56 protein-coding genes, 1 rRNA gene and 1 riboswitch (2 of these 58 running past the window's edge) are annotated in these 57,671 nt (G+C 48.2%); of the genes, 24 read left to right on the top strand and 33 right to left on the bottom strand.

The annotated features are described in order from the left end of the window. The 4 genes in view from PJDR2_RS09760 to PJDR2_RS09745 are tightly spaced (at most 51 nt apart) and all read right to left on the bottom strand, a layout consistent with a single transcriptional unit that may run on beyond the window. Window positions 1–663, bottom strand: partial view of a hypothetical protein gene (locus PJDR2_RS09760; protein ID WP_015843500.1) — the 5' portion only. 570 nt of this gene lie to the left of the window's left edge; the window shows 663 of its 1,233 coding nt (coding positions 1–663); its start codon is at window positions 661–663; the stop codon falls past the left edge of the window. Between the two features lie 13 nt (window positions 664–676). Continuing rightward, a complete protein-coding gene (locus PJDR2_RS09755) occupies window positions 677–1,960 on the bottom strand; it encodes a hypothetical protein (protein WP_015843499.1) in 1,284 nt (427 codons plus the stop codon). After that, complete coding sequence (locus tag PJDR2_RS09750; RefSeq protein ID WP_015843498.1) at window positions 1,960–2,733, bottom strand: hypothetical protein; 774 nt, start codon at window positions 2,731–2,733, stop codon at window positions 1,960–1,962. The genes PJDR2_RS09755 and PJDR2_RS09750 overlap by 1 nt, the downstream gene beginning before the upstream one ends. Window positions 2,734–2,784: 51 nt before the next feature. Next, the gene (locus PJDR2_RS09745; RefSeq protein WP_015843497.1) at window positions 2,785–3,165 is read right to left on the bottom strand and encodes a GntR family transcriptional regulator; all 381 of its coding nucleotides are present in this window, start codon (window positions 3,163–3,165) and stop codon (window positions 2,785–2,787) included. Window positions 3,166–3,302: 137 nt separating this feature from the next. On the opposite strand from PJDR2_RS09745, the gene PJDR2_RS09740 reads away from it, so the two are divergent. From PJDR2_RS09740 to udk, 8 genes are all read left to right on the top strand, one after another. Then, on the top strand, window positions 3,303–3,953 hold the full coding sequence (locus PJDR2_RS09740; RefSeq protein ID WP_015843496.1) for a GntR family transcriptional regulator: 651 nt from the start codon (window positions 3,303–3,305) through the stop codon (window positions 3,951–3,953). A gap of 141 nt (window positions 3,954–4,094) precedes the next feature. Next, complete coding sequence (locus tag PJDR2_RS09735) at window positions 4,095–4,925, top strand: metallophosphoesterase family protein (protein ID WP_015843495.1); 831 nt, start codon at window positions 4,095–4,097, stop codon at window positions 4,923–4,925. 23 nt (window positions 4,926–4,948) lie between these two features. Further along, on the top strand, window positions 4,949–5,704 hold the full coding sequence (locus tag PJDR2_RS09730; protein ID WP_015843494.1) for a tyrosine-protein phosphatase: 756 nt from the start codon (window positions 4,949–4,951) through the stop codon (window positions 5,702–5,704). A gap of 182 nt (window positions 5,705–5,886) precedes the next feature. Continuing rightward, window positions 5,887–7,365, top strand: coding sequence for an aspartate aminotransferase family protein (locus tag PJDR2_RS09725; protein WP_015843493.1), 1,479 nt, complete (start codon window positions 5,887–5,889; stop codon window positions 7,363–7,365). An 11-nt stretch (window positions 7,366–7,376) separates the two neighbouring features. After that, window positions 7,377–8,555 carry a class II aldolase/adducin family protein gene (locus PJDR2_RS31850; protein ID WP_015843492.1) on the top strand — a complete coding sequence of 393 codons (1,179 nt, stop codon included), beginning with the start codon at window positions 7,377–7,379 and terminating at the stop codon, window positions 8,553–8,555. Window positions 8,556–8,591: 36 nt separating this feature from the next. Continuing rightward, the gene (locus tag PJDR2_RS09715) at window positions 8,592–9,800 is read left to right on the top strand and encodes an MFS transporter (protein ID WP_015843491.1); all 1,209 of its coding nucleotides are present in this window, start codon (window positions 8,592–8,594) and stop codon (window positions 9,798–9,800) included. A 22-nt stretch (window positions 9,801–9,822) separates the two neighbouring features. Further along, window positions 9,823–11,448 (top strand): xylulokinase, encoded by a 1,626-nt coding sequence (locus PJDR2_RS09710; RefSeq protein ID WP_015843490.1) that lies wholly within the window; start codon window positions 9,823–9,825, stop codon window positions 11,446–11,448. 53 nt (window positions 11,449–11,501) lie between these two features. Beyond that, a complete protein-coding gene (udk, locus tag PJDR2_RS09705; protein ID WP_015843489.1) occupies window positions 11,502–12,110 on the top strand; it encodes a uridine kinase in 609 nt (202 codons plus the stop codon). A gap of 42 nt (window positions 12,111–12,152) precedes the next feature. Here udk and PJDR2_RS09700 read toward each other — a convergent pair whose 3' ends face one another. Together PJDR2_RS09700 and PJDR2_RS09695 are read right to left on the bottom strand one after the other, a co-directional pair. Continuing rightward, window positions 12,153–12,551, bottom strand: a complete 399-nt coding sequence (locus tag PJDR2_RS09700; RefSeq protein ID WP_015843488.1) for a hypothetical protein — start codon at window positions 12,549–12,551, stop codon at window positions 12,153–12,155. A gap of 71 nt (window positions 12,552–12,622) precedes the next feature. Next, window positions 12,623–13,972, bottom strand: a complete 1,350-nt coding sequence (locus tag PJDR2_RS09695; RefSeq protein WP_416202258.1) for an MFS transporter — start codon at window positions 13,970–13,972, stop codon at window positions 12,623–12,625. 201 nt (window positions 13,973–14,173) lie between these two features. Here PJDR2_RS09695 and PJDR2_RS31845 point away from each other — a divergent pair, with 201 nt between their 5' ends. After that, window positions 14,174–14,821, top strand: coding sequence for a helix-turn-helix domain-containing protein (locus PJDR2_RS31845; RefSeq protein WP_015843486.1), 648 nt, complete (start codon window positions 14,174–14,176; stop codon window positions 14,819–14,821). 284 nt (window positions 14,822–15,105) lie between these two features. Here PJDR2_RS31845 and PJDR2_RS09685 read toward each other — a convergent pair whose 3' ends face one another. After that, window positions 15,106–16,116 (bottom strand): AraC family transcriptional regulator, encoded by a 1,011-nt coding sequence (locus PJDR2_RS09685; RefSeq protein ID WP_265525122.1) that lies wholly within the window; start codon window positions 16,114–16,116, stop codon window positions 15,106–15,108. After that, on the bottom strand, window positions 16,100–17,092 hold the full coding sequence (locus tag PJDR2_RS09680; RefSeq protein ID WP_015843484.1) for a Gfo/Idh/MocA family protein: 993 nt from the start codon (window positions 17,090–17,092) through the stop codon (window positions 16,100–16,102). Before PJDR2_RS09680 ends, PJDR2_RS09685 begins: the two co-directional genes overlap by 17 nt. A gap of 232 nt (window positions 17,093–17,324) precedes the next feature. On the opposite strand from PJDR2_RS09680, the gene PJDR2_RS09675 reads away from it, so the two are divergent. After that, window positions 17,325–18,425: a Gfo/Idh/MocA family protein gene (locus tag PJDR2_RS09675; RefSeq protein WP_015843483.1), complete on the top strand. Its 1,101-nt coding sequence runs from the start codon at window positions 17,325–17,327 to the stop codon at window positions 18,423–18,425. 45 nt (window positions 18,426–18,470) lie between these two features. Here the strand turns inward: PJDR2_RS09675 and PJDR2_RS09670 are convergent, their stop codons facing one another. After that, on the bottom strand, window positions 18,471–19,325 hold the full coding sequence (locus PJDR2_RS09670; RefSeq protein ID WP_015843482.1) for an RNA polymerase sigma-70 factor: 855 nt from the start codon (window positions 19,323–19,325) through the stop codon (window positions 18,471–18,473). Between the two features lie 11 nt (window positions 19,326–19,336). After that, window positions 19,337–20,524 (bottom strand): NAD(P)/FAD-dependent oxidoreductase, encoded by a 1,188-nt coding sequence (locus tag PJDR2_RS09665; protein WP_015843481.1) that lies wholly within the window; start codon window positions 20,522–20,524, stop codon window positions 19,337–19,339. A 227-nt stretch (window positions 20,525–20,751) separates the two neighbouring features. Between PJDR2_RS09665 and PJDR2_RS09660 the strand changes: the two genes are divergently transcribed. From PJDR2_RS09660 to PJDR2_RS09645, 4 genes are all read left to right on the top strand, one after another. Continuing rightward, window positions 20,752–21,996, top strand: a complete 1,245-nt coding sequence (locus PJDR2_RS09660; RefSeq protein ID WP_015843480.1) for an MFS transporter — start codon at window positions 20,752–20,754, stop codon at window positions 21,994–21,996. 110 nt (window positions 21,997–22,106) lie between these two features. Continuing rightward, window positions 22,107–22,853 (top strand): 2,3-diphosphoglycerate-dependent phosphoglycerate mutase, encoded by a 747-nt coding sequence (gene gpmA / locus PJDR2_RS09655; RefSeq protein ID WP_015843479.1) that lies wholly within the window; start codon window positions 22,107–22,109, stop codon window positions 22,851–22,853. Between the two features lie 28 nt (window positions 22,854–22,881). Then, a riboswitch (purine riboswitch) is annotated at window positions 22,882–22,979 on the top strand. 110 nt (window positions 22,980–23,089) lie between these two features. Further along, complete coding sequence (gene ade / locus PJDR2_RS09650) at window positions 23,090–24,847, top strand: adenine deaminase (protein ID WP_015843478.1); 1,758 nt, start codon at window positions 23,090–23,092, stop codon at window positions 24,845–24,847. A 126-nt stretch (window positions 24,848–24,973) separates the two neighbouring features. Next, entirely contained in the window at window positions 24,974–26,131 is a 1,158-nt protein-coding gene (locus tag PJDR2_RS09645) for an acyl-CoA dehydrogenase family protein (RefSeq protein WP_015843477.1), read from the top strand. A 16-nt stretch (window positions 26,132–26,147) separates the two neighbouring features. Here PJDR2_RS09645 and PJDR2_RS09640 read toward each other — a convergent pair whose 3' ends face one another. The 8 genes from PJDR2_RS09640 to PJDR2_RS09605 form a co-directional block, all read right to left on the bottom strand. After that, window positions 26,148–26,846: a PIG-L family deacetylase gene (locus PJDR2_RS09640; RefSeq protein ID WP_015843476.1), complete on the bottom strand. Its 699-nt coding sequence runs from the start codon at window positions 26,844–26,846 to the stop codon at window positions 26,148–26,150. After that, the gene (locus tag PJDR2_RS09635) at window positions 26,843–27,154 is read right to left on the bottom strand and encodes a DUF1806 family protein (protein ID WP_015843475.1); all 312 of its coding nucleotides are present in this window, start codon (window positions 27,152–27,154) and stop codon (window positions 26,843–26,845) included. Before PJDR2_RS09635 ends, PJDR2_RS09640 begins: the two co-directional genes overlap by 4 nt. Next, the gene (locus tag PJDR2_RS09630; protein WP_015843474.1) at window positions 27,151–27,369 is read right to left on the bottom strand and encodes a cysteine-rich CWC family protein; all 219 of its coding nucleotides are present in this window, start codon (window positions 27,367–27,369) and stop codon (window positions 27,151–27,153) included. Before PJDR2_RS09630 ends, PJDR2_RS09635 begins: the two co-directional genes overlap by 4 nt. A 99-nt stretch (window positions 27,370–27,468) precedes the next feature. Continuing rightward, complete coding sequence (locus PJDR2_RS09625; protein ID WP_015843473.1) at window positions 27,469–27,876, bottom strand: VOC family protein; 408 nt, start codon at window positions 27,874–27,876, stop codon at window positions 27,469–27,471. Between the two features lie 148 nt (window positions 27,877–28,024). Further along, window positions 28,025–28,879, bottom strand: coding sequence for an alpha/beta fold hydrolase (locus tag PJDR2_RS09620; RefSeq protein ID WP_015843472.1), 855 nt, complete (start codon window positions 28,877–28,879; stop codon window positions 28,025–28,027). Between the two features lie 157 nt (window positions 28,880–29,036). Further along, window positions 29,037–30,446, bottom strand: a complete 1,410-nt coding sequence (locus tag PJDR2_RS09615) for an ABC transporter substrate-binding protein (RefSeq protein ID WP_015843471.1) — start codon at window positions 30,444–30,446, stop codon at window positions 29,037–29,039. A 72-nt stretch (window positions 30,447–30,518) separates the two neighbouring features. Next, on the bottom strand, window positions 30,519–31,358 hold the full coding sequence (locus PJDR2_RS09610) for a carbohydrate ABC transporter permease (RefSeq protein ID WP_015843470.1): 840 nt from the start codon (window positions 31,356–31,358) through the stop codon (window positions 30,519–30,521). Beyond that, the gene (locus PJDR2_RS09605; RefSeq protein ID WP_015843469.1) at window positions 31,355–32,320 is read right to left on the bottom strand and encodes a carbohydrate ABC transporter permease; all 966 of its coding nucleotides are present in this window, start codon (window positions 32,318–32,320) and stop codon (window positions 31,355–31,357) included. Before PJDR2_RS09605 ends, PJDR2_RS09610 begins: the two co-directional genes overlap by 4 nt. A 279-nt stretch (window positions 32,321–32,599) precedes the next feature. Between PJDR2_RS09605 and PJDR2_RS09600 the strand changes: the two genes are divergently transcribed. The 10 genes from PJDR2_RS09600 (at window position 32,600) to PJDR2_RS09560 (ending at window position 38,104) form a co-directional block, all read left to right on the top strand. Beyond that, window positions 32,600–33,358 (top strand): glycerophosphodiester phosphodiesterase, encoded by a 759-nt coding sequence (locus tag PJDR2_RS09600; RefSeq protein WP_015843468.1) that lies wholly within the window; start codon window positions 32,600–32,602, stop codon window positions 33,356–33,358. A 215-nt stretch (window positions 33,359–33,573) separates the two neighbouring features. Further along, window positions 33,574–33,735, top strand: coding sequence for a DUF1328 domain-containing protein (locus PJDR2_RS33840; RefSeq protein ID WP_015843467.1), 162 nt, complete (start codon window positions 33,574–33,576; stop codon window positions 33,733–33,735). 51 nt (window positions 33,736–33,786) lie between these two features. After that, on the top strand, window positions 33,787–34,188 hold the full coding sequence (locus PJDR2_RS09590) for a general stress protein (RefSeq protein WP_015843466.1): 402 nt from the start codon (window positions 33,787–33,789) through the stop codon (window positions 34,186–34,188). 97 nt (window positions 34,189–34,285) lie between these two features. After that, window positions 34,286–35,431: a fused response regulator/phosphatase gene (locus PJDR2_RS09585; RefSeq protein ID WP_015843465.1), complete on the top strand. Its 1,146-nt coding sequence runs from the start codon at window positions 34,286–34,288 to the stop codon at window positions 35,429–35,431. Between the two features lie 81 nt (window positions 35,432–35,512). After that, the gene (locus tag PJDR2_RS09580; protein WP_015843464.1) at window positions 35,513–36,070 is read left to right on the top strand and encodes a hypothetical protein; all 558 of its coding nucleotides are present in this window, start codon (window positions 35,513–35,515) and stop codon (window positions 36,068–36,070) included. 38 nt (window positions 36,071–36,108) lie between these two features. Further along, window positions 36,109–36,435, top strand: coding sequence for an STAS domain-containing protein (locus tag PJDR2_RS09575; protein ID WP_015843463.1), 327 nt, complete (start codon window positions 36,109–36,111; stop codon window positions 36,433–36,435). A gap of 2 nt (window positions 36,436–36,437) precedes the next feature. Next, window positions 36,438–36,860 (top strand): ATP-binding protein, encoded by a 423-nt coding sequence (locus PJDR2_RS09570; protein ID WP_015843462.1) that lies wholly within the window; start codon window positions 36,438–36,440, stop codon window positions 36,858–36,860. A 96-nt stretch (window positions 36,861–36,956) separates the two neighbouring features. Beyond that, complete coding sequence (locus tag PJDR2_RS32890; RefSeq protein WP_150106459.1) at window positions 36,957–37,367, top strand: helix-turn-helix domain-containing protein; 411 nt, start codon at window positions 36,957–36,959, stop codon at window positions 37,365–37,367. Between the two features lie 23 nt (window positions 37,368–37,390). Then, on the top strand, window positions 37,391–37,579 hold the full coding sequence (locus PJDR2_RS33835) for an IS3 family transposase (protein ID WP_416202270.1): 189 nt from the start codon (window positions 37,391–37,393) through the stop codon (window positions 37,577–37,579). A gap of 3 nt (window positions 37,580–37,582) precedes the next feature. Further along, the gene (locus tag PJDR2_RS09560) at window positions 37,583–38,104 is read left to right on the top strand and encodes an IS3 family transposase (RefSeq protein ID WP_150106457.1); all 522 of its coding nucleotides are present in this window, start codon (window positions 37,583–37,585) and stop codon (window positions 38,102–38,104) included. A gap of 71 nt (window positions 38,105–38,175) precedes the next feature. Here PJDR2_RS09560 and mglC read toward each other — a convergent pair whose 3' ends face one another. From mglC to PJDR2_RS09485, 15 genes are all read right to left on the bottom strand, one after another. Beyond that, the gene (mglC, locus tag PJDR2_RS09555) at window positions 38,176–39,189 is read right to left on the bottom strand and encodes a galactose/methyl galactoside ABC transporter permease MglC (RefSeq protein ID WP_015843461.1); all 1,014 of its coding nucleotides are present in this window, start codon (window positions 39,187–39,189) and stop codon (window positions 38,176–38,178) included. Window positions 39,190–39,205: 16 nt separating this feature from the next. Continuing rightward, window positions 39,206–40,720, bottom strand: coding sequence for a sugar ABC transporter ATP-binding protein (locus PJDR2_RS09550; protein ID WP_015843460.1), 1,515 nt, complete (start codon window positions 40,718–40,720; stop codon window positions 39,206–39,208). An 81-nt stretch (window positions 40,721–40,801) separates the two neighbouring features. Then, window positions 40,802–41,902: a galactose ABC transporter substrate-binding protein gene (locus PJDR2_RS09545; RefSeq protein WP_015843459.1), complete on the bottom strand. Its 1,101-nt coding sequence runs from the start codon at window positions 41,900–41,902 to the stop codon at window positions 40,802–40,804. Between the two features lie 154 nt (window positions 41,903–42,056). Next, entirely contained in the window at window positions 42,057–43,310 is a 1,254-nt protein-coding gene (locus tag PJDR2_RS09540; RefSeq protein WP_015843458.1) for an ABC transporter substrate-binding protein, read from the bottom strand. A gap of 13 nt (window positions 43,311–43,323) precedes the next feature. Next, complete coding sequence (locus PJDR2_RS09535; protein WP_015843457.1) at window positions 43,324–44,913, bottom strand: response regulator; 1,590 nt, start codon at window positions 44,911–44,913, stop codon at window positions 43,324–43,326. Continuing rightward, a complete protein-coding gene (locus tag PJDR2_RS09530) occupies window positions 44,888–46,372 on the bottom strand; it encodes a sensor histidine kinase (RefSeq protein ID WP_015843456.1) in 1,485 nt (494 codons plus the stop codon). Before PJDR2_RS09530 ends, PJDR2_RS09535 begins: the two co-directional genes overlap by 26 nt. A gap of 2 nt (window positions 46,373–46,374) precedes the next feature. Beyond that, complete coding sequence (locus PJDR2_RS09525) at window positions 46,375–47,367, bottom strand: sugar-binding protein (protein WP_015843455.1); 993 nt, start codon at window positions 47,365–47,367, stop codon at window positions 46,375–46,377. A 201-nt stretch (window positions 47,368–47,568) separates the two neighbouring features. After that, the gene (locus PJDR2_RS09520) at window positions 47,569–48,579 is read right to left on the bottom strand and encodes an S-layer homology domain-containing protein (RefSeq protein ID WP_015843454.1); all 1,011 of its coding nucleotides are present in this window, start codon (window positions 48,577–48,579) and stop codon (window positions 47,569–47,571) included. Between the two features lie 65 nt (window positions 48,580–48,644). Beyond that, window positions 48,645–52,319, bottom strand: a complete 3,675-nt coding sequence (locus PJDR2_RS09515) for a glycoside hydrolase family 3 N-terminal domain-containing protein (RefSeq protein ID WP_015843453.1) — start codon at window positions 52,317–52,319, stop codon at window positions 48,645–48,647. A 427-nt stretch (window positions 52,320–52,746) separates the two neighbouring features. Beyond that, on the bottom strand, window positions 52,747–53,115 hold the full coding sequence (locus PJDR2_RS09510) for a hypothetical protein (RefSeq protein ID WP_015843452.1): 369 nt from the start codon (window positions 53,113–53,115) through the stop codon (window positions 52,747–52,749). Between the two features lie 209 nt (window positions 53,116–53,324). Continuing rightward, window positions 53,325–53,780, bottom strand: a complete 456-nt coding sequence (locus PJDR2_RS09505; protein ID WP_041613393.1) for a M24 family metallopeptidase — start codon at window positions 53,778–53,780, stop codon at window positions 53,325–53,327. Beyond that, window positions 53,768–53,992 (bottom strand): hypothetical protein, encoded by a 225-nt coding sequence (locus PJDR2_RS09500; RefSeq protein WP_150106455.1) that lies wholly within the window; start codon window positions 53,990–53,992, stop codon window positions 53,768–53,770. The genes PJDR2_RS09505 and PJDR2_RS09500 overlap by 13 nt, the downstream gene beginning before the upstream one ends. A gap of 379 nt (window positions 53,993–54,371) precedes the next feature. Next, window positions 54,372–54,749: a VOC family protein gene (locus tag PJDR2_RS09495; protein WP_015843450.1), complete on the bottom strand. Its 378-nt coding sequence runs from the start codon at window positions 54,747–54,749 to the stop codon at window positions 54,372–54,374. Window positions 54,750–54,835: 86 nt separating this feature from the next. Further along, the gene (locus PJDR2_RS09490; RefSeq protein ID WP_190276188.1) at window positions 54,836–55,618 is read right to left on the bottom strand and encodes a helix-turn-helix transcriptional regulator; all 783 of its coding nucleotides are present in this window, start codon (window positions 55,616–55,618) and stop codon (window positions 54,836–54,838) included. A gap of 974 nt (window positions 55,619–56,592) precedes the next feature. Beyond that, window positions 56,593–57,671, bottom strand: a 23S ribosomal RNA gene (locus PJDR2_RS09485); it runs 1,853 nt beyond the window's last position.

Here is a 57,671-nt window from a genome sequence, read left to right as displayed (position 1 = left end):
AAGCTTGCCGCCCGCTGCCGCAAGTCCAAGCACGGCAAGAGAGGCACCTTCTTTATTCTGGTCCAGACTAAATTCCGCCACCGTCCGGGTCGTTCCTTCCTCTGCAAAAGAGAGCTCGTAAATGCCGTTGGTGCCCGTACTTTCTGCCGTGGTAGGCACGGTAAAGTACAGATGATCTCCAAGCTTTGCGAGTCCGTATTCCAGCGAATTGGAGTAGTTGCCGTCCGCGTTCGCGTTCGCAATATTCGTATAGACAAGCGAGGTCTTGCCGTTATGCTTAGCATTTAACAAGTTCTTGTCGGTATACAAAACGTAAAAAGCGCCGTCTCCGTGTACTTCATACTCCAGATTGTCTATCCTTTTTTTGCTCCCGTTAACGTACTTGTAATGATCCGGCAGAAGTAGCGGAGGATCGTACACCTCGGTATGCTTGGATAATTTCCCCTTGTTTATCTCAAACGCCGTGCTGGCGTACTGATCGCTAATATCTCCGGAGATTCTAATCGGGTCAATTGCAGACCGGTCACCGAAATGATCCTTTATATATAAAGTCCCCGCATTCTGATGAGCATGATTCAGCCAGGCAAAGATTCCAATTAGCAGGATGGCTATTATGCCTACGGGAATGGCAAGATGACGGGATAGCTTCCGGACAAGCATCATGGTACATCCCTCCTTATTCCGCTGACCGGATTGAAATATGGTCAAATTCCCTGTTATACATTGGATTATAGTCGTAACTGGTTGCCAGGTGTTCGACCCTGTTGCTGTCCTGGTTCCTGTCCGTGACAAGCTCGCCTTCATACTGAAGCCTCGCTGCCTTGTAGACTCGTATCATCAGATGTTTAGGCCGGGCGATATCAAACACAATATCGCTTTCATCCTTTGTTTCCGTTGACTGATAGATGACATACAACTTGCCATTTATATAGTGAATGCTCTTCATGTCGCGCAAATTGGACTCCATATCGTCCGGGTAGCTGACGGCTGTTTCGTCCAGCAGCTTTACTCCGTCCGCAAGATCAAAGCTCCAAACCGTTTTACGCACTTGTCCTTGGTCCGGACTGCTCATAAACGCAAGGCTTAACCTGCTGCTGTCAGAATCCGAATACGCTTCATAAGACTCATAGAACGAACGGCCTTGCACCTTATCTTTAGATCCCGGGATGGAAAATCCGCTTACGGCCGCTTCCCCTAACGACTCTCCGCTCTTGCTGTCATAGCTCCGGATCACCAGCTTCTGATCTTCCTCCAGCACTAAAGCAAGCTTATCGCCAACTGCTTCAAGTCCAAGCACTTGAATTTCAGAAGAGCCGTCTCCCTTGTTTTTATCCAGACTGAACGTGGCCAAGGCCTCCGATGCCGGCAATTGATTATTGTAATCCCTGCCATCAATAAAATGTAATCGATAGATTCCGCTCGTACCGACATAGCTGTTTGTCGAAGGTACGACGAAATAGTACTGGTCTCCAATGTTGGCCAGCCCGTATTCGAGCCGGTTCGTATAAGTAGCAGTATTGTCGTTTCTCGGCTGTTTGTTCTCGTCATACTCCGTGATATTGGGGTATACGGATGCTTGCCGGTAGGTTCCTGGATCGTCCGGATCTCTCGCCACGATCGAGTCCGGCGAAAAGACGTTGTCAAACTTCCATTTCCCTTTTACCTTATCAGGCTGAACGCTGTTGTACCAAACCGCCCTTGGCGGATCAAACACCTTCGTATCCGTCGCTACCTTGCCATTGGCCAGATTAAACAAGGTACCATGAAAGCCGTCTCCGAGTTCGCCGCTAATCGTCACGTCAGATAACGCCGCTTGGTTTCCTTCATGATCCTTTAAGTAAAAGACTCCTTTATCCCTGTCCGCATGAACCTTCATAAATTGCAACCCAATCAAAAGCAGCGCCAGGATGAATATCGGAAGAGCCGCATGTCGCGATACTATTTTCCGTAAAAGCACCATCAGGCGATAACCCCTTTCCGGACCAGCCTCATGCTATGCCAGATAAAGAAACCGCTCAAGAGAAATAGAGCTATACTATACGCATACAGCTTTGCCATCGTCCAATCCAAATTCGGCGCATCAATCTGAGCATTCAGAATATGCCGCATGATCCATCCTGCGGCAATAACGAGAATGATGTACCAATGCCGTCTGCCGCGTTCGCACAGAAACGCATAATAAAGTCCGGTTGCCAGGCTTACTAGCATGCTTACCGAAGCCACCCAGCCGCTGATGCTTATGGGCAATAAAACCTTTAGAAAGTTAGAACGGATAAAAGCGAGGAACAACCCGTTATGCATCACGAACTTGCCGTCCGCATAGCTGCCGATATGACTAACATAAGCCGCGTACCCCCAGCGGATCGCCAGCAAATGAGCGGCAAACAGAAGCAGCAGTCCGATCATAAAAGATAGCAAATTGCTCCAATAATACGCCTCGCGCTTTACCGGGAGGGTTAAGTACGTATAGATGCTTTTGCTTCCCCAATACGCGTTGTACTGCTTCACGAGAAAATAAACGCAGAATACGGCAATAAACACAAACAGCGCCGTCTTGCAGCCGGATGTATTATACAAGCTCTCGAATCTCGGATGAACGGCATTTTCGTTTAATTTCTCTGCCGCGGATTGCAGCAGTAGATATGGCGTAACGATCATCCCCGCCGTCAGAATCAACAAAACGGGCAGCATGGATGCAAATTGAATATTAAGCAGCCGGTACAAACCTTTCACTTGCCAGCACCTCCTGTATTAATCGACTAATACAATCACTGTATAAAAAACTTATTCCCACAACTCCGTTAGAAGCTCTACGGTTTTCTTGAACGATAGATTCGCTTCCTTGGCTTCCGCGATAAACGCCGCCACCATTTCCTTGGTCAATTCCGACTCGATTCGGCTGTAAATTTCGTCATTCAAATAAATCACGCTTCCCGTGGTGCTGCTCGTTCGGACATACCCTTCATCCTCCATCAGCTTAAACGCCTTCTGAACGGTGTTTGGATTAATGTTCAGCTGCATCGCAATATCCCTTCTGGAAGGAAGCTTGTCACCGGAAACTGCCCATTTTAGCAAAATACGCCGTTTCACATACAGAGCAATCTGCATGTAGACCGGCATTTTATTATTCAGCTGCAAATCCTGAAACGTCAGCAATACCCTCACCTGCCCCCTGCTATGACTGTATTATGGCAGTAATACAATGAGTTGGCAAGGGGCATTTGGAGGTTATCTTCCTCATTGCAGTATTTTCAAGACATTTGTTACTATTAAACTAAAAACAAACAAAGGAATAGATCATTATGTCTTCTACTTCTCTGGAAACGGTCGCTTATCGTGAAATTCGGGAGCGGATTATGCGCGCGGAATATATGCCCGGCTCCATGTTATCGGAAAATGAGCTTGCCGGACTGCTAGGCATGAGCCGGACGCCTATCCGAGCAGCTATCTCCTTGCTGGAACGGGAAGGGCTTGTGGGAACCTTTCGCGGACGGGGAGTCATGGTTAAGGAAGTTTCCGCCCATGATTTTAGCGAAATGTATGAAGTTCTTGTCTCTATGCAGCTGTTCGCGCTGGACACGGCCTTGAAGCGCCAGCTTGCTTTCGATGTGGATACGATGAGCCAATTGCTTGAGCAGCAGCAGCTGGCTATGGAGCAAAGCGATTACTACGGTTATTACAACCATACCCTGCTGTTCACCGAAACGATCCTCCGGACGATTCATAACGAGAGCATGCTGCAAATTATGGAGCTGTACCGCGGGCGGTATGTCTTCCATACCGTTGCCTACCGCAAAAAATATCCGCAATACCAGCCAAGCCGCTCCGTTCAAACGAACCGCCGGATTTACGAAGCGATTAAGAGCGGTGATATCGCAGCGGCCAAAGCCGCTGTCACGGAGCAATACGCCGATGTCCATGAGCAGTTCATCCTCGGCGGACTGATGAGATAGACGCGTAAACCGGAAGCCTTATTGGCCTCCGGTTTTATTTTTTAATTTACAAATATTCAACTTTTTGATTACACACAACTTACATACAAGTTGCATACTAAATTCGAACAAGTTCAATCCACTCCCGAAAGGACGATTCGAATGAACCCGATTTTGTTTGCTCACCTAACTGACACACATGTTAACGTTCCCGGAAAAACTCCCCTGTTCTCGATCGACGGCGGCGCCAAGCTTCGTGCCGTATTTGCGGAGATTGGCAGGCTCAGCGAGAAACCTGCTTTTATCGTAATCAGCGGTGACCTTACGCAAGACGGAGATGTCGAGGATTATAAATTTCTCCGCCAGCTGATCGACGAGGAACAAGCAGCGCTTGGAATTCCGGTATATGTGGCGCTTGGCAACCACGACTCCCGCCCGTTTTTCCGTGAGGGCTATTTGAACGAAGAACCTTCCGAAGAATCTTACCACTACAGCTTCATGCATGAGGAACTTCGGATTATTATGCTGAATACGCAAGTTCCCGGCAAGCATGACGGCCGGCTGGATGAAGCGCAGCTGGATTGGCTGAGCAACGAACTCGCCTCTACCGCGCCTGCAGGCACCATTGTTGTTCTGCATCATCCGGTTGTAGCTACTCCTTCGGAGCTGATGGACTCTCATCTGCTGGAAAATCCCGAAGCTCTTGCCGATGTTATTGCCGGTACGGATGTAATCGGACTGCTGTCGGGTCATATCCACTTCAACAGCATCGGCTTGTTCCGTAACATCCCGAGCGCAGCCGGCACCGGCGTAGCCTTTGGCCTGGACCCTACTTCTAAGGGCAGCATGAAGTTCATCGATAACAGCGGATATAACCTGGTTCTTGTGAAGAACGGCCAAATGATTGTTACCCCTGCTGCAATGCCCGGCGAGAACAAGGTTGTCTACGAATTTACGATGGAGCAAATGAAAGAGGCAATTGAGAACCACTAAATATATATAGAGAGGTGACATTCATGGCAACTAATACTCAGCAGCCCCAGATGAACCGGGTTGTAAAACTCGAGGGCGCTTATAATATGCGTGATTTAGGCGGGTACGAGACGAACGACGGTCAAATTACCATATGGGGCCGGCTGTACCGGGCGGATGGTCTTCATCGTTTGACTGACGCTGACCAACAACTCATTATGGATCGGAACGTGCGGCTTATCGTCGATTTGAGACATGATCAAGAGCTGGAGAAGGATCCGAACGTTTTTGCTGCTTCGCGGGATATGGCTTATCGCCATGTCAGTCTGATTAATCCGGCTACGCCGGATGTAATGCAGGTTCAAAGCCTCGGCGAGCTTTATGTCGATATGCTGGAGCATTCGCAGTCTCAGCTTCGCGAGGTATTTGGGCATCTGGCACAGAACTCGGAGGAAGCCTCCATGTATCATTGCACGGCGGGCAAGGACCGGACCGGCGTCATCTCCGCGCTGCTTTTGGACACTGTTCAAGTTCCTCACGACACAATCATTAACGATTACAGCCTAACGGCGGAATGCCTGGCTCCGATGATTAACGAAATGCGCCGGAAGCATCTTGGCAGCGCGGATCCGGAAGCGGTCGAAATGTTCGAACGCTTTATGGGCTCCGCCCCCGATAACATGGTGATGATGCTCGAACATCTGTATGGCAAATACGGTTCCGGAGAACGATACCTGCTCACCATCGGCGTATCTGCTGACGAGATAGCAGTGCTTAAGAGCAAATTGCTCGGAGAATAAGTCGATAAGAAAAAGACTGCTCATGCAGTCTTTTTTATTTGAATTAGTAGAAAAGCATTAATTCTGTTAAATATTTTTGTGAGATATTACCTAAACTGGTTCCTTCTTTCGAACCGTTTATATATACTTGAATTATATTTTTCCCTGCCCCTTGCGTGACCAATATCTGTAGGAGGGTACATATGGAGAGGACTTTTTCGATTTCCCGCTATCCCGATGTAAAGGCCGTGACAAGCCAGCTTGACCGGCTCATCGAGCAGCCGATTTATTCGATTAGACCTGAGGCTCTGAAGAAGTATGAAGAGGATTATTTTGAAGCGAAATGCGCGAAATCGAAAGAGATGATAGACGTAGCCAAGGAGATTATTCCCGGCGGCGTCCAGCATAACCTGGCCTTTAACCATCCGTTTCCCCTTGTATTTACGAAAGCCGAAGGCGCCTACCTCTATGATGCCGACGGCAACCGCTATTATGATTTTCTGCAGGCCGGCGGCCCAACGGTGCTCGGAAGCAACCCGCCCGAGGTACGCCAGGAGGTCATCGAGCTGCTGAACGATTGCGGCCCCTCAACCGGACTTTTCCATGAATACGAATATAAGCTAGGCAAAAAAATCGCCGACAGCATCGACTCCGTGGAGATGTTCCGCATGCTGGGCTCCGGCACGGAAGCCTGCATGGCGGCTATCCGCGTGGCGCGTCTGGCAACCAAGAAGAAAAAGATTATCAAGATGGGCGGCGCTTATCATGGCTGGAGCGACCAGCTGGCCTACGGAATCCGCATCCCCGGCTCCAAATGGACGCAAGCGCATGGCGTTCCGCGTTATATCTTCAAGCATACCCAGGAATTTTTCCCGAACGATTTGGAGGATCTCGAACGAAAGCTTCGCTTCAATCAGCTGCGCGGCGGCACGGCAGCCGTCCTGATCGAGCCGGTTGGACCGGAAAGCGGCACCAGGCCGGTTGACCCGGATTTCAATAAAGGAGTGGAGCAGCTCTGCCGCAAATACGGCGCCCTCCTTATTTTCGACGAGGTGGTTACGGCCTTCCGGATCGGGATGTCCGGAGCGCAGGGCTATTACGGGGTATCCCCGGATCTGACGGTCTTCGGCAAAGTCGTTGCCGGCGGTTATCCGGGCGCTGGCGGCCTTGGCGGCAAGAAGGAATATATGAAATACTTGTCCGCGGGCATTGAAGCCGGCAGCAAGCATAAGAAGGCGCTAATCGGCGGTACGATGGCAGCGAATCCCCTCAGCTGCGTAGCCGGCTATTATACGTTATGCGAGATTGAACGGACGAACGCGATCCCGAAATCCGGCCGGATGGCCGACCGGCTGACCGAAGGACTGCAGACTTTAATCGGCAAATACAAGCTGCCGTTTGTGGCTTTTAATCAAGGATCGATCTGCCACCTCGAGACGGTGGGCACGATGCATTTTTCCATCAACTGGTCGAAGCCTTGGCAAATTCCGAAGGTATTGTCGGAGACGTCCAAACGGAAAAGAGAAATGGAGCATATGGGCGCTGCCTACATGGCCGAAGGTATCGTAACTCTGGCAGGCAGCCGTCTTTACACAAGCGGGGCTTATACGGAAGAAATGATTGACGACGTCCTCGTCCGCTTTGATCGTATTTTCGGCAATGTAGCCTTATTGCAGGGATAAGGAGGATGCCCGTGACAGCTATCGAAGAAGCCAAGCAGCGTGTTATTGAAGCCGGAATCAAGCTGATGGAAACCGGTCTTATTGCCCGCACCTGGGGAAATGTAAGCCACCGCATCGAGGGCGGCCGGTTCGTCATTACGCCAAGCGGCCGGGATTACCGCTCGCTTACGCCGGATGATATCGTTACCGTTCAAATCTCCGATTGCAGCTATAGCGGCAATATCAAGCCTTCCTCCGAGAAAGGCGTCCATGCCGAGGTCTATAAACGATTCCCGGACGCCCATTTCGTCATCCATACGCATCAGGAGCACGCTTCCGTTATTAGCGCCTGTAATATGGACGCAGTTCCGATAAACAGCGGCATGCTGGCAGGACAGGTATTATGCGGGGCTTATGCGCTCCCGAGTACCAAGAAACTGCAGCGCAACGTTGCTAAAGCGCTTACTCTCACCTCCAACAAAGCGATTATCATGAAAAACCACGGTGCCGTCTGTTACGGCGGCAACGATACGGAAGCCTTCGAAGCCGCTCTGGAACTGGATCGGGCATGCCGTCAATATATCGATGGTACTTACAAAAGCTTGACTGGCGAGCAAGAAGCCGATGCGGCCGCGTTAAGCCGGTTTGCGCTTGGGCTGGGCTACTCCTCTCCGGGACCTGCATCCCGGATGCTGTATCACAGCAGAAGGACCGAGGATGGTTTCCTGCTGTTTGACGATTCCGGCTCCGAGCTCCTTGTCCGGTATGACGAACTGGATGCCGCCATGCCGGAAGAAGCCTGGGTCTACCAGCAAATCTACCGTACGCATAAGCAGATTAACCATATTCGCTGGAGCGGCATTCCGGAGATTACGGTATTCTCTCAGACCGGGCAGCCGCTGAAGCCGCTGCTTGACGACTTTGCCCAGCTGATCGGCACCTCGGCAAGAAACGCTGCGCTCTCCCCTTCCGAGGTAACCGCCGCTCTCAAAAGCTCCTCAGCCGTGCTGATCCGCGGAATGGGCGCTTTATGCTGCGGCGCTACCTATGATGATGCTCTAGCCGTAGGAATGGTTTTAGAGAAAAACGGCAAGGCCCATATCGGAGCTAAGCTGCTTGGCCAAGTCAAGCCTATTCATTACCTGGAAAGCCTGTTGATGCGATTGGTGTATTTGAAAAAATATTCGAAGCAGGCCTCAGTTACCTCCTAGCCGAAAGGTGGAATTGTTATTAAAAGAATCTTCCTCATGAAATGGATCATTCTTTTATCGATTGTCCCGGTTATCGTATCGACCGAAATGATGTGGCTCTCCCTCGCGCCAATCTCAAGCTTGGCGGAAGACTTTTACGGCGTGGGCAGCATGTCCGTCACGTTATGCTCCATGAGCTTTATGATCATGTTTATCCTATTCTCCATGCCGGCCTCTTGGGTCATAGACAGATGGGGCTACAAAGCATCTCTTCTGATCGGCGCAGGTCTGACTGCCGTATTTAGCTTATTGCGCGCCTTGTATGCGGAGGATTTCACGCTTGTCCTGATCTTTCAGTTCATTCTGGCAATCGGTCAGCCCTTTCTGCTTAATATCGCTACGAAAGTAGCCTCGGACTGGTTCCCGCTTCGGGAGAGATCTACGGCAGCCGGCATTCTGACGCTTGCCCAATATATCGGGTTTATCGTTCCGATGGCGCTTGCTCCAGCAATCGCGGAAGCTTCCGGCATCCCTAACCTATTTATGTGGTTTGCGGTGTTTGCGATTGTTGCCGCTTGTCTAGCCGCTGCGTTTGTACCCGTAAAACCTCCCGCTCCTCTGACCAACACCACCCCACGCCAAGAGGTATTACGCTTCCAATCGATTGGTCTTCTTATCGAGAACAAAAGCTATTTTCTTATCCTGCTCGTCAGCTTTATCTGCATTGGCATCTTCAACACGATTCTTACCCTGTTGGAAACGATTCTTACCCCCCGGGGATTTACATCCGAGGAAGCCGGACTTGTTGGTGCCGTATTTATCGTCGCCGGGATTATAGGCGCGGTTGCTCTTCCGATCCTGTCGGATAAATACCGGATTCGCGCTCCCTTTTTTATTGCGGCCATTACGCTGCTCATTCCTGCTTACCTTGGGCTGACCTTTGCCGAACAGTTCGTTCCGGTAACCGTTATTGCCGGGCTTGCGGGCTTCACCATCATGGGCGTCGCCCCTATCTTGTTCCAGCATGGCTCGGAGCTTGCTTATCCCGTGCGGGAAGGAACTTCGCTTGGGATGATTTTGCTGATGGGCCAGGTTTCCGGCATTGCATTTGTTTATTTGTTTGAAGTCTTGAATGAAGCACTGGACTCTATCGTCTGGCCGATGCTGCTGTTTGTCGTGCTGACGGCCGCTTTGCTTCCCGTATCGTTCCGCATTCCGGAGTCGGCCCACCGGGCCAAGGATGAAGATCCGAATCAGTCCATGTAAAAGGTAAAGGCGGGTGCAGCAAATGAGTGCTTACGTGCTCACTTACGATATAGGAACCTCCGGCGTCAAAACATGTCTTTACCATCTGGCCCCCTCCGTGTCGCTTGTGGCCAGCGCTCTGCACAGCTATGAGCTTACGATTCTGGAAAATGGCGGCGCGGAGCAGGATCCGGCGGACTGGTGGCAGGCATTGCGGACAACAACAAGACAAGTGCTGGAGACGAGCAGCATCCCCGCTTCGCATATTAGCGGAATCTCTTTTTGCGCCCAAATGCAAGGTCTTGTACTAGTTGACGAACAAGGCGAGCCCGTCCGCAAGGCAATGAGCTACATGGATACCCGGGCTTCCGAGGAGCACCGCAAAGGAATTATGCACGGCATTCAAATTGCCGGGGCTAATGTATTCAAGCTGCTTAAGTCGCTTGCGATTACCCGCGCCGTTCCGGCCAGCGTCAAGGATCCCGTCTGGAAATACCGGTGGGTGCAGCGGCATGAACCCGATGTATTCCGCCGCGTTCACAAGTGGCTGGACGTCAAGGAATATCTGCTCTTCAAATGTACGGGCGAATTTGTCATGACCGAGGACACAGCCTACGCGACGCTGCTGTACGACGCAAGAAACAACCGGTTCAGCAAGGAGATGTGCCGGATGTTTGGCGTCCGTAACGAGCATTTTCCGAAGGTGATACCGTCCACGGTAATAGCCGGATTATTAACCGCCGAGGCTGCCGCGGAGCTTGAGCTTACGGAAGGCACGCCCGTATTTGGCGGAGGAGGCGATGCCTCTCTTATCGCCGTGGGAGCCGGTGCGGTTGCGGAAGGCGATACGCATATTTACCTGGGCACTTCCGGCTGGGTATCGACGGTTGTGAACCGGCAGATTATCGATGCGAGCAGCATGATCGCTTCCATCGTAGGAGCAAGGCCGAAGCATTATCATTATTTCTGCGAGCTGGAGACGGCGGGCAAATGCCTGGAATGGGTCAAAAACCATCTGGCCTTGGACGAAATCGGGATCTATTTGGAGAAAAAACAAGTATCCGACTCCCAAGAAACGATGTACCGCAGCCTATACGATTACATGATGCATGCGATCAAAGACGTGCCTGCGGGCAGTAACGGCGTTATCTTTACGCCTTGGCTGCATGGCAACCGCTGTCCGTTTGAGGACGCGCACGCACGGGGCCTGTTTTTCAACATCAGTATTGAAACGGGGAAAACCGAGCTGATTCATGCCGTGCTTGAAGGTATCTGTTACCATCTCAGATGGCAGCTCGAAGCGCAAGATCGGAAGATTAAGACCTCCCGGGCGATCCGTTTTGTCGGAGGCGGCGCGCTTGCCCCGCTCACCTGCCAGATCCTCGCCGATATTTTAGGAAGGACGATCGAGACGGTTGACAGTCCGCAAAATGCCGGTGCCATAGGGGCAGCCATTACCGCGGCTGTTGGACTTGGCATCGTTCCAAATCTGGACGCAGCCAAAACCTTTGTGCAGGTACGCGCCTCCTATACGCCCAATCCCCGGAACAAAGCTATCTATGATACTTATTTTGGGGTATTCAAGTCCTTGTATAGACGAAATAAAAAAGCATTTGGCATCTTAAATAGTCTCAAAGCCGATTCGGATGTTTTTCGTGCCTCGCTATGATACAATACTTGAATTGACGGGCTTTACACATTTAGGAGGCTTTAAGAACAACTATGCTTATTATCGGTATTGCTGGCGGCACCGGTTCGGGGAAAACCTCGGTAGCCCGCTCTGTTATTGAACGGCTTGGCGAAGATAAGGTTACTTTTATCTCGCAAGATAACTATTACAAGGATCATCCGCATCTGAGCTTTGCCCAGCGCGAAGGTCTGAACTATGATCATCCTCTGGTTTTTGACAATGAGCTCTTGATCGAGCATTTGAAGCAGTTGAAATCCGGGCAGACGGCTGAAGCACCGGTCTACGATTTTGCTAACCACTCCCGGTTTAAGGATAAGACGGTTGCGCTCAAACCTTGCAAAATCATCGTTATAGAAGGACTCCATGTATTGTCCGATGAAAATTTGCGTGCGATGCTCGATATTAAGGTGTTTGTGGATACCGATCCGGATGTCCGCATACTCCGCCGCGTGCTGCGGGATATTGAAGAGCGCGGCCGTTCCATTCAATCGATTCACGATCAATATTTGAAGACGGTTAAACCGATGCACGAAGCCTTTATCGAGCCGTCCAAAAAATATGCCGACATCATTATTCCGGAAGGCGGACAGAACGAAGTGGGCATTCAGATGCTGTCCATCCTTATGGAGAAATATTTCTAAACAGACGAAAGGGCTGTCCCGCTTTGGGACAGCCCTTTTCGTTTATCTTTTCCGGTGAAGCTTGATCAAATTACGCTCCAGAACGGTATTACCCGACTGCGGGGAAAACATCTTATTGAGACCAAAGACATTGTTGACCAGGTTGCGGTCTATTACCCGGGAAATACGAACCTCATACTTGAATTGAACTTTAGATACATCGGCATACAAATAAGCGGAGCGATTTGGTCCTACGGTAACGATACAGCGTTTAGTTTGACAAGGATACACCGGCAATGCGACCGGAGCACCACTCGACCAATCAAAGACTTGTACCATTATTTTGCGATCTCCGTACCCGTTCAAGTTAACGGCATCCACTATCGCATAATTGGTATTCGTGTTGCGCCTTAATATCCCCGTTGTATAAATCGCTGCTTTCTTTGCCCGTTTGATTGCCAATCTAACATCCCTCCTGCATTCAGATGCTATAAGAGATGCGGGAGTTAATAGATTGGCGTGGACGAAGAACATTAAACAAGCTTTTGTGCTTGAACATTTTTCCGATAAGACGAGTAATACCAGCCTAGCATTGCAATCGCTATGATTGGGCAAATGAACAGCAGTTGATAGACATGGTTATAAGCATGCTCCAGCGTGATACTGCTCATCTTATGGAGCAAAACTCCGCAAATCGCTACCGACAAGGAACCTCCAAAAAACTGAATAAGCTGCATCATCCCCATGCCGGAGCCAATCAAATGCCTCGGCAGAATGCTGGAGGTCTGGTTGTTAAGCGAAGCCAGCGTTGCCGAGAATGCCGGCGAGAACAGCAAATACCCGCACATGATAACAAAAGGCGAGCTGCCAAGAGCCGTCATAAACAATGCCATTACAACCGTTAAGACAGCTGTCCCGATAAACAGGAACCGGACATTGCCGTACCGGTCCAGCCAGCGTCCGACAAACGGCGTGAGCACCGCCGATAGAATCGCACCCGGAGCAATCAGGAAGCCAATCAGCATCTCCGATTTATGGAATAGATTCGCCAGGACAAGCGGCATCAGGAACAGGTTGCCCAGGTTAATGATAAGCAGGCAGAAGCCTACCACAAGCAGCCGGATATAGCCGGGCTGGCGGAATACTTCCGGATTCACGAAAGTTCCGTTGCCCTGCGCCTTCCGGATATGGAGCACATGTATCACAATCGTAATCACGCTGGCTAGAAGCCAGATGACGGACTGCTGCGTTACCGCAATCAGTAAAGAAGTCGCATTAATAACGGTCCAGGCGGCCCCCCAATAGTCAAAGCTGGCCGGCTGCGGATTTTCCTTCGGCAGCAGCTTCAGCAAGACCGGTAAAATAACCAGCACCAGGCAAGTGACCACAAACAAGCCGTTCCATCCAAAATATTCGCTGATGACGCCGCCTACAATCGGCCCAAGACCAAACGCCATTGCGCTGCCGGCCGCAATCATCGAGATCGCCCGGCCTCTTCGTTCAACCGGGATATAACGGCTTGCCAGAACAAGTCCAAGTCCGGCCATCGTACCTGCTCCTGCCGATTGAAGAATCCGCGCCGTTAGCAGAAGAGCAAAATTATGAGCAAAGATTCCAAGCACCGAAGAAAGTCCTAATATTAGCAGCCCTACCGCTACCAGCCTGCGTATTGGAGCGATGTCCGATAAGCGGCTGTAAATCACCGTTGATAGGGCATATCCAATCGAATAGCTGGATACGATCCATGAGCCAAGATCCGAAGTGATTCCGAGATCATTAATAATACTTGGTACCGAGACGTTAAACATGGTCGTATTCATGACCACGACAAACAAGCCCAGCATCCACACGGGCATTACGATTCTGTCATTCAAGTTGTCCACCTTGTTTCCCTACGAAGTTACTTTACTTTGTTCAGTATAACACAAAAAAAGGCGAAGCAAGGTTTCATCCCCCCGCCGCAAAAAAACGAAGAACGTTAAAACGCTATAAAGCTAAAACATTAGGCATAGCCATTTTATCATTTGCAATTTATAGTAAAGAATATAATGTAATCGATTCCATTAGCAGTAAGGAGGCATGTTATGCCAAAGCTGTTCGTTGCAGAAGAGGAACATCTCAGTCTCAACCATTCAGCTACACCAATGAATGAATTACCGTTTGAAGAAATGAAGCACTTGTTTGACCATCTTACAGATTGTCTTTCGGGAGCCATAGAAGAAGTAAAAAATTTGGAACAGCATTACCTGAACATAATTGCCAATGTTACCTTTGGCCTACCAAAACCAAATGTACATCAGCTCTATTTTTCTTATAAGGAAGCGTTAAAGGCTTTGGAACAGCAATTTAACCAAGGTTCCGAATTGTATCGTAAGCTAAGCTTGAACCCGCAGCGTACGCCAAAGCGGAAGGTGCAGCAGGCATTGGAAGTAATCGAAGCCTCCTATGCCGCTCATGGGATGACTTTGGCCGGAGTCGCCAAGGCGTTGTTTGTATCCAGCACTTATCTCTCCACGTTGTTCAAACAGGAGCTTGGAGTTAACTTCCTCGATTACGTCCATCAATACCGGATCGAGAAAGCCAAAGCGCTTCTGCAGGCCAGCGATATGAAGATCCATTCCGTTGCCAAGGAAGTCGGGTATTATGATGAGGCCCATTTTACAAAGACGTTCAAGAAATGGACCGGCATGCTGCCTTCGCAATACAAGAAGAGAATGGCCGTCATCGGGTAAAGAGACACTCGAATCCGTTTTACGATCACCATTATTTTATAAACTAATTTCTCATTGTAATTACAAAATAGCTACATTGGATTTCTCGCAGCATAACGCGCGATTTAAACTTGGAATTCGACCTGCGTTGGATTCTATGCTAAATGGAGCCAATCCAATGTAGCCATAAATTCCTTCCTTTTTAGCCAATTTTACTGTAGAAAATCCAGCATACGCGAAATGAAACAAAGGCTGTCCCAAAAGTCATCTAAATGAATGACTACTTTTGGAACAGCCCTTAACTCTCATACACTCGTTAACTGATGACGCTGACGATAAGCGAGCGGTGTCATCCCCATCTTCTTCTTGAACACCTGGAACAGGTAGTTCGTATTCGTAAAGCCATGGTTGACCGCGATGGACTCCACCGTATTCGAGGTCTCGACCAGTTCTTCGCAAATACGCTGCAGCCGGAAATCCTCCAAATAGCTGCTGAAGGAGCTTACCCCGTACCGGTGAAAGACGCGCTGCAGCTGTCTTGTACTGATCTGGATCCGGTCCGCAACTTCCTGCAGGGTTAGCGGTCTTGCGTAATTATCGTAAATATACTGCTGCGCCATCTCGAAGCGATGCGCTTGAATATCCCGCGCTGGAAGCATCTGCTGGCCATCCCGGTCAACGGTCGCTTTGGCGGCGCGCAGCAATATTTGAATCAAAGACTGGCGGATTGTCGTATAAGCCCCAAGCTCGCCGGATCGCCAAGCCATGTAAGCCTGAAGGAAGCATGTCATGGCATCATGCTGATCCATAAACGGCCGAAGCGGAAAATCGGTCAGCGCCTGAATACAGGCTTCCGACTCTTTATTTTCCCACTCCGAGCCCCATTCTTCCCTTTCCTCTCCGCCTGGAAGACGCGTGATATCCACATGCAGACACAGCTCTTCCATGCCGGACCGGTTATCTGCCGTTTGCTGATGCACAACGCCAGGACCCGTCAAATAAAACATGCCGCTGTTCAGCTTGTAAATATGGTCAATCAAGGTGACCGTTCCTTTGCCGCGCGGCACGAAGTGGAATTCAAACTCCGAATGCTTATGGAATTTGATCAGCTGGCCGGGTTTAAAGGTGGTCAGATGCCATTTGAGCACCCTGATTCCGTAACGACCCCATCTGAAATGCAGATCAAGCCGTTCAAGCGCGTCCATCTTTTCTTTCATAATGGCATAAGGATACGGTCTTGCGCTAACCTTGCTGTCGGTCTCCACGATCTGCTCCCGTTCATCCATGCCAGTCATTGTATTAGCGGATTTCTTCAATACGTACAGCCCGCTTCTCAGCAACCGAGCGGTTAGATGCTTCCATCAGCGCCGTCAGATCCTGTGCCATGCGGATGTTCTCTGCTGCAACCGTATTATTTTGGATATGGTCAGCCCATTGCTCGAATGCCTTAATGCGGCCGCTTGCCTTATCCGCTTCCGTCCACTCCGATTCCCCGTTCTTATTGCTGCGGACAAGAACGCGGTCCTCAGGCGTACCGTACAAGAGCGAGCCTTCCGTGCCGTGGATCTCGATCGTGAATGGCGAATGGGCATTCACAAAGCCCGCTTCCACGATACCGATAGCGCCGCCAGCCGTCGTGAGAATGGAAACCGCGTTATCCTCTACGTCTTTGCCTGTTACGTAACCGTACGAAGCTTGAACCTGAACCGGCATTTCGCCAAGGAAAAGTCTAGTCAAATACATCGGATGGCAGCCCAGGTCAATCAGAGCGCCGCCGCCGCATTGCTCCAGGCTGTAGAAATGCTCCGGAAGCCAGTTTGCGATTGCGCCGTTATGGGACAAGCGGACGCGCGTCAAGGTAACTTTGCCCAGAATGCCGGATTCCAGCACGTTCTGAATGGAAGGCGTATACCAGTCGTTAAGTCTTGGCAGCGATACGGTCAGCTTAACGCCCGCTTCTTCCACTGCCGCCAGAATCTCGTTAACTTCTTTCGTTGTAAGCGCCAACACTTTTTCCGTAAAGATATGCTTGCCGGCTTGCGCGGCTTTTACCATAACCTCGCGGTGAATATTGGAAGGCGCGTCCACGATAACTCCGTCAATATCTTCGCGTGCAAGAAGCTCATCCAGATTAGAGAAGAAAGGAACGCCTAACTTGGAAGCCGCTTCCTCGCCTCTAGCCGGAATTTCGTCCCATACCGCTACGATTTCCGTATCCGGATGCGCTTGCGCCTCTCTCGTGTAATCCCATGCATGAACATGCCAATAGCTTAACATTGCGACTCTAATCATATAACTTCCACTCCTCAGACCGATTATTTTGGATAACTTCATATTTACGACTTATTTCTAAGGTAGCATACCATTTACCAAAGTAAAACTAGAACATAAAGACATTCTGACTCTAATTATACGACACAGACAAGAACTTTTTTATAGCCTTATTGACTCTAAATATCGGTCAAACCTATAGTAAGGGCATAAACAACTTTTTTCTATAAATCCATTTAAACGGAGGCTGGACATGAGTAAATTACTAAAGGTTGGTATCATCGGCTGCGGCGGTATCGCTAATGGCAAGCATCTTCCTGCACTCAGCAAGAACAAGAATGTTGAAATCGTTGCCTTTTGCGACGTTGTAGTGGAACGCGCTGAAGAAGCATCTCAAAAATACGGCGCTGAAGGCTCGAAAGTATACGCGGATTACCGCGAGCTGATTGCCGATCCTTCGATCGATGTTGTACATGTATTAACGCCTAATGACTCGCACTCCTTTATTACGATAGATTCCCTTGAAGCCGGCAAGCATGTTATGTGCGAAAAGCCAATGGCTAAAACGGCTGCTGAAGCGAGAGCTATGCTGGATGCCGCGAAACGCACAGGCAAAAAACTGACAATCGGTTACAACAACCGTTTCCGTCCGGACAGCCAAGTCCTCAAAAAGGTTTGCGAGCAAGGCGAGCTTGGTGAAATCTACTATGCTCGTGCTCATGCTATCCGCCGCCGCGCGGTTCCAACATGGGGCGTATTCCTCGACGAAGAGAAACAAGGCGGCGGACCGCTTATCGATATCGGTACTCACGCGCTTGACCTGACGCTGTGGATGATGGACAACTACAAGCCGGTTTCCGTAACAGGCTCCGTATTCCATAAGCTGGGCTCGAAAGAAAATGCCGCTAACGCTTGGGGCCCATGGGATCCCGCGAAATTTACGGTAGAAGATTCCGCAGTAGGCTTTATCAAAATGGAGAACGGTGCAACAATTACGCTTGAAGCAAGCTGGGCGCTGAATACGCTTGATATCGACGAAGCAAAATGTACGCTTTGCGGTACGGAAGGCGGAGCGGACATGAAGAACGGTCTTCGCATCAATGGTGAAGAGAACAGCCGTTTGTTCGTTAAGGAAATCGACCTTTCCGCTGGCGGCGTGGCGTTCTATGACGGCGCTTCGGAGCGCGATATCGACGTGGAATGCGCAGCTTGGATCAGCGCAATCCAAAACGATACGGATCTGGTAGTTAAAGCAGAGCAGGCTCTTGTCGTAACCGAGATTTTGGAAGCGATTTACGAATCCGCCCGCACTGGCGAGACGGTATACCTCAATCGCGAAAAAGTAGCGAAATAAATAAAAAAACGGTTGTGCCTGTTTTTAACAAGCACAACCGTTTTTTTATACATTGTGAAGCTTATCCGGGTTGCGGACGATAAATATACGGTGAAGAACCTCTTCTCGCTGCTCAAGAAATACGACCGAATCGACGATTCCTTCTTGACGGAATACGAAGGCTGGTTCCCCGTTCAGCGGTTTTAGCTCTACCGTCATATGGCTCGTAATCTGGGATTTGCGGAAAATGCCCAGCAGGAACTGCGCCACGCGCTCCCTTGTTTCGATTGGCCGGACAGCCGCCGATGCTTTGCCTCCTCCGTCGGATACAAGCACGGCATCTTCCGCAAGCATGGACAGCACGATGTCTACCTCGCCTTCGGATAAGGCTGCTACAAACCGGTTAATCCATGCCTGCTCGATTGTACCGCCAGTCAGCAGCTCTTCTTCCGTTAACCCCATCTTCGCTCTCGCCCGGCTCATCAGCTTGCGGCAGTTTTGCTCGCTTTTCCCCGTTAATTCGGCAATAGCGGGATAATCGAACCCCAGCGCTTCGCGCAGAACAAATACGGCCCGTTCCGAAGGAGACAGCCTTTCGAGCAGCGCAAGCATGGCGTAGGACAGCAGGTCATGGCGGACTACTTCCTCCAGACCGTCATCGTAGTATTGTGCTATCGGCTCCGGCAGCCACGGACCGACATATTGCTCCCGGCGTACTCTTGCCGAACGAAGATGATCCAGGCAGCGATTCGTTATCATTTTGCACAAATACGCTTTGGGCTCATGCAGCTTTTCCGGGTTCATATTCTGCACCTTGAGGAATACGTCCTGAACCGCATCCTCCGCATCGGCAGCAGAGCCGGTTAACTGATAAGCAAGGCTAAACAACAACCCTTTATAACGTTCGTACAGCTCAATCATATGACGTCTCCTTATGATTTCAGCATACTCGCATAATCCCAGACGAAGCGTTTGATTTTATAAGATAAACTTCCCGAAATGATTATATCAAGCCCCCATTTGCGCGTCCATGTCATTCCCCGTCCCGGACCAAGTCCAATCGTAAAACCATCCATCACCTGTTTATGGCGGGGAGCCTGGCTGCCGTTTTTATCCGCCGCAATGATTTTGCCTAATCGCTGAGCCTGCGGAATCGCCTCTTTACAGGTCATTCGGGCGGCTTCCCCATTATCCGGGTCCACGATAAACGCGCAGTCCCCAATGGCATACACGCCACGGGCATCCTTCACGCGATAGCATTCGTCCACGATAAGCCTGCCGTCCTTCGTTACCGGCAGACCGAAGCTGCGAATGGCCGGATTTGGAACAAGTCCAAGTGTCCATACCGTAAGGCTAACCTGCAGAGCTCCACCGCTTGAGAGCAATAGACTGCCATTCTCCTCGCGTACCGCTTTGCTGCGATGATGCACGGATACGCCGCATTTCGCCAGCTCCTCCTCCAGCTTGCGGCTTGCCTTCACCGATCCTTCCTGAAACAAACGGTCCTGGGCATTCAACAGATGAACCCGGATTTCTTCGGGGTTAAGTCCCTGCCTGGCAGCTTCTTCTCTCATGGCGTACGCTAACTCCGATGCTGTCTCAATGCCGGTTATTCCCGCTCCGGCAACGGCTGCCGTGAGCAGGCGACGGTGTTCCCCCGCGTTGTTTTCCACCCTTGCAGCCTGCATATTATAGCTCCACGCTTCCCTGATTCGGACAGCCGACTCCATACCCGTAAGGGCAATGCCTCCAAGCGCGGACTCCGTCTCGCGGGCAACGCTGCCAATCGCAACAACCAACGTGTCGTAGGCGAGCCGTACGAATTTGCCTTCCGCATCCTCATACTCGAGCACCTTTGCATCCGCATCTACATGCCGTGCTTTTCCTTGCACGTGTTCGGCCGTTTCCGGCAAAATTTGCTGCCAGGGCACCGTGATCGGGTCAGCCCCTACCGCCGGCTTGAACAAGAGCACCTTGCGCAGATGATAAGAATTCGGATCCAATAATAGAAGGCGAAGCTTCCGTCCTTCCGCATGAGCGCCATACTGCTTCCAAACCGCTTTTACCGCATGAATTCCCGCATACCCGCCGCCAGCGACAACCACAGTCCATTCTTTCATAGATGATCTCTCCTTTTTGTTCTTTTGCAAATAGAACGTGGAGAGCTCTTTATTTGTGACAGCAGATATTTCAATTTCTAAAAATAATTAAAACTATTTCTTCGGCTAGGAATTAGCACAAAGTTAACGTTGACGTAAAGATTAATGTGACGGTACGATGGGTTCGTTTGCTGATTCTGTTTCAAGAGACTAAACCATTTTATGTAAAGAGAGGGATAACGCCAATTATGTCTTCAACTGCTAAAGCAGCAGCTACCGCGGCTCCGCTTAAACCCGCCGGGTCCATGTTCAACCAGCCGATCGCCGTATGGGCGATAGCATTCGCTAGTATTATTGCCTTTATGGGTCTTGGCCTGGTTGACCCGATTCTGCCGATGATGAAGGATCAGCTTCACGCGTCGGACAGTGATCTTACTCTTCTATTTACGAGCTATAATGCCGTCATGGCCGTTGCCATGTTAGTAACCGGCGTCCTTTCCTCTAAGCTTGGCACAAAAAAAATGCTGCTCACCGGCATCGTCCTTATCGCCATCTTTTCCGCGCTTGCCGGAAGCGTTGACAATGTTATGTCCATCGTATGGCTGCGCGCCGGCTGGGGTCTCGGCAATGCGTTTTTTGTAGCAACCGCGCTGTCTGCCATTGTTTCCTTGTCCCGCGTTGGCGTTGCCAAATCTATTATTTTGTTTGAGGTTGCCATAGGCCTTGGCATTTCCGTTGGTCCGCTGCTTGGCGGCGAGCTAGGCGCCATCTCTTGGCGCAGTCCGTTCTACGGCGTTGCCTGCCTCATGATTGTAGCGTTCTGCCTGATCACCTTCATGATGCCGAAGCCAAAGACTCCTTCGGTTACAGCGGTGAAAAAGAAAGCTTCCATTCTCGATCCGTTCCGTGCCTTGAAGCATCGCGCCCTTCTGATCTTTGGCCTTTCCGCGGCGCTGTACAACTTCGGGTTCTTCACCCTTCTCGTGTATGCCGCGCTGGTTCTTGGCCATCTGCATCATCTGGATGTTCACGGACTTGGCTATGTCTTTCTAGGCTGGGGTCTCCTGCTGGCATTCACTTCCGTCTTTATGGCTCCTAAGCTGCAAAGGCGTTCGGGCACAATCAAATCGATGTGCATCCAGCTTGTTCTTTTCGCTTGCACCTTGTTTGCGATGGGCTACTGGACAACGGAAAAAGCGGTCGTCATCTGCATGGTTATTCTTGCGGGTGCCTTCCTCGGAAACAATAATACTCTTATCACGACGGCCGTTATGAACGCCGCTCCGGTCGAACGTCCAACCGCATCCGCGGCTTACAGCTTCCTTCGGTTCATCGGCGGCGCGCTTGCTCCGTATTACGCGGTCAAATTCGCCGAGTGGTTCGATTTCCAGGCCCCGTTCTATATCGGCGGCGGCTTCGTTATCCTGGCCGTTATCCTCATTGCGTTGAACCATAAACATCTAAAGCATGTCGACCATGCCGAAGCGCATTGAGAAGATAAAGATTTAGAACAAGCTGACCCGATTTTATCAGGGTCGGCTTGTTTTTTTTCTTGATTGGAAACATTATAGAGATAAGCAAACTTTGGAAAGAAGGTCACCTCATGAAAAAAATCGTCCTGATCCGCCATGGACAAAGCGTATGGAATGTCGAGAACCGGTTCACGGGCTGGACTGATGTAGACCTGTCAACGCAAGGTCTGGATGAAGCCAGGGAAGCCGGAAGCATCCTGAAAAAACACGGCTACGTCTTCGACATCGCCTATACCTCCGTCTTGAAACGCGCCATCCGCACCTTATGGATTATCCTTCACGAGATGGATCTATTATGGATACCGGAGCATAAAAGCTGGATGTTGAATGAGCGGCATTACGGCGCTCTCCAAGGGCTGGACAAAGCGGAAACCGCCGCCAAATACGGAGAGGACCAGGTGCATCTATGGCGCAGATCGGTTGACGTCCGCCCTCCGGCACTCGACTCGACCGATCCGAGATACGCAGCTGCCGACCCTCGTTACCTCGGACTCAAGGAAGGCGAATTTCCGTTAACGGAAAACTTGGAAGACACGGAGGCAAGGGTTCTGAAGTATTGGAATGCGGAAATAGCTCCCGCCATTTCCTCCGGAAGCCAGGTTATTATAGCCGCCCACGGGAACACGCTGCGGGCACTGGTCAAATATTTGGACCAAATACCGCCGGACGGCATTGCAGACTTGAATATCCCTACCGGCATTCCGCTTGTGTATGAGCTGGATGATGAACTGAAGCCGGTCCGCCATTACTATCTCGGCTGGGAAGGACCCTATCCGAACGGCCAGATTCCTACGCATATCATGCCTTCGACAAAATAAGTCGTTGCATTCCCGTAGTCCATCTTCTACAATAGAATCCAATATTGCGTATAACCTCGGCAATACGGGCCGGGGGTTTCTACCGGGAACCGTAAACTCCCGATTACCAGCATGCTTCTTTCGGCATCGGCGGTAATCGGGAGTTTTTTTAATTTATATGCTTTCAACGCAAGAATTGCTTCATTCGGCGTAAGCGCCGATAATATCACAATTCTTTTAAGGAGAGAATATCCGGCATGAATATAAAAGACAAACTCACCAAACGAATCGACGTAGCAGCCAAACGCGCTGCGGCAGATCTTATTATCCGAAACGGCAAAATTGTAAATGTGTTTACAGGCAGCATTATGTCCGGCGATATCGCAATCGCGGACGGCATGATTGCAGGAATCGGCGACTACACGGACGGTTTGGAAGTGATTGACGCCGCTGGGAAATGGATCATTCCCGGCTTGATTGACGGCCATGTGCATATTGAGAGCTCGATGCTGACGCCGCGGGAATTCGCTAAAGTTGTTCTGCAGCATGGGGTCACCGCCGTTGTGACCGACCCGCATGAAATGGCTAATGTAATGGGCAGCAAAGGGATTCAATATATGCTTGATCAATCCGAAGGACTTCCCCTCGACATTTACGTCAATCTGCCGTCCTGCGTGCCTTCCACCCCTTTCGAGACGAGTGGTGCAACTCTAGAAGCGGAAGAGCTTCGCCCGTTCTACGCGCATCCCAAAGTTCTTGGCCTGGCTGAAGTGATGGACTTCCCCGCTCTTGCTGCCGCAAGTCCCGGCATGATCAGCAAATTGGCTGACGCGAATGAGCTTGCTGCGCATATCGACGGTCACGCCGCCGGCATTGACCGAGAACAGCTCAATCTCTATATGGCCGCGGGCATCCGCACGGATCATGAAGCTATTGACGCGGAGGAAGCAAGGCACCGTCTCGAGCTTGGCATGTATCTGATGATCCGGGAAGGAACCGTCGCCAAGGACCTGGAAGCGCTCCTTCCTGCCGTTAACGCCGGAAATAGCCGAAGATGCCTGTTTGTGACCGACGATAAACTTATTGACGATCTGCTGGAGGAAGGAAGCGTCGACCACAGCATCCGTCTGGCCGTGAGCAAAGGGCTTGATCCGGTTACCGCCATCCAGATGGCGACACTGAACGCCGCCGAATGCTTTGGTCTGCGCCAGCAAGGCGCGATTGCTCCCGGCTATAAGGCTGATTTTGTTATCGTTGATAATTTGGAAAAGCTGACGATCCGGCAAGTATTTAAGGAAGGCGTAAGCGTATTTAGCAACGGGGAGCTTGCGGAGGAAGCCTTCACCGCTAGTGCTGCGCAAGCTTTGCCGGAGACTATGCGTTCCTCCGATATAACAACCGGAATGGAGCCGCTTCGGCCGAATGCTCTTGAGCTTCCGCTCGCTTCGGATAGCTGCAATGTTATCGGAATTATTCCGAACTCTCTTGTGACCCGGCATTTGAAAGAACAAGTTTCAAGAGACCGGGAGCTGCGGTTCATTTCTTCGACAGCACGCGACCAGCTTAAGCTTGCCGTCGTTGAACGTCATCACCGGACCGGCAATATCGGGCTTGCGGTTGTCAAAGGATTTGGCTTCCGCAAAGGCGCGATCGTATCGTCGGTAGCCCATGATTCGCACAATATCATCTGCGCCGGAGTAACCGACGAAGACATGCTGCTTGCTATCGGTCATGTGGCTGCGATGAACGGCGGGCTTGCGGTTGTGGCGGACGGTGAAGTTCTTGCTTCCTTGTCCTTGCCTGTCGGCGGCCTTTTGTCCGAACAACGTTATGGCGAAGTGAATCGACAGATGCATAGCTTATATGGCGCGCTTCGTACGATCGGGGCCCCTGATACGTTTAATCCATTCCTGACGTTATCCTTCCTGGCTCTCCCGGTCATCCCTGAGCTCAAAATAACGGACAAAGGCTTGTTCGAATTTGCGTCAAACCGTCATATCGGAGTTCAAGCCTGATAGCGACATGTCTCCTCTGCTTGCTATAATAAGGTAAGGCTAATGCATACGTAGCATGAATAAGCGCATATAGCCTGCAGCACAGCCCTTATTTGCGAATATTCATTTTAAGAGGAGCGAAAATAGATGACTCGTTGGGTAGATCAATATATCCGGAATGAAGAAGAACAAGCCCGGGTATTGCAAGTAGATAAACTGGCGGCATGTTTCGCGGAGAGATCATCCCGGCATGACCGTGAAGGTTCGTTTCCGTTTAATAATTTCGCGGATTTGCGCGAGGCGGGATATTTGAGGCTTACGGTTCCCAAAGTATACGGCGGAGAAGAAATCTCTCTCTATGAGATGGTTATGCTGCAGGAAAGATTAGCTTATGGCGACGGTTCTACCGCGCTTGCGGTTGGCTGGCATATGGGACAGATGCTGCATCTGCGCACTTCCCGAAAATGGCAGGAGCCTGTCTTTGCTGACCTCTGCGCGGCCGTCGTAAAAGACGGAGCAATGATTAACACCTTCGCAAGCGAAGCAGCTACCGGCAGTCCAAGCAGGGGCGGCAAGCCCGAAACAACCGCAACAGCCGTCCAAGGAGGATGGCTTATATCCGGGCGCAAAACCTTCAGCACTTTGTCCCCCATCCTCGAACGGTTTGTCGTAACCGCTTATATTCCGGAAGAGGACAGCGTTAGCGATTTCATGGTGAGCCGGGACGAACGAGTCTCCATTATCGAAACGTGGGATACGCTTGGCATGCGCGCGACCGGAAGCCACGATGTTGTGCTCGATCAAGTTTTTATTTCCGCCGATCACCGGCTTACCGGCAAAGGGACGGATGACGGAGGCGGATGGCTGCTGCATATTCCTGCCTGTTATCTTGGCATTGCGCTAGCCGCAAGAGATTATGCCCTGTCGTTCGCTAACTCCTACAAACCCGGCCAGATGGACAAACCGATCTCGTCTATTCCTTCCGTCCAGCATTCGATCGGCCAGATGGAGCTTGAGCTTCGAACCGCCCATACCATGCTGTATTCGATTGCGGAACGGTGGGACCGTGAAACGGAAAACAGGCCAGCTTTGAAAGCTGACCTGGGTCTCGCGAAATACGTGGCAACCAATAACGCCATAAAGATTGTTGATCTGGCCATGCGGATCGTTGGCGGCACCAGCTTATCCCGTCAGCTTCCGCTCGAGCGTTATTACAGGGATGTTCGGGCCGGACTGCATAATCCGCCGATGGACAATGTCGTCATTCAAAACCTGGCTGCAACGGCTTTAAGCGAATTTGAATAACATTCCTCATGAGGCGCTAGAACAATTCGGCATTGCCGAGTTTGAGCGCCTCTTTGTTTCCTTTGATGAAATATTCATGCTCCCCGAAACGGCTCATCGCCTGCCGGTCAGGCAGCCATACCCATTCATCGATTTCCGTCTGGCAGCGGTGTGCGCGGAACGCCGCAAGCTTCGCTTTTTTATAGCGGCTTACGTCAATCCGGGTAATCTCCTCTTGGGTATAACCGTAAGCCTCCGGATAGGCCAGCGAATCTCCGAACGAAATGAAATACAAGGCTTTCGCAAGTCCCGTGCGGGCAAGCGCTTCAATCGTAGCTTTGCCAATCGCGCAATGATCCGGATGCCCTCCCCATTTCTCATGAAAGGTAAGAATAGCATCGGGATCAACTTCCCGTATCAATCCGGCTATACGGTCAGCCAATTGATCCGGATCGGCAAACTCCACCGTTTTATCGCGAATATCGAAGAAATGCAGATGCTTGACCCCTAGACATTCGCATGCTTCCCGAAGCTCCTGTTCACGGGCTGCGGCCATCGTCTCGCGGTTCAAATAAGGCGGATTGCCCATTCGTCTGCCCATCTCGCCTCTTGTTGCGCTGACTAACGTAATCTCCACTCCGCTGTCGGCATACTTCGCTAACGTACCGCCGCAAATAAAAGACTCGTCATCCGGATGGGCAAATACGGCGAGAAGTTTTCTTGGTTCTGTACTCATTCAGCAAACGGCTCCTTTCCGAGATGCAGCGCAACATTCATCCGTCCTCTGTCATCGTAGCCTGCCAGCAGCAGGCGTCCTTCAGTATCATGCTCGTAATGCGTGAGCGCTTCCATTCGCAGCCAGCCGATTTGATCAAAGCGCAAAGCGATCCGGAACGGCCCCTCTCCGGCTGCAAAAGCCTGCGTCAGCTTGACCTTGAAATTACGTACAAAAACATAAGACGTTGCTTCGCTATGGACGTAAATCTCTTCCCCTGTAAATTTTTGCAGCAAATCCTCTACTTCTAATGGATTTATTGGATTCATGATTGCATCTCCCCGGACTCTTCCTTCGATTCCCGCTTCAGCCTTTCCAGACAAGCTTGGCATACGCAGGCTTTTCCCATTAATTCGGATGGAATCTGTTCAAACACCTTTTGCGGAAAAACCTCCTTGCTGCACCAACAGTCCCCGGCCGGCCGGCCTTGCTCATTGCCGCACTGATTGTTCCCCTTGCAGATTGGACATTCGCTTGCCTTCATCTTGTTTCCCTCTCTCCTTATGAGAAAACCTCTATCGTAAAAAAGACTATCCGAGCGTTCCTCCCAAGCTGGAGCAGCGGATAGTCATGATTCACATTATTAGCCTTGTGGCTTCGGCTCCGTACTGATCTGCCATTTGATGCCGAATTTGTCTTCTACCCGGCCAAACAGCGTACCCCAAAATTGCTTCTCCAGCGGCATGATCACCCGGCCGCCTTCCGATAGGTTGGCATAGGCTTGCCGCGCTTCCTCGTCTGTTTTGAATTCGAGGTTCAAATCAAAGCTCGCACTGTGTCCCGGAGGCTCGTGCATCGTATCGGCAATATAGAAGGTAACACCTGCAGCTTGAAAAACCATATGTATGATTTTGTCCTTCATCGACTCATCCGTACCCGGAGCTTGACCGTACGTCATTTGATCGATGACTTCACCGCCTAGAGCCTGCATGTAAAATCCGGCTTGCGTTTTCGCGTCTTCGGAGTAAAAATACGGTGTCAGCTTTGCCATTTGACTACACACGTCCTTTGTCGATAATGATCTTGCCCACTTATTCTAACCCACAAATGGTTGTTTTTCGAGCAGGTTTTTTGAAAGCATAAAAAATTAAAAAAGCCGTACGGGTCGAAGCCCCTACGGCTTAATTCATTTGCAGTTTTTACAACGCCCTCACGGGCTCCTTCTCGCTAAGGGTTCTGAGGTAGTTGGCGATGACCCTGGCCAGCTGCTCGGGAGCTTCGACCAGACTCATATGAGCGACGCCTTCGAAGGTATTCTCCTGAATATGCGGGTATTCGTAAGTCGACTTTGGTGTCTCCTTATCGTTTACGGAGAACGTATCATCCGGAGAGACGACCTCATCCTCCGCCCCGGCTACCAGCAGAATCGGGTAACATGCTTCATGCAGCATGGCGCTGCGGTCCGGTCTCATCATCATGCCTTCAAGCGTATGAATAGCTCCCTTTGCAGACATTTTGAGTCCGGCCTCTTTAACCTTTTCCACCTCATCAGGCATATCTTGCCTCTTGGATTCCTTAAACAGCTTCGGAATCAGGTCGTGTACGTATGGCTCGATCCCTTCCTTCTGAATGAAGGAAATATCCTGATACCTTTTCCTCTTCACTTCTTCCGTGTCCGGCAGAGCGGTGGAATGAATCAGTCCGAAACCGGCCAGCTTGTCAGGGTATTTATCAGCAAGGGCCAGCGTTACATAGCCGCCAAGAGAATGACCAAATACAACGGTTTTATCAATTCCAAGCTTTTCGATCAATGCATTTATATCATCGGCCATCACTTCCATCGTATACACATTGTCTGGTACCGATGTTTCGCCATGACCCCGCAGCTGCGGCATGATTACACGGTAATGATCGGTTAGCAGCGGACAAACATTATGCCAATAATGGGACGATCCGCAAAAACCGTGAAGCAGAATAATCGCTTTTTCGTTTTCCTGACCACATTCTTCGTATACCATATCGATGCCATTGACATTCACCTTATGCTTATCCATCGATCCCACATCCTTTTCGATTTGAAATGCTATCATGTCATTACTTAACCAGCTATCCATCCCTTGAAACAATATTGTCAGACAATTCTGAATCTATTTGCGCAAAAATAAAAAAACAGCCCTGGAGAGCATAGCTCCAGAGCTGTTTTTGGCAGTATTATTTCGATACCGTCTTATTATAGATATCGATTTTCTCCGTAATTTGCTTAGCCGCAGCATCAAGCGCAGCCTTTACATCCTTCTTGCCCGTGAACACTTCTTCAATTGCGCCTTCCACCGTCTGACGCGCGTCAGGGAATACGCCCATTACGGCGCCTTGGCTTGCCGTGCTTGGCTTGGAGGCATGAAGCTGGTCAACAGCCGTCTGGAACTGCGGATACTTCGCGAGGTTATCCTTTACGATCTGCTCGTCATAAGCTTTTGTCGTAATCGGGAAGTAACCGGTGTTGATATGCCATTCCGCTTGCACGGCCGGCTCAGCCAGGTACTTCATGAATTCCCAAGCGGCCTTCTGTTCTTCGGCAGACTTGTTGTTCAGAATCCAGTTGCTCGCGCCGCCGATAACAACGCCGCCTTCGGAGGAAGCGTCAGGCTTAGGCAGGAAACCCGTGCCCACTTCGAACTTGCCTGCCGCGCCGTCAACAATGCCGCGCAGCGAAGCCGTCGAGTCCAGCGTCATGGCGATTTGTCCGGCAAGGAACGCTTTTTTCGTGTCATCCGTTTTGCGTCCGAGATTCAGAACGGATTTATTGTCGACCATGCCTTTCCACCAAGTCAGCGTATTTACCGCAGCTTCCTGATTTACGAGCGATTCCGTAGCGGCGCTAGCGCGGCCGTTCCCGTTATTGATAAGGTCCTTGCCTTGATTAGCCAGGAGCTGCTCCATAAACCAGCCGTAGATGGCGAAGGATGCTCCCGTTACGCCATTCCCTGTCAATTTTTTAGCGTCGGCTGCTACTTCTTCGTAAGTCGCAGGCGGCTTGTTTGGATCAAGACCGGCTTTTTCGAACAGGTCCTTATTATAGTAAAGAATCGGATTGGAAGTGTTGAAAGGCATGGAATACTGCTTGCCTTCAAACGTATAGTATTTAGCAATATTCGGCTCCAGCGAAGACAAGTCGTATTTCTCTTCGTCGATGAACTGCTGCACCGGCGTAACGGCGCCGGAATCGATCATGAATTTCGAACCGATCTCGTACACCTGGATTAAGGAAGGACCCGACTTGGAATCCATGGAAGCCTTCAGCTTGTTCAAGCTTTCGTCGTAGGTGCCCTGGAAGACGCCTTCTACCTTGATATCGGGATGCGAAGCGTTGAAATCGCTGACCAGCTTGTCCACGGCCGTGCCGAGCTCGCCGCTCATGGAATGCCACCAAATCACTTTGACAGGCTCTTTGGCCGGCTCGGTGGAAGCTGCTCCCGCATTGGCGCTAGTCTCCGTATTGGTAGCCGAGACAGTTGGCGACGGCTCGTTTCCTCCGTTATTCGGATTCGATGCGCAAGCTGATAAAGGCAGCACAAGCATAGCCGCCACAGGCAATACCATTTTCCAATTGCGTTTAACCATGGTTTCTTTTCTCTCCCTTAGAATAAATGTTTTCTATATGGCAAGTCCAATAGGACTAGTACCCGGGTAAGCTCAACCCTTCACCGCGCCGGCCGTAATTCCCCGAACAAGCGGCTTTAGGCCAAGTGCCAGCAGGACAAACAACGGCACCAAGACAAGCGCAACTCCGCACAGCACCAGATTCCAGCTTGTCAGCTCCTCGAACTGGAGCATCGCGATTCCGATCTGGACCGTTCTCATGGCGTCGCTGCTTGTAACGAGCAGCGGCCACAAGTATTGGTTCCAGCCGTTCAGGAACACGTACACCGCAAGCGATGCCGCAGCCGGGCCGGATAACGGTAACACGATGGAAATAAAGTGGCGGAAATGCCCGCAGCCATCGATACGCGCCGCTTCAAAAAGCTCGCGCGGCAGCTGCATGAAGAACTGGCGAAGCAGGAACACGCCAAACGCAGATGCTGCAAACGGCACGATAAGCCCTTGGAACGAATCGAGCCATCCCCAGCTTTTGACCGTCAAATAGTTGGGGATAATCGTAACTTCCCATGGAATCATCATGGTGCTGATAAATAAAGCGAACCAAATCCGGCTGCCGGCAAACCGAATGTAAACAAATGCATAAGAGGCCAGCGCCGCCGTCAGTACCTGAAGAACCATTATCGAGACCGCCAGAACAAAGCTGTTAAGGATAAAGCCAAATATCGGAACGGTATCAATAGCGTTCTTCAGCTCCCCCGTGTGAAAACCCGAAGGAAGAATCTTGGGCGGAAATTGGCTTGCTTCGTCCGGCGTCATGAAGATTTGGGCGAGCAAGTACAGAAGTGGTCCAAGCACTAACAGCGACAGCAGGACGAGCAGGCCGTATAGGCTGAATAAGCGGAATGGGCTGCGCGGATGACTGAAAGCCTTCACTGGTAATGCACCTTCTTTCCAAGAACAAGGAATTGTACAGCCGTCAGCAGAAGCATCAGAATAAACAGGACAATCGCCAGCGCGCTGCCGGTACCGAACTGGTAGTTAATAAATGCTTCCCGGTAGATGGAGTACACCAGCACATCCGTTGAACCGGCCGGACCACCCCGTGTAAGGATATTGATTTGTCCAAAGGACTGGAAGGCGCTCATAATCGATACAACCGCAAGAAAGAAAAGCGTTGGCGACAGCAGCGGCAGCTTGATCGAGAAAAACGTTCTCCACATCGAGGCGCCATCAATTCTCGAGCTGTCCATGACATCGTTATCCAGCCCTTGAATAGCTGCCAGAAGCAGAACGAACGGAAAACCGGAGTTCATCCATACGGTCATAAGCGAGACGGAATCAAGCGCCGCACCCGGATCGGTCAGCCATTGGACTTGTCCAAAGCCGATCTGCCCAAGCAAATAGTTGAGCATGCCAAGCGACGGATGGTACAGAATCATCCATAGAATAGATGCCGTTCCGACAGATAGGGCCAGCGGGAGCGAGAAGATAAAGCGGAACAGCTTGCTCCCTTTGCCCGCGGAATGGACAAGACTGGCGCATAGCAAGCCGAGAACTAGACCGGCTGGCACTGTCATTAAAGTGAATTTTACCGTGATCCAGAGACTGTTCCAGAAGGCGGACGATTCCATCATCCGCGAATAATTGTCCCAGCCCGCATATGCGGCAACCCTGCCGCGGGGATCGGTAAGCTGAAAGCTCAAATAGACGGAGCGAGCCATCGGATAAAAGAAGAACAGGATGAATATAGCCACGCTTGGCGCCAGAAACAGGTAACCGAGGAGATGCTCCCGCATTCTTCTCAGCATGCCTGCGTTGATCCGGCTGCCAGGTGTTGCCGCGGATGCCGGAGACAAGACCGGCTTTGATTTGTCTGAATAGAGTGACGAATTCATGTGTGACTACAACCGCCCTTTCAAGAAATTGATGAACCTGATATGGCTTGGCAAGTCCAAGAATAACTGTCATTTGTAACTCCTATGTCAGCGTTTTATTAAGATTAGGAAATGTGACAACGCTTACTTGAAAATAAACAGTACCTTTCTAAAGATTTTCTTTAGATTTATAATCGGAAGGGGACAGGTTAACCATCCCGACCTATAATGAAGGCGAATAACAGGGTAACCCATTGGATATTGGATGCCATTGGAGTCCGACTGGGAGGGAACAAGAGAATGTCGAGGGAAATCGAGCACAATATTCATGCAAGCGGCCCAATTGTAATTGGCCATAGAGGCGCAGCAGGAGAAGCGCCGGAGAATACGCTTGCGAGCTTCAGGCTTGCGGCCGAGCAAGGCAGCCATATGGTAGAGCTGGATATTCACTTGTCGGAGGACGGCAAGCTCATTGTCTGCCATGACGATACGCTGGACCGGACGACGGACGGCTCTGGAGCGATCCGCTTGCTGCATTCGGAAGTCATCCGCAAGGCGGATGCGGGAAGTTGGTTCTCGCCTTCTTTTGCCGGTGAGAAAGTCCCGTTCCTGGAGGAAGTATACGATTTACTGCCGGAACACATCGAAATCAATGTCGAAGTCAAGGATTCCGCAGGCGCCCTTCTCGATCAGGTACTGCTGGATTATCTCCGCGGCGAAGGCCGACTGGAGCGCACGGTTGTCTCTTCCTTCGACCATAAGCTGCTTCTCAGACTGAAGCAGGCGGAGCCGGAGCTCCGCATCGGACTTCTCTATGCCGCCGATCTCATCCATCATGCTTCGTACGCAGCGCTTCTGGAGACGGAGGTATGGTCGCTTCACCCCCATCATGGCCATATCGGAGCTCAGGATACCGAAGACGCACTCGCCGCGGGACTTCAAATCTATCCTTACACGGCGAATCATCCCTTCGAATGGGACAAGCTGATCTCCATCGGCGTAACGGGCATCATTACTGATTTTCCGGGTCTCTTGAACGAACATCTTAATCGTAGTTAATCACTTGGCATGTCAAACAGCCTGCACGGGATAACCCCCTGCAGGCTGTTTTTGTTTTAACTATTAATGAAGAAAAATTCGCTGCCCGATTTTTGCAGAAGATTTTGCAGAAGAAGATGTTTCATCCCCGGGTATCGTGGTTAAGTACCTATCAAGCAAGACAAGCAAGAACAACAAAACGAGCAAGCACCCCAATCGAAAGAAAGGTGATTCATATGTTAGGATGGGCTCTACTCTTCTTCATCTTCGCAATCGTCGCCGGCCTGTTCGGATTCCTGGGCATCGCCTCCGCACTCGCGGGTATTGCGAAAATCCTATTCGTGGTCTTTATCGTCCTCTTTATCGCATCTCTGATACTGGGACGAAGACGAGCATAACCGGCAAGCGCCGGCAACACCAATTTAATTAAAAATCGAGGAGGAATTACAATGACAACTCAAACCATGACGACAAGAGTACACACGGTCAACAATATGCTGGAGGTACAGGAGCAGGTTCACCGCTTCGAACGCGACGGATATGCGAGAGAGAACATCTTTGTACTGACTCACGATAAAGACCGCACGGAGCGCATTGCCAAAAATACCAATGCCGAGCAAATCAGCGTAGCCGCGGAAGGCGTCGGAACGGCTATAGCCAATATTTTCCGATCCACCGGCAATGAGCTCCGCGCCAAGATGAGATCGCTTGGGATCTCGAAGCAATACGCGGAGCATCTGGAAAAAGAGATGGACAGGGATAAAATTCTCGTTATCGCTTGGGGCGGCAAAGAGTACAAGGATGATGAATACGACTCTTCCGTCTACTATTACCCGGAATACCGCTTATAACCGAACATTCCAAAATCAAAGACCTACTCCTACGGGTAGGTCTTTGATCTATGGTATAGTGTTAAAAGAATAGGAATAAAGAAAGGAGTACTCCCGGATGAGTATTATCATTGTTGACGATAACACGACCAACCAGCTTATCATACAGACCATCCTGAAAAAGGCCGGTTATCAGAATCTATTAACGGCCTCGTCAGCCCATGAACTTTACGATATGCTTGGCATAGGAGGCTCCACTACTTCAGCAGACCTCGATGTCGAGTTAATTCTAATGGATATGATGATGCCGGATATCGACGGCATTGAAGCATGCCGCACGGTATTGCAGGACTGCCGTTACAAAGACATTCCCATCATCTTCGTAACCGCGGTTGGCGATTCGAACAAAATGGCCGAAGCCCTCGATGCCGGAGCCTGCGATTACGTCATGAAGCCGATCAACCGGATGGAGCTGCTTGCCCGTATCCGTTCGTCCATGCGGCTGAAGCAGGAAATCGACCGTCACAAAGAACGCGACAAAAATATGAGATACAATCTGGAGCTGGCCAAGCAGGTGCAGCTTAGCGTGCTCAGCACGGAGATTGACGACGAGAATATGCGAATTAACGCGGCCTATCAGCCCTCTTCCGAGCTGGCGGGGGATTTCTACAACTGGTATCGGATTGACAAGAACCGATATGGCGTGATCCTTCTGGATATGATGGGCCACGGCATCTCCTCTTCCCTTGTCTGCATGTATATCTCGTCCGTACTCCGGGATACGATAACGCGCATGAACGATATGGAGCAGGTGATGCATGAGCTCAACCGCTATATGAATCAGCTGCATATTAAGGATGAGCTGATGAACTACTATTTTACCGCCATCTATTTGGTGCTTGATGTGGAGAACAAAACGATTGAATACGTAAATGCCGGCCATCCCCCGGGAATTGCCTTCCTGGACGGCAAGCCCGCCCTGTTAGAACCTTGCTGCAGCGCTATTGGTTTGTTTAATAAGCTGAAGCTAAGCAAAGGCAGTCTTCAATATGAGCGGGAAGCCGGAATTGTCTTGTATACGGACGGATTAACTGACGGTTTAGCTGCGATAACCGGTGAAGAACCCTCCTACGATACGTTAATCGATTTGATGAGAAATAAAGATCAATTAGATCCATCCGGGCTGGTAGCAACCATGATCCCTCAGGACAGCGGCACCGTGCAGAAGGACGATATTTGCCTTGTTACCTTATATACGAAATAATTTTTACTCCAGCCTGTTTCAACTCTCCCCTGACCGGGTAATGGATACTAAAGCGAATGAAAAAGGCTGGAGGGATAACTTATGAAGAATACATTTATAGCATGTTACCTTGCAGGAGGGATCATCGGCGTTGTGCCGCTTGCTTACATGTCTCTTCCTCATCCCGTGCAAGAACCGCCGACACCTGCCACAGCAACAGCATCCGAGTGGGCGACCGTCTCGCATGCGGACTATAATGCGGACTATACGGTCTCCGACTTCAGACTGCAGTCCGTCAACGGGCTTTCTCTTTACGATGATAAAATAACTGTCGAACGCATGCTTGGCGAACCGAACCAAATCAACCAAGATGAGTGGTTAACCGAGATGGAAACCTACGAATATCCCAATATGGACATCGTTTTCCGTGACGGCATCATGGATGAAATCAAGGTAAGCGGCAGCGCAAGCACCATCTGGATCGATGACGAAGAAATTCCGGTCTCGATCGAAGCGTTAATAGAGGCGCTCGGCGAACCTGATTATAAGGCGGAGGACGGTATTGTATACGAACGCCAGGAGAATGTCCTGAAGCTGTTTATCAACTACGATACCGGAACTCTAGAATCTATCGCTTATTACCATGTCTCCTCCGTCTAACGGAGGACTATCTTAATTTAATGATCGGAGTGGATTAGATGAAGTCTCAGCAATTCCAGATTGAGCAAGAAGAAACAAACGACAGCTACATTTTATCGCTTGGCGGAGAGCTTGACCTATCGGTCGTTACTCAGCTTAGAGCCGCATTGGAGCCGCTGATGGAGCGGACGGACCGCGGTCTCGTGCTTAATCTTCGCGATTTGAAATATATCGACAGTACGGGCATCGGCATTATCGTATCCGTGCTGAAATACCGCGACGGCATTAATGCGCCATTCTCGGTCCAAGATATTCCCCCGTCCATTCAACGATTGTTTGATTTGACGGGCATATCCGGTTACTTATCGGAAGGGACAAAGGGATAATCATGATACGATTACAAATCCCTTCCCATGCCGATTATATCGATATCGTAAGAGTATGCCTTTACGGTATTGCGTCCAAGCTGAATTTTTCCTATGAAGACATCGAAGATATGAAGGTCGCGGTATCCGAGGCTTGTACGAATGCCGTACTGCATGGAGGCTCCGAGAGGGAAGAAGGCAGCCTGATTGACATTACGTTTCAGCCATCAGAGGCGGGGATCACGATTATTGTCAAAAATGACGGCCCTCCATTCGAGCATTCCGAAACCGGAACTGACAGCCCTCCCCTGCAAGGGATCGAAATCAGCGAGCTGCCGGTTGGCGGCCTCGGCATTTATCTGATGGAGGCTCTCATGGATGAAGTATCGGTGCAGTCGACTGACAGCAGCACCGAAGTGATTCTTACCAAATATGTGAGCGAATAAGAAAGACCGGCGAATGCTGAAGTGCACCCCTTATAGTGGACATTGGAAAAACACCTAGTGTTTAACCGATGAAAACTATAGGGGGTGCTTTTCGTTATGGCGAAAAAAGGGCAAAAGTTTCAAACGTACAGCTTTGAAACGAAGAAGAAGGCAATTGAGATGCGACTTCAAGGAATAACGGTAGTGAAAATCGCAGAAGAGTTAGGGATAGTTGATGTTGGAAGAGTGAAGACCTGGATGCGTAGGTACAAACAGACGGGAGAATTCGGCCTATCAGATACGCGAGGAAAGCGGAAAGAATATGTCGACGAGAACCGTTATGTTAAGCGGCTCGAAATGGAGAATGCCGTTCTAAAAAAGTGGTTGGCCATTACGAAGGCGGAGGTGTACCAGAAAAGTGTAGGCTCGTTGAAGAGCTCAGAGAGCATTCCACCGTTACAGATCTTTGTAAAGAAGTCGGTCTCTCCAAGAGCGGATTCTATGCCTATCTTAAACGAAGAGCCGTAGATAAGGACAAGTCCTCCAAAGAGATCATTCGCACCACGTATGAACGCTACAAAGGTATTTACGGCTACAGGCAAATTCAATTGTTTATGTACCAAAATCATCAGGTATGGATGAACCACAAGAAGATCCTACGTCTCATGCGGGAAATGGGGCTACAAGCTAAAATACGCCGCAAATTCCGTCATCATCGATCTTGGAGCCTAGGCGACTGAGTCGTGAGAAATGTGCTGGATCGCAATTTTGAAGCACTTCAACCTAATCAGAAGTGGCTCATAGACGTTACGCAAGACCGAGTGAAAGATAGCTGGTTGTACCTCTCTACTATCAAAGACTTGTGTCAAAACGAAATCGTCGCCTACAACATGAGTTTACGCAATGATAAGGATCTTGTACTCCAAACGTTTTCCAAATCATTTGAGAAGGAAAAGGACGTGACTGGGCTGATCGTTCACAGCGATCAGGGATCCCAGTACACGTCCTACGACTACCACGACATGCTGCCAAAGGTTGGCGCCCAAATCAGCATGTCTCGACGAGGCAATTGTTACGACAATGCCTCAATGGAGAGCTTCTTCTCCCATTTGAAGACAGAAGCACTCTATCCTTATGATATCCGATCCATCGAGGAAGCACAAAGCAGAATTGAAGAATATATCCATTTTTATAACAATCATCATCCGCAAAGAAAATTAAATAAGCTGTCTCCGGCTCAATACCGGAAACAGCTTATTGGATAGGGCTTTTTCTAACTGTCCACTAAATGGGGTCTTGACCACCATGCACTGTGTTTTTTTATATTTTTCTTCACTTACTTCTTAGCTACAAATTTACGAGCATCAATAGCAACAGCTGCAACGATGATAGCGCCTTTAATAATAAGCTGGAAATAAGGTCCTACACCAATGAAGGTTAAGCCGTAATTGATAACACCAAAGATCAATACACCAGCCATAACGCCAGGAACCGTACCTATGCCGCCTGTCGTAGATACCCCGCCAACTACACAAGCTGCAATGGCATCGAGTTCATACATATTACCATAGGCACTAGAAGCACCACCGGATTTTGCAGCTTCAAGAACACCTGCAAGTCCATAAAGGGCGCCAGCGATGCCATAAATCCAAAGCAGATTGCGTCCTACGTTAATCCCAGATACATGAGCTGCTTGTACGTTTCCGCCAATTGCAAACATGTTTTTGCCAAGTCTCGTTTTATTAAAGACAATCCAACAGATAATGGCCACAACAATCGCAATGATAACAAGATAAGGCAAATTAAATGAACCAATGCTAAAGCTCCCCGTCCCCCACTTCGTAAAGCTGGAACGCAATCCGCCAATTGGCTGAGAGTTATTAGGATCCATGTCAAAGTAAAGAGAGTTAACACCAAGAACAATAACCATTGTACCTAATGTCGTAATAAACGGAGGCACATGTAATTTAGAAATGACCAAACCGTTAATAAGACCTACAACTAAACCGCATAAGACAGCCAGCAGTACCGGTACAATAACCGGTAATTCAGCCAAGTGCGGGAAAAACTTTTGCGGGTAGTTGGACATCTGTACCATTGAGGCAGATACGACGGCGGAAAGTCCAACCACTCGCCCGGCGGATAAATCCACTCCGCCTGTAATCAGTACGAAAGCGGCACCCAGCGCAATAATAGCTTTTGTTGCATTCTGGTGTAGAATATTCGTCAGGGTACTTAAGGACAAGAAGTCTGGGTTAGAGATTGTAATCCCAATAAAAATAACGACCAGCACGACATAAATAGCGTTATTGGTCAAGAAATTGCTTACCTTTTTCACATTTACGCTCATTGATATTCCTCCGTGCTTAAGACTTATGTTGAGCCGCAAGCCTCATAATCTGTTCTTCATTTGCCGTATTACCTTCCACAATGCCGGTTACTCTGCCTTCGCACATGACCATGATTCGATCCGACATTCCTAGCAATTCAGGCATCTCTGACGAAATCATAATAATGCTCTTTCCGATGGCGGCCAAATCGGCTATGATCGAGTAAATTTCAAACTTTGCACCGACATCAATACCTCGTGTCGGCTCATCCAATAATAAAATATCTGGCCGTGTCAACAACCACCTCGCAAGCAGTACCTTTTGCTGATTACCGCCGGATAAATTCCGAATTAACGTCTTCATCGAAGGGGTCTTAACCGCAAGTCGATTGATATGACGGTCCGTATCCTCACGGCGTTTGCTTTCGTTTAGCCATCCGTATTTCACATAACTCTTCTGGTTTGAGATAACCGTATTTTCCAATACGGATAGTACAGGAAATATACCGGTTACACGCCGCTCCTCCGTCAATAAAGCCAGCTTGTTTCGAATGGCATCGGTTGGTCGATTAATCTTGACCCTCTTGCCTCGAAGAAAAATCGTTCCGGATGAAACAGATCTTAGTCCGAACAAAGCTTCCATTAACTCCGTACGCTGAGCCCCTACCAATCCGCCAATACCTAAAATTTCACCTTGCCTTAATTCAAAGGAAATGTCCTTAAAAGATTGGACGAACGGTGAGGTTAATCCCTCTACTTTTAGCAGTGTTTCACCCGGTACGTTCTCACGAACGGGGAAACGTTGTGTTAAGTCTCGGCCAACCATTCGGGATATAATTAGATCCATTGTCAGTTCTTTAGCCGGCCAAGTCCCTACCTTCCGACCATCTCGCATAATCGTAACATCATCAGAAATTCTCAATATCTCTTCCATTTTGTGCGAGATATAAATGATCGAAACGCCACGTGCTTTAAGGTCTTCAATTATCTTAAATAACTGCTCAACCTCGTTTCCCGTAAGTGAGGATGTTGGTTCATCCATAATAATAACTTTTGCATTATAAGAAACCGCTTTAGCAATTTCGATGGACTGTATTTTTGATACGGATAAATCTCCAACAATCTGGTCTGGAGCGATATCCATATCCAAGTCCTTAAATAGTTTTTCTGTGTCGCGGTACATTTTTTTGCCGTCAACAAAACGAAAGGGTTGAATGCCGCGCATTGGAAAACGTCCCAACCACAGATTCTCCATCACACTTCTGCGAGGTACGGGATGCAATTCCTGATGGATCATCGTAATCCCTTTATCTAAAGCTGAACGGGAATCCGGAAGGTTGATTTCCTCCCCATTTAGCCGGATTTCTCCTGCATCTGGTGTATATATACCAAATAAACATTTCATGAGAGTTGATTTGCCCGCGCCATTCTCGCCCATTAAAGCATGAACGGTGCCCGGCCGGATCTGTATGGTAACTTGATCAAGCGCCTTTACACCTGGAAACTCTTTCGTTATCCCTTCCATTTCCAGTACATATGGTGAAGTCATCATAATTCACACCTCTTGCTTTTGATGAGGGCTGAAAACAAAAAACGGAGAAGCGGTGAATAGGACCACCTCTCCGCATGTTGTTTACTGCGCGTCGCTCATATTGTCTTTTGTAATTTTTTTATAAGGAACCCAAACGTACTTGCTATCCGTAATATCAAATCCCGTGTTTACTTTGGACGGTGTTTCACCATTCGCAAGAGCTGCAGCAAGTTTTAATGTAGCTGCACCTTGGTTCTTCGCATCATTTAATACCGTACCGAGCAAAGTTCCTTCGGAGAGGGCTTGAAGGGCTGCTGCCGTTGCATCAACGCCAACTACCGGCATAAACTTACCATCTTTAAAGTAGCCTGCAGCTTTAAGAGCTTCGATTGCGCCTAGTGCCATATCATCGTTATTTGCCAACACAGCTTCGATTTTATCGCCGTGTGCAGAGAGGAACGTTGCCATTTTGTCCTGTGCTTTTACACGATCCCACATTGCTGTATCTTCAGCGAGCTTCTCAACTCCGATTCCAGCATCCGTAATAGCTTGAATGGAGTACTTTGTGCGGAGTTCTGCATCTTGATGACCTGGTTCGCCCTTCAGCATAATGTACTGCAGCTTTCCATCCTTGTTTTTGTCCATTTCCGGATGAGCCTTCCAGTAATCAATAATGAGTTCACCTGACATTGTGCCGGACTCTTCAGCCTTAGCGCCTACGTAATAAACTAGATCCCATTTATTCATATCCTCTGCGAGCGGCTCACGATTGAAGAATACTACTGGCGTATTTGCTGATTTTGCCTTGTCAATAATCATGCTTGCAGCTGTGCGGTCAACCGCATTAATTGCCATTGCATTGTACTTCTTCGTAATAAACAAATCGACCTTATCGTTTTGTGTAGGTTGAGAGTTTTGGCTGTCAACAATATCGACCTTTGCAACTCCCTGAGACGCTGCTTCAATAGCGTTACGCACACCGGTCATGAACGTATCGTCGAATTTGTAGATGGCAACGCCAACTGTCGGCTCTTTCTTGACGGCTGGACTTTCAGCAGCCGTGTTGTTAACCGCGGTGGCTTTACTGTTGTTTGCTGCAGCGTTTTGGTTTGCATTTTCCCCGCCATTGTTACCGCAAGCAGCTAACACGGTAACTGCTAACGCACCTGCACATACTGCTGGAATCCATTTTTTCTTCTTCATTTGAGACCTCCTATTTATTCGAAAAGATAATAATGACTTGCTCTATTCACTATAATTGAATACATGAAAGCGTTTATCTTCACATTATTAAGGTGGTCTGGATTATTTCAATTGCAAGAAAAAAGGCAAAGCATTATCGCTTTGCCTGAATCTATTATTTGTTTTTTTTCGAAATTTGGTACAGCTCATATATATTCCCGCTTAGCCCCTTAAATAGTACATGGGAACGACTTAAGCTTTCTTTAAAATCACTGATAGATTCTTGCCCGTAAGAATCATACTTGCTAATGTCCGCATCTAGACGAGGAGGAGTTGAGCCCTTGAGCGGATTAAATGCATCCTGCCCTTCCGACGAGCCCAAAAACTTAAGCCACTGGGTTGTAGACTCTTGATTTTTCCCTTGTGCTGTCAATCCAAATGCATCAATTGTCGCTACAAAGGCTCCCTTCGTCCCTGGGAATGCCAGCCAACCGTAATCAATACCCGGGAAAGAATCCTTTTGTAAGTCAAAATTACCTTTCACCCAGTCCCCCATTAGCAGCATAGCTACACTTCCATTCAAGAAAGACTGTGCTTCCTCCGGCCAAGTTTGTTCTTGATAAATAGGATCGGTCAATTCTGTTAATCTTTCCATGTTATTAAAAGCAATACCTATCTCTTGGCTATGAGGATCCAGCTCGCCTTTATTAACCTTCATGTAGTTATCAATTCCTAACGTACCTAATAAAACATTAGTCAACAAACTAGATTCCGTCCAATAGGCTAACGGAGTTACTCCATTTCTTTTAATTTTATTTCCAACTTCAATTAACTCTTCAATCGTTTCCGGAACTTTCAAGTTTAATTCCTCAAAAATTTTTCTATTGTACCACAATATATTCGTTCTATGGATATCTAGTGGAACAGCGTAGATTTCTCCATTCATACTGAGCTCGTCCAATATTTGTTTTGGGAACTTATTCAGCCAATTTTCTTGCTTATAGAGCTCTGTTAATGGGGACAGCTTATTTTTTCCTGCCCAAGCCCGAATAGACCTTTGATTAGCCTGAAAAGTATCGGGAGGGTTCCCTTCATCCATCCTTCGATCAAGAACAATGCGCGCGTTCATACCTGCTCCGCCTTCAACTGCAGAAGAAAATAAAGATATGCTAGGATACTTTTCCTTAAAGGATTGAAGAAGAGCTTTATATCCAGCTTCATCTCCTGCACCTGTCCACCATGTCATAATTTCCATTTGATCTTTTAGCGGTAAGTAGGGAGCGTCATCTACTTTCTTATCTTCCGTAATATCCAGAGCATTGTCATAACCATTGCTTACATTGGCGTTACCAAAATGAGAGCAGCTTGTAAGAAGTACACAAGAAATCATAATAGTAGTAAGAATAGATATATGTTTATATCGCTTCATAAGCTGCCCTCTCCTAACTGAAATAACCTACACTGTGCGTTTGGCGAAATTCTGAAGGTGATAGTCCCGTTAACTTCTTAAAAACGCGGCTGAAATAATTTGGATCACGATATCCAACCCTCATACTAATTTCTTTAAGACTTTGCTCAAAATCGGCTGCCAGCAATTCTTTTGCTTTTGAAATTCTTACTTGCGTTAAATAATCTACAAATGTAATCCCGCAGCGTTCATGAAATAGTTTGCTGAAGTAATGAGGATTTAGTTGTACATAATCGGCTACTACTTCTAGGGAAAGGTCATCTGCATAGTGATCTGTAATATAAGATTTCGCCTTCTCCATATTGCCCCGTGAATCTAGATTATACCAATTTGTAACTTGATTAATGAGAAGAACGATCTGATACTTGGCAAACTCTCTAATAAGCTGCTCGGAGTGCAGATGCTCAAGGTCTCCAACGTGATGCATCGAGAACCCGCTTTCGTTTAACATTTGCACAATAAAATCAAATAGTTTCTCCAACTCGTATTTAATAACACGCAGATCATACCTGGCATTTTGGAATAGCTGTTCCAAATACTGATCAAACACCGATAATGTCAGCTCTTTATCAGCCTTTCTTAATGCCATAATCAAACTCTTTTCCACTTCTCTTGAGAAAGCTTGTTGCGGCTTCTTATCGGATTTTTGCATGTCCGCAAAATATCTCACCTTCGTATAACCCTGGGTATCCCCTGAAGCCAAAAGTGCTTCATGATATGACAATACATATTGATCCTGTTTTAAATAGGGTGAGCCAATGCCAATAAACACTTTAGCATAAGAATAATGGTTTTCGAATGACTGTATTACTTTCCTTGCGAATAACATCCCATGCGTGCGTATGGAATATAAGTGGGAAGTTGCCTGGTCCGGGAAAATAAACAAAGGAATCTGGTTACCAATCATAGGACCAACCATGCAGCGCTCGAATTGCTTACTTAATGATCTCAATACACCGTACATTTCTTTCTTCTCTTGAGTACTAATCTCGCTTTTACTAAAATCTAATTTTATTACCGCCGAGTATACTGGACTCTGAGCATTTCCAGCTGGGATATCCCCGCTAAATAAATCCGAATCGTGCACATAATTCATCATAATAGCAGTTACATATTCCGTTTCCATAATAGAACGAGATTGATCAACCCTGCTCTCCATACTCCTCCATTCTAATCTTCGTTCCTTTATTTGCTTTACTTCCGCCATCGTTCGAACAACTGATTCTATCGTTTTTTCTTTTTTACATGGTTTTACAAGAAACTCCTTTACTCCGCTCCGCATCACTTTTCTGGCATAATCAAATGTATCAAAGGCAGAGACCATAATAAATTTAATCTCTGGAAATTTCTCATGGATAGCTTGGACTGCTTCCACTCCATCAATACCAGGCATTTTAATATCCATTGTAATAAGATCCGGCTGTAAAGTCTCCGCCATATCAATAGCCGTCCTGCCGTTTTCTGACTCACCTACAATTTCTACTTCAGGAATAAATCTTTCAATTAACAATCGAAGTGCCCCGCGTTCAATCTCTTCATCATCCACTATAAGCAGTTTGCACATGATAGGTTTTCTCCTTTTGATATAAACTGTAGGGTAAAAACAGCCGCACAATAGTACCTTCTCCCGGTATCGATTGGATCTCCATAACATCATCACATTGATAAAACAATTGAAGCCGTCTTCGAACGTTATGCAAAGCAATGCCGTTAGACTCCCCTGGTCCTTTTAGACTGTCTTTAGAATAATTATCCAATATCTGTTGTAATTGAATAATTCTTTCCTCTGTTATTCCAACACCGTTATCTTTTACTTCAACGATAACATTACCTTCTGACATAGATACGCTTAGTTTTATTTCTCCGCCTTCTTCGTATGATTCAACACCATGCATAAATGCATTCTCGACAAGTGGTTGCAGCGTTAACGGCGGAATCGGGCAATCAAGTGCTTCATGAGAAATATGGTCAATAAAATTGATTCGTTTTCCAAATCGCATCTTCTGGATAAAAAAATATTCTTTCACAATATCAAGTTCATCTCTTAACTGAACGGTATAATTGATTTTACTTAAGTTGTACCGAAGTAAGGCAGAAACGGACTCCACAACCTCACTGGTTTTTTCCGCACCTTCAACATAGGCCATCTTTGCAACCATGTTTAAAGTGTTAAACAAAAAATGAGGATTAATTTGATTTTGCAAACTCTTTATCTCCATCTTTTTTACAAGTTGATCAAGCTCCGATTTCGCCTCAATCTCCTTGATTAAACCTTCAATATTTCTGCACATGTTAAAAAACGTGTCTGTAAGGAATTTCAATTCGTCCCTTGTCTTCACCGGAATAAATTTAATGTCGAAATTACCTCGGGAAATCTGCCTAGCAGCCGTTGTCAAAGCATGAATAGGTCTAGTTATGCCTTTGGAGAACCATAATGTGAACAAGATGCAGAGTATTAACGTTGAAATAAAAATATAAAGCCCCATTGACCGGAAATAGCTGTTTTTTTGATTCATTAGAAAGTAAAAATGCTGATAATTTGTCAGCTCATTATTTATTAAAGTTAACGTTGATTCCTGAATAAATTGTGCTAGTTTCCCTGTTTGCGCTACATGGTTATAATATTCGTTATAGTTGTGATCATTGTATTTTTGAATCGCTAGGCTTCCCTCGTCAAGAAAGCTTTGTATCATGTTACTGTAGTTATGAACAAGAATATTATTCTGATCATTACCTAATTGTTCAATTAATGATTCCTGCTTCATACGAAGGGATAGGGATTGCCGCTGATAAGTATCCTTTACCTTATTGTCTTGATCAGATGCCAAGGCATAGGAATTAATGGCGGCGTTTACGTTGACCGTTTTTTGATAAATGTTATTTAGAAAAAAAAATCGATTCAGCATCGTATTATACTGTTCCACTGAATTGATACTATTTATATATAAGACAAAAGAAACAGCATTCAAAAATAAGACTAAACCTATAATAAAAACCATTAGTTTGGTTTGAATCTTGACCATTTTTATTCCCCCGTTCCTGTTAAATCTTCTCGATGAATTACCTTCACATCCGTGTTGTAAACGGTTACAATTTTCTCCCCTTTTAAATAATCCATCAATAAATTCACACTCTCACGTCCCATAATGAACGGCTGTTGAACAATAGTCGATTCAATTACCCCTTGATTAATAAGGGTTAACGTTTCTGGAAGATCATCGAATGCTATTATTCTAATCGGCGTTTTTAATGTTTCACTACCCATTTCCTTCAACATTTGAGCAATTCCAAGTCCATCCAAAGCGCTAGTTCCAACAAAGGTATCTATTTCGGGATATTTCTGCGCTAAAGTATAGGCACTTGCCGCAGATTGAATTCTGCTAATATTGGATTCGGCTATATCAATAATATGTATACCGGGATAAGTTTTAACGGCATCTTTAAAACCCCTGACTCTGTCCTTTTGATTTGAGGCGGTAAAGCTTCCGGTAATAAGAGCTACCTCTGCCCTACCAGCAGACTTCGCAATAAGTTCCCTTCCGGCCATATATCCTGCAGCATAGTTATCTGTTCCGACATATGCAACGCGCTTGCTGTGCGGTGCATCTGAATCCACAGTTATGATCGGAATTCCCATTCTAGCAGCTTCGTTAATAATTGGAGTAAATTCATTTTCCTCTAAGCCCTGAGTAATAATACCATCCACCTTAGAGGCAATCGCCATTTCAAGTATTTTTATATGTTCTTTCACATCAGCGCGGGCAGGACCCAAATACTCCAACTCGATTCCTTTTTGCTGTGCAGCTTCTCTTGCTCCCTGCTGCACAAGTCTCCAGTATGGATTATCATACTCTTGTGATATAAGCACCAAGTGCAACTGCGGCTTATCTATTACATTACCTGAAGATATATTATTGCTGTAATGCATGCCTTTTCCCGCATAGTATACAGCACAACTTGAAAAAGCAATAAATAAAACAAATAGAATGATGTATAGAAATTTATTTGTGCGCAGCATCGTATCCCTCACTTTCGACCTATTCTGCCAGGAACATTTTCTCAATTATAACATCTTCTCTTTTCTACAAAACAGAAGTTATCTTTTCATACTCTGGATAATTATGTGATGTTATCTGGATTTTTTTTAGGTATATAAAGAGAGAAGCCTTCCGCAGATGCTGCGAAAGGCTTCATTAACCCTATCCAAAATATATTTTCTCTACTTTTGCATTTTTTCAATGCTCTTCAAAATGTTAAGTATGACCGTTACTGCCTCTGCTCTTGTGGCTGCAGCCTTCGGAGCAAAATTATTATTTCCTCGGCCCTGCATAATACCTAACTCGTTCGACAGAGCTACATATGGTTTTGCCCATTCAGCAATTTGTTTCGTATCCGCAAATTTCAACTTGGTATTATTGCTAGTGTTCATGTCTAAAGCACGTATGGCTATCGCGGCAATTTCTTCTCTTGTAATTCTATTGTTTGGACGGAATGTACCGTCTGTATAACCCGAAATAATATGTTGATTCACCGCGGTTTCAATATAAGGTTTAGCCCAAGTAGGAATATTGTCCTTGAAGGTAGCTTTTTGTTCAGCACCGTTAAGACCTAATGCTTTCGCAAGCATCACGACAAATTCAGCCCTTGTGACTTCACGTTCTGGTTTAAAGGTGTTATCTGGGTATCCATTTACAAAACCAAGTTTCATAGCCTGATTGATGGCTGATTCTGCCCAATGTCCTTTGATATCTGAAAACGTGACATTATTAGGAACATTGGTTTTCGCATCGGATAATGCTTTTAAATCCAATTTCGAATTTACAACTTGGACATTGGTAAGCGATATCTCTGATGCACCCGACGCAATACGTTCAAAGGTCAGAGTTGCCAATTCTGCATCTCCATTTAGTCCATCGACAGCACCCACTTTTGTACGGGCAATTCTAACGGTATTATCCTTCTTAAGTGGATCAACTGCGAATCCGCCGAACGAACTTGTCGTACTGAGGAACTTCAATTTTTGATTGTTATAATGAACAACAAAGTCATAAGCATAAAGATCATCTAAATTGTGACCCATAACACGCAATTCAACTTTGCTGTTGCTTGCACTTATTAAGAGTTCTACTGTGGAATTCTTTGCCGCAGATGCCGTTCCCACCTGACCAATAAAACAACTCAAAAACATAACTATACTAAGTATCCACACAAGCGATTTACGTTGTGTCATGCCTTGGGGCCTCCTTGCTAGTTAGGGGTAAACCCCGGTCTTTCAGACCGGGGCTTTTTTTACTACTACTGATTAATCCAGTTGCCGATAATTAATCGTGCAACTGCCGCAAGCTCACGGATGGAAATCTCGCCGCTACCGAAGAGGTCTGCTTTAGCAACAAAGCTCCATTCAGCATCCGTTGATTTCACACCATAGTATTGAGCTAAGTAAGACAGGTCACGAATCGTTACTTCCGTCTGACCAGATACAAGCGTAATAATTTGAGCAGCAAAATCAGCTACTGCATGGTTCAAGTTAGTTACTGCAGCATCAACGGCCGATTGTGTTGCCGTCGAGCTATTCTTAACTGTCGTTGCCGATTGAACTGCCGAATTAAGGGCAGCGATAGCCGCAGTTGGATATTGACCAACTTTAGTGCCTTCATGAGCTTGGCTAAGCTTCGTTTGAGCTGCCGCGATTGCCAAGGTTAATGCAGCTTTATCTACATTCGATGGAGCTACTACCTTAGTCAGGAACGAAGCAACATCATTTTGCAATTGCGTAACAGCTGCTGCGATTTCTTGTTGCGTAGCCGAGATATTATCTCTAACTACAATAGCTTGATCAATTGCTGATTGAAGCGCTGCTTTAGCACCAGGGATATATTGACCAGGCATCGTTCCTTCCACCGCGTCTGCAAGGACATGTTCAGCTTCAGTTACGGCTGTAATGAGCGCTGCATTATCTGCAACTCTAAGCGCGATGTCACTCACTGCAGCAGTTGTATCTAAAGTCTGCTGTGCTTGACCATTAGCGGATACCGTAAAATTACTCAGGAAAGTATGCACCGATCCCGTTTGATCCGACTTAACTTTAGCGTGAAGGACAAGTAATTGCCCATCAGGTTTAATTAGATCTCCGGTGGTAGACAAAAGAAGTAGAATTTGTCCCTTGTCGGGTTTCACGCCGGAACCAAGAATTTGCAGATCAGGATTAGTTGATTCAAGAGCTTGTTCAGCCAGACTTACTAATCCTTCGGAATCTGTATTCGTGGCAAACTCAAGTTTAGCTGGATCGTAGTTTACAACAACTGACATTGTGTTGAATTCACTTGCAACATCATTCACATTAACGGAGAGATCAATGGATTGACCGGAAATTGCTGTTGCAGGTCCTTTCAGTTCAACAGCAGCTTTCTCTTCAGGAGTAACCGTGCTGTATGTGAACGCTGACTCTACACCTTGTTTTTCAGTGGATTCAAGAACAAAGTTATTTGAGGTGTTGCCAATAATGACATTGAACTTGCTTCCAGGGGTAACCGTCCAGCCTTTTCCGTTACCATAAGTAATATTCGAGGTGGTCTCATTACCAGCTAACGTACCGCTAAATCCGTCGTCGTAATATTGCAGATCGCTTAGGCCGATATTGAACGATACCGTCTTTTCTTCACCAGGGTTCAATTCGACTTTGTCAAATCCACGCAGGTCCTTCATTGGACGTCCCTCAGAAGAATAGTTCTCCATACCGAGGTACATTTGTACAACTTCTTTACCTTTCACGTTGCCCACGTTTTTAACCTTAACAGTAGCCGTAATCGAATCATTGTCATTCGTTTGATCGAATACGTTCTTGCTCAGTTTCAAATCGCTGAACTGGAATTTGGTATAACTGAGGCCATATCCGAATGGATAAGCCACTTCTTTGTTATAGTCAGCTTCTGTTTGGTATTTGGTGTCAAACCATCTGTAACCTACCAATACACCTTCATCATAGAACACAGGGTTCGTTCCCCAACCGCCGTTGGTTGTTGCACTATTTGTTGTATTACCACCACCGGAAGTAAATGTACGAGCTGGCAAAGCTTTTGAAGCTTCAATAGAAGGGCTATAGTTAAGATTATTCAAAAAAGTTTGAGTCAATTTACCAGAAGGATTGACAGTTCCTGAGAGTACGTCCGTTATTGCACCGCCGCCATCCTGACCAGGCAACCACGAAACAAGAATGGCATCTGCATATTCATTAATTACGTTAGTATCCAACGCTGCGCCAATGTTGAGAATAACGATAAGCTTCTTGCCTTTGCTATGGAATGCATAGGAATAGGTTTGAAGTGCTTGTTGTTCTTCCGTCGTCAAGTAGTAGCTATCATTACCTGTAGTCAAGTTATCAGAGCCTTCACCAGTCTGACGGCTGACAACATAAATTCCGTAATCAGCACTTTCTGCCAATGCGTCAGCGCTAGCATCCAACGTAGTCTGATTAAAGGTACCGGAATAAGTCAAAGTAATACCGGTAACACGATTCGATGTTTTCGTATAGCTCTGTGTTTTTGTGTAGCCTGCCGCTTGTTTAATATCTTTTACACTGCCTGCATTAGCAACTGTGAATTTGTCTTGGAGAGCGCTTTCAAGTGATTTTACAGATTCGTGAGTAGGATCGAAATAAACCCCTGCACTACCTCCACCACGAGCAACAAAGTCTGAAGAAGTAACAGAGTTGTCACCGAAACCACCACGGCCTTTCAAGTTAGAGCTAGTAATCAATCCAACTTTAGAACCCGACTGCAGTGGAAGAATTGCGTCGTCGTTTCTAAGAAGAACCATCGAATCTGCTGCTGTTCTGCGCGCTACAGCATCAGAGTCTGTGAACAGGCTACTGCCGTAGAAATCCTGTTCTTTTTGAGTAAGATTGTATTGCGCTCCCGGAGTTCCATATGTCCCTAGGAAGGTATTTGACTTTGTTACTCCATCTAGGATATTTGCAACACTACGATCCAAATAAGACTCGTCAAGTTGGCCATTAGTAATAGCGTTTTTCAAAGTTGTCTTATTTGCCGTACTCAAGCTCGACTCAGTCAAATCCATTTGCGCACGCATGGATGCAACAATATCATTGGTGGCACCCCAGTCTGACATAACGAAACCTTTAAAACCAAAATCGTTTCGGAGTACGTCTGTTTGGAGCCATTGGTTTGAAGCTGCATATATTCCGTTCAAGCGATTATAGGAAGCCATAACCGACCAAGGGTTTGCTTCAGTGGCGATTTCAAAGCCTTTTAAATAGATTTCGCGAAGTGAGCGCTCAGAAGCAATCGTATTCCCGCCGCTACGGTATGTTTCTTGTTCATTACCTGCGTAGTGTTTGAGCGTGACACCAACATTTTGCGATTGAACACCCAACGTGTACTCTTTAGCCATTTCACCAGAAACCAGCGGATCCTCAGAAAAATACTCAAAGTTCCGTCCGCTTTGGGGATTTCGAAGAATGTTTTGACCTGGAGAAAGCATTACATCGACACCGTAGAAGGAGGCTTCCTTACCGGTTTGTACCGCAATATCATGCATCACTTGTTTATCCCAAGAAGAAGCGATTGATGTCGGTGAAGTCCAGGTTGTTGCTTTGTAGCCCATACGAACGCCTGCAGGACCATCAGAAAGCGTGAGAGGTGTAACACCCATGGACTGCAAGTTAGCTGAGGTAAAGGTTCCTCCAGCCGCACCCGAATTCTTAATCGCTGTGCCGTTTGCTGCAGAGCCCGTTGTTCCCCCAACCATATTGATTTTTTCGTCAATAGTCATCTGCGATACAACCTGCTTAATTAAGTCTTGCTTTTGTGCTTCCGTCCAAGTGCCGGTCTTTAACTCATCCAATGATCTTAGTACCACCGGTTCATCGGCAGCCGCTACCACTGAGGGAACTGCACTAGCAGCAATCATAACGGACATTAATAGCGATACCATTTTTTTTCTTCTACCCATTTTGCCAAATGCCTCCTTATTAAGTTTCTCTCTCAAATACAGCGCTTACATTTTGTTTCTTATTTATGTTTAAAAAGCTTCCTCCTTCCTGTTGTAAAAGCGCTTCGGTACATGCTAATTATAAAATTTAGCGATATAGCACGATTCTGGACTTTCTTTAGGCATACAGGACTATCTTTTTATTTCAAACGTTACTCCGACACAGACAGTAACGAACTTTGAAATTGAAAGAAATACAGCTGGTTACATAATGCCTGGCACTACCCTGCCTACCAGAACATAAAGAAGATCGCCCGTATCCAGTTCTTCATAGACTGGATAAAAGGCGATCTTTCTCATTTCATGCTATTTCGCTCAAAAAATCCGAAAACAAAGCTAAAAATAGGGACTTCGTCGACAAGTTGAAAGATTCGAACAAATTTACTCTTTAGTTAAATGATTTTCTTTGAATCCATGAACTAGAAATCCACAGCTCCCGGATGCCTGCCTCGGCGCTCGCTTCCATCATTCGGCGAAAGTCGAGCAGCGTGTCGCCGTCACCGATCTGCCGAAGCTCCGGCGTCTCCGGGTTGGAGTACGGGTTGACCTTGCCCAAACCCGCCTCCAGATAGAACCCGAGCCCGTCAGCCCGCTGCCTAACTGCACGGATCTCCTCCAGATCAAGCGTCGGGCTGACGTCAAGAATCGTCCTGAAGAAGGTTCCTTCCATTCCGAGCTCAGCGGCCAACTCCACCTTACCAAGCGCATCCAGCGATCCCGGCGTCGGCATATGTCTTGCGTCGATTCCTAAGCGCATAGCGATTCCACCTCTCTTTTATATTCATTCATCCTCAGCCCAAGCGGACGATTCCTCTAGGGTATTGCGACATCCAGGACGCCCCGTCCGTGCCGACGACCGCGACGTCGCCCGCACAAACATGACCGACGTCCGTCAGCGTGAAGTTCGGGTGAACCTCGAAAACCTGATTTGTCTGAACAAGAGGAGACTCCGAATCCAGGGACTTGTCACGGCCGGCGTTTAGGAACGGAGCTAAGCCGGGATCGCTGTAGCTGTTGCTTAACGCATGCGCGGATTGGAAGCAGGATGTCAACAATGCCACTAACCGGCTTGCCGGGCACCATCCGCGCCAGCGCCGCGTCTTGCATGGCGATCAGCGCGTCGGCCACTTCCTTCATCCGGGGAGATGGTTCCTCGAACATGCCGATGCGAAGCACCTGCGAGTAGTAGCCATCCAGACAAACGGTCGCGCCGATCTGCACACGGGAATTAAGCCCGACCGGCTCCGTTAGCTCGAACAGCTCGAAGTACGTTTCCTTCGGCCTCTCCTCAATCGTCAGCCAGCAGCCCGCCGTATCTGCTCCAAGCCTGCGGCCGAGAAACTCCACCTCTGCCATGATGTCCGGCCCGGTAATACCCTGAACCGCGGCGAGGTTCATGGCATGAGCCACTAACTTGTCCACGATGACGGTCGCCTTCCGATGTTTCTCGCCTCGTAGGACGTACGACTAAGCCGCCGCTGGCACACCATCGGATAGCCGTCCGATGCCTCGTACCCTTCCATAGCGGCGCGGAACTCGGCGAGTCGCGATGCCGTCATGTCGAATTCGCCCACTTGAGCGACGCGTCCTCCGCGTGGAATCGCTGTTCCCACTGCTTCCCTTAGCGTCCCCATCAGATCGACCGTCTTGATCATGTCCATCTCGTCCCCAAGTCGCGTCTAGAAAGCCCTCGCCCGATTCTATCCGCGGACACGATGACTGGCTTTCCCTTCACCGGCACGATCAAGAAAGCTTCCGTATTGACCGGCATGAACCGGTCAGATAGCGAAAGTTCGGTCGCCGCGCTATCCTGCCCTTTACTTCAAAAAAAGCTGCAGCAGATCCTCAGATCCGGCTGCAGCTTTTTTAATTGAACTATAGTTCCCCGTCGTTTAATGAAAAAAGAGCATCGCCGCGGCGGCCTTAGCCTATTCCCTGTTCCTAAAGGCGAAGATACACTGGCGACAGTGCTTCCCTTCTGCTTGTTGTTTAATGGCGCATTCCTTCTCTTCGCTAAGCGACGAGACTGATTAAATTGTTATCGGGGTCCTTTATGATCGCATATCGCTCTCCCCACGGTGTATCTCGCGGCTCGAGGAAGCCGTCATACCCAAGCGTCGTCAACTGACGGTACACGTCGTCCAACGCTTCGTTGCTGGAGAACTGAAAGGCGAGCTCTGTCCGGTAGCCGACAGGATCTTCCCAGCCTTCAAAAACACGCTTTACCGATTCCACCATATCGAATGCAAACACAACTCCTTCTTGCTCCACGTCTACGTGATGCGCTTCGTCGGCGCCGTCTGGAATAGTCAACCCCAGCACGCGATAAAAATCCAACGCCCTCTTCATCTCTTCTACATAAATCGCGACTCGTTTCAACTTTACCGTCATGCTCTGCAGCTCCCCTCGCCTTGCTTGATTTTCACTCCCATTATAGTAATTGTCCCTCATTACAAAATAGTAAAAAACGGACTTCCTCACTCCTGCTTGGTCAGCCGTTTGAGTGGAAGTCCGTAATATCGCTTAAAAACGCCAGCGAAGTGCGACTGATCGTAGTACCCGTGTTGAAGCGCCAAATCCGTCATGTTGAAATAGTCCCCGTTGTACAATTCCTCCAGCACGCTTTGAAAGCGGATGATGCCGAGCATCTCCTTCGGGCTGAGGCCAAGCTCCAGTTCAAAGGCCCTTCGCAGATGCCTCTCACTGAAGTTCACTTTATCCGCCAAATCCGTTACGGAAGAATTACCTTTGACCTTGTATATATGCTGCATGCTCTGGTAGATCAAAGTGGGAGCAGGTGTCTCGTTCGCAGCCAGTATTCGGCCCAATTGCTGCTCTACGACCTCGATCCTGTCTGGTAACGATTGGGCAGTCAGTAGCTTTTCCACCCAATCCAGAGCCTCTTGTCCCCAGAGATCCTCCAAAAACACACGATTTGCCGTTAATGTCGATATAGGAGACTTCAAGATCGTACGGGCCGACTCCGCATACAGCCGAATGCCCCATACCGATCGTACTTTAGCAAATTGCAAAACTTCGACTTGTGTCGTTAGCCCTACGACATAAGCGGCCTGCCTGCTTGATGAAGCCAACAGGTCCACTATAATATCGACACAGCCATCGGGGATAACTCGATGCCCTGGATTTCCCGGTATCGGCAGGAAATCCACCATCCAATAGGCAGCTACATGTGACGCCAGACGACGGCTCGGCGCAAACTCCCGGAAGTTGTGCGAGTGGATATGCAACTGTGGCTGCAATTGGGGAGCATGCAAGGGTCGGTAAGGATGGCTCATCTGCGCTTCTTCCTCCTATTACGTGAAAAATCTTGATACCTTGGCGGCTTTCAAGGCCGAAGACTATATTCCACCTCATGAATGTATTGTAACAAATAACTGATAAGCGGACATATGTCCTTTTCTATTTATTAATGCAGTGTTGAAGTTTGTTTATCGACCATAATCTTATTCGAATCCGTATAATTAAGAGAGACACTGCCGTTCATTAAGCCCATCACAAAATAAAATAGACATATCTTAATAGAGAGAGGTGTTCAGAATCTATATCAGTTCACTAATTGTTTGTCCCAGAGTAGATTATAAGTTTTGGCAACATGATAGCGATTATTTAATATAGAAAAACAGAAAAGTAATAAAGCCCCACGCTATCATTAGTGTGAGGAAAGCTTCCCTTGTTTACACGGTGTTTCATAAGCAGTAATTCTTGGTGAGTAAAGAAAATGGCAGCCGTTTATTAAACGACCCATATATATTTGATTTCCCATCATCTCATACATTTGTAATACAAATTGTTTAATCCGCCGCTGCACTTCCAAACGAAGGCGGTTCACCAGGCGATAGACCACTGCGAGGCATTAGTAACATCTCCCCAGCGAGTATTGTAAAATCCTTCATCGTGACTGCCTTCCGGCCTCTTCTTCTCCATGACGACCATAAGTTCTCCACCCGAGATGCCGGTTGTCGCGTTTACCCAACAAGCCCGTTTGACAGTCTACCACCTGGTCCAGCCGTCCAATACGGCTATGCCACTCCTGTGATGGCCTTTAATTAAAAACATAACCCCCCACCTACAAAGGTGGGGGGTTATGTTTTTGTATCTTGAAAGCTGGATGCGAAAGTTTGAATTCCTTAAGTGTTCCGATTGTTACACCGGGGTCCCCGAAAAGTAATCGGAATAAGCTGCAACGCTTAACTTCACTTTTTGGGGGTTGTTTTAGGATAAGCCCTCGACCGATTAGTATTCGTCAGCTCCACACATTGCTGTGCTTCCACCCCGAACCTATCAACCTCGTCGTCTTCAAGGGGTCTTACTAATTGGGAAATCTCATCTTGAGGGGGGCTTCACGCTTAGATGCTTTCAGCGCTTATCCCGTCCGTACTTGGCTACCCAGCGGTGCTCCTGGCGGAACAACTGGTACACCAGCGGTACGTCCATCCCGGTCCTCTCGTACTAAGGACAGCTCCTCTCAAATTTCCTGCGCCCGCGACAGATAGGGACCGAACTGTCTCACGACGTTCTGAACCCAGCTCGCGTACCGCTTTAATGGGCGAACAGCCCAACCCTTGGGACCTACTTCAGCCCCAGGATGCGATGAGCCGACATCGAGGTGCCAAACCTCCCCGTCGATGTGGACTCTTGGGGGAGATAAGCCTGTTATCCCCAGGGTAGCTTTTATCCGTTGAGCGATGGCCCTTCCATTCGGTACCACCGGATCACTAAGCCCGACTTTCGTCCCTGCTCGACTTGTTGGTCTCGCAGTCAAGCTCCCTTATGCCTTTGCACTCTCCGAATGATTTCCAACCATTCTGAGGGAACCTTTGGGCGCCTCCGTTACATTTTAGGAGGCGACCGCCCCAGTCAAACTGCCCACCTGACACGGTCCCCGAACCAGTTTCATGGTTCCAGGTTAGAACTCCGATACGATCAGGGTGGTATCCCAACGTCGCCTCCACACAAGCTGGCGCTCATGCTTCTCAGGCTCCCACCTATCCTGTACAGATCGTACCAAAGTCCAATATCAAGCTGCAGTAAAGCTCCATGGGGTCTTTCCGTCTTGTCGCGGGTAACCTGCATCTTCACAGGTATTAAAATTTCACCGGATCTCTCGTTGAGACAGCGCCCAAGTCGTTACGCCATTCGTGCGGGTCAGAATTTACCTGACAAGGAATTTCGCTACCTTAGGACCGTTATAGTTACGGCCGCCGTTTACTGGGGCTTCGGTTCACAGCTTCGGATTGCTCCTAACCGCTCCCCTTAACCTTCCAGCACCGGGCAGGCGTCAGCCCGTATACT

The organism is Paenibacillus sp. JDR-2 (assembly GCF_000023585.1).
Classification (GTDB): domain Bacteria; phylum Bacillota; class Bacilli; order Paenibacillales; family Paenibacillaceae; genus Pristimantibacillus.
This window is presented reverse-complemented; position numbering and strand designations above follow the sequence as displayed.

Excerpts from the sequence above, each read along its gene's own strand:
- PJDR2_RS09755 (WP_015843499.1), bottom strand. The coding sequence starts at position 1,960 with ATGGTGCTTTTACGGAAAATAGTATCGCGACATGCGGCTCTTCCGATA.
- PJDR2_RS09740 (WP_015843496.1), top strand. The coding sequence starts at position 3,303 with ATGTCTTCTACTTCTCTGGAAACGGTCGCTTATCGTGAAATTCGGGAG.
- PJDR2_RS09735 (WP_015843495.1), top strand. The coding sequence starts at position 4,095 with ATGAACCCGATTTTGTTTGCTCACCTAACTGACACACATGTTAACGTT.
- PJDR2_RS09730 (WP_015843494.1), top strand. The coding sequence starts at position 4,949 with ATGGCAACTAATACTCAGCAGCCCCAGATGAACCGGGTTGTAAAACTC.
- PJDR2_RS09725 (WP_015843493.1), top strand. The coding sequence starts at position 5,887 with ATGGAGAGGACTTTTTCGATTTCCCGCTATCCCGATGTAAAGGCCGTG.
- PJDR2_RS09715 (WP_015843491.1), top strand. The coding sequence starts at position 8,592 with ATGAAATGGATCATTCTTTTATCGATTGTCCCGGTTATCGTATCGACC.
- PJDR2_RS09710 (WP_015843490.1), top strand. The coding sequence starts at position 9,823 with ATGAGTGCTTACGTGCTCACTTACGATATAGGAACCTCCGGCGTCAAA.
- udk (WP_015843489.1), top strand. The coding sequence starts at position 11,502 with ATGCTTATTATCGGTATTGCTGGCGGCACCGGTTCGGGGAAAACCTCG.
- PJDR2_RS31845 (WP_015843486.1), top strand. The coding sequence starts at position 14,174 with ATGCCAAAGCTGTTCGTTGCAGAAGAGGAACATCTCAGTCTCAACCAT.
- PJDR2_RS09680 (WP_015843484.1), bottom strand. The coding sequence starts at position 17,092 with ATGATTAGAGTCGCAATGTTAAGCTATTGGCATGTTCATGCATGGGAT.
- PJDR2_RS09675 (WP_015843483.1), top strand. The coding sequence starts at position 17,325 with ATGAGTAAATTACTAAAGGTTGGTATCATCGGCTGCGGCGGTATCGCT.
- PJDR2_RS09670 (WP_015843482.1), bottom strand. The coding sequence starts at position 19,325 with ATGATTGAGCTGTACGAACGTTATAAAGGGTTGTTGTTTAGCCTTGCT.
- PJDR2_RS09665 (WP_015843481.1), bottom strand. The coding sequence starts at position 20,524 with ATGAAAGAATGGACTGTGGTTGTCGCTGGCGGCGGGTATGCGGGAATT.
- PJDR2_RS09660 (WP_015843480.1), top strand. The coding sequence starts at position 20,752 with ATGTCTTCAACTGCTAAAGCAGCAGCTACCGCGGCTCCGCTTAAACCC.
- gpmA (WP_015843479.1), top strand. The coding sequence starts at position 22,107 with ATGAAAAAAATCGTCCTGATCCGCCATGGACAAAGCGTATGGAATGTC.
- ade (WP_015843478.1), top strand. The coding sequence starts at position 23,090 with ATGAATATAAAAGACAAACTCACCAAACGAATCGACGTAGCAGCCAAA.
- PJDR2_RS09645 (WP_015843477.1), top strand. The coding sequence starts at position 24,974 with ATGACTCGTTGGGTAGATCAATATATCCGGAATGAAGAAGAACAAGCC.
- PJDR2_RS09640 (WP_015843476.1), bottom strand. The coding sequence starts at position 26,846 with ATGAGTACAGAACCAAGAAAACTTCTCGCCGTATTTGCCCATCCGGAT.
- PJDR2_RS09635 (WP_015843475.1), bottom strand. The coding sequence starts at position 27,154 with ATGAATCCAATAAATCCATTAGAAGTAGAGGATTTGCTGCAAAAATTT.
- PJDR2_RS09630 (WP_015843474.1), bottom strand. The coding sequence starts at position 27,369 with ATGAAGGCAAGCGAATGTCCAATCTGCAAGGGGAACAATCAGTGCGGC.
- PJDR2_RS09625 (WP_015843473.1), bottom strand. The coding sequence starts at position 27,876 with ATGGCAAAGCTGACACCGTATTTTTACTCCGAAGACGCGAAAACGCAA.
- PJDR2_RS09620 (WP_015843472.1), bottom strand. The coding sequence starts at position 28,879 with ATGGATAAGCATAAGGTGAATGTCAATGGCATCGATATGGTATACGAA.
- PJDR2_RS09615 (WP_015843471.1), bottom strand. The coding sequence starts at position 30,446 with ATGGTTAAACGCAATTGGAAAATGGTATTGCCTGTGGCGGCTATGCTT.
- PJDR2_RS09605 (WP_015843469.1), bottom strand. The coding sequence starts at position 32,320 with ATGAATTCGTCACTCTATTCAGACAAATCAAAGCCGGTCTTGTCTCCG.
- PJDR2_RS09600 (WP_015843468.1), top strand. The coding sequence starts at position 32,600 with ATGTCGAGGGAAATCGAGCACAATATTCATGCAAGCGGCCCAATTGTA.
- PJDR2_RS33840 (WP_015843467.1), top strand. The coding sequence starts at position 33,574 with ATGTTAGGATGGGCTCTACTCTTCTTCATCTTCGCAATCGTCGCCGGC.
- PJDR2_RS09590 (WP_015843466.1), top strand. The coding sequence starts at position 33,787 with ATGACAACTCAAACCATGACGACAAGAGTACACACGGTCAACAATATG.
- PJDR2_RS09585 (WP_015843465.1), top strand. The coding sequence starts at position 34,286 with ATGAGTATTATCATTGTTGACGATAACACGACCAACCAGCTTATCATA.
- PJDR2_RS09580 (WP_015843464.1), top strand. The coding sequence starts at position 35,513 with ATGAAGAATACATTTATAGCATGTTACCTTGCAGGAGGGATCATCGGC.
- PJDR2_RS09575 (WP_015843463.1), top strand. The coding sequence starts at position 36,109 with ATGAAGTCTCAGCAATTCCAGATTGAGCAAGAAGAAACAAACGACAGC.
- PJDR2_RS09570 (WP_015843462.1), top strand. The coding sequence starts at position 36,438 with ATGATACGATTACAAATCCCTTCCCATGCCGATTATATCGATATCGTA.
- PJDR2_RS32890 (WP_150106459.1), top strand. The coding sequence starts at position 36,957 with ATGGCGAAAAAAGGGCAAAAGTTTCAAACGTACAGCTTTGAAACGAAG.
- mglC (WP_015843461.1), bottom strand. The coding sequence starts at position 39,189 with ATGAGCGTAAATGTGAAAAAGGTAAGCAATTTCTTGACCAATAACGCT.
- PJDR2_RS09550 (WP_015843460.1), bottom strand. The coding sequence starts at position 40,720 with ATGATGACTTCACCATATGTACTGGAAATGGAAGGGATAACGAAAGAG.
- PJDR2_RS09545 (WP_015843459.1), bottom strand. The coding sequence starts at position 41,902 with ATGAAGAAGAAAAAATGGATTCCAGCAGTATGTGCAGGTGCGTTAGCA.
- PJDR2_RS09540 (WP_015843458.1), bottom strand. The coding sequence starts at position 43,310 with ATGAAGCGATATAAACATATATCTATTCTTACTACTATTATGATTTCT.
- PJDR2_RS09535 (WP_015843457.1), bottom strand. The coding sequence starts at position 44,913 with ATGTGCAAACTGCTTATAGTGGATGATGAAGAGATTGAACGCGGGGCA.
- PJDR2_RS09530 (WP_015843456.1), bottom strand. The coding sequence starts at position 46,372 with ATGGTCAAGATTCAAACCAAACTAATGGTTTTTATTATAGGTTTAGTC.
- PJDR2_RS09525 (WP_015843455.1), bottom strand. The coding sequence starts at position 47,367 with ATGCTGCGCACAAATAAATTTCTATACATCATTCTATTTGTTTTATTT.
- PJDR2_RS09520 (WP_015843454.1), bottom strand. The coding sequence starts at position 48,579 with ATGACACAACGTAAATCGCTTGTGTGGATACTTAGTATAGTTATGTTT.
- PJDR2_RS09515 (WP_015843453.1), bottom strand. The coding sequence starts at position 52,319 with ATGGGTAGAAGAAAAAAAATGGTATCGCTATTAATGTCCGTTATGATT.
- PJDR2_RS09510 (WP_015843452.1), bottom strand. The coding sequence starts at position 53,115 with ATGCGCTTAGGAATCGACGCAAGACATATGCCGACGCCGGGATCGCTG.
- PJDR2_RS09500 (WP_150106455.1), bottom strand. The coding sequence starts at position 53,992 with ATGGGGACGCTAAGGGAAGCAGTGGGAACAGCGATTCCACGCGGAGGA.
- PJDR2_RS09495 (WP_015843450.1), bottom strand. The coding sequence starts at position 54,749 with ATGACGGTAAAGTTGAAACGAGTCGCGATTTATGTAGAAGAGATGAAG.